47 protein-coding genes and 1 riboswitch are annotated in these 48,708 nt (G+C 71.5%); of the genes, 23 read left to right on the forward strand and 24 right to left on the reverse strand.

Features of this window, described 5'->3' with window-relative positions:
- Positions 1–860: DNA-3-methyladenine glycosylase family protein (locus OO014_RS10205; RefSeq protein WP_272462206.1), on the reverse strand; the 860-nt coding region annotated here is incomplete at its 3' end.
- Between the two features lie 93 nt (positions 861–953).
- Here OO014_RS10205 and OO014_RS10210 point away from each other — a divergent pair.
- Both OO014_RS10210 and OO014_RS10215 read left to right on the forward strand, forming a co-directional pair.
- A complete protein-coding gene (locus OO014_RS10210; RefSeq protein WP_272462207.1) occupies positions 954–1,697 on the forward strand; it encodes a DUF3105 domain-containing protein in 744 nt (247 codons plus the stop codon).
- Between the two features lie 6 nt (positions 1,698–1,703).
- Positions 1,704–2,129 carry a nitroreductase family deazaflavin-dependent oxidoreductase gene (locus OO014_RS10215; protein ID WP_272462208.1) on the forward strand — a complete coding sequence of 142 codons (426 nt, stop codon included), beginning with the start codon at positions 1,704–1,706 and terminating at the stop codon, positions 2,127–2,129.
- Between the two features lie 9 nt (positions 2,130–2,138).
- On the opposite strand, the gene OO014_RS10220 is transcribed toward OO014_RS10215, so the two are convergent.
- Both OO014_RS10220 and OO014_RS10225 read right to left on the reverse strand, forming a co-directional pair.
- On the reverse strand, positions 2,139–3,095 hold the full coding sequence (locus OO014_RS10220) for a lysylphosphatidylglycerol synthase domain-containing protein (RefSeq protein ID WP_272462209.1): 957 nt from the start codon (positions 3,093–3,095) through the stop codon (positions 2,139–2,141).
- Positions 3,096–5,051, reverse strand: a complete 1,956-nt coding sequence (locus tag OO014_RS10225; RefSeq protein ID WP_272462210.1) for a glycosyltransferase family 4 protein — start codon at positions 5,049–5,051, stop codon at positions 3,096–3,098. It abuts the gene before it with no gap.
- Positions 5,052–5,147: 96 nt separating this feature from the next.
- Between OO014_RS10225 and OO014_RS10230 the strand changes: the two genes are divergently transcribed.
- The 4 genes from OO014_RS10230 to OO014_RS10245 are packed head-to-tail and all read left to right on the forward strand — an operon-like array spanning position 5,148 to position 8,157.
- Positions 5,148–5,834 carry a glycosyltransferase family 2 protein gene (locus OO014_RS10230; RefSeq protein ID WP_272462211.1) on the forward strand — a complete coding sequence of 229 codons (687 nt, stop codon included), beginning with the start codon at positions 5,148–5,150 and terminating at the stop codon, positions 5,832–5,834.
- Positions 5,831–6,247, forward strand: coding sequence for a DUF2304 domain-containing protein (locus OO014_RS10235; RefSeq protein ID WP_272462212.1), 417 nt, complete (start codon positions 5,831–5,833; stop codon positions 6,245–6,247). Before OO014_RS10230 ends, OO014_RS10235 begins: the two co-directional genes overlap by 4 nt.
- A complete protein-coding gene (locus OO014_RS10240; protein ID WP_272462213.1) occupies positions 6,237–7,394 on the forward strand; it encodes an LCP family protein in 1,158 nt (385 codons plus the stop codon). Before OO014_RS10235 ends, OO014_RS10240 begins: the two co-directional genes overlap by 11 nt.
- Positions 7,395–7,401: 7 nt before the next feature.
- A complete protein-coding gene (locus tag OO014_RS10245) occupies positions 7,402–8,157 on the forward strand; it encodes a TIGR03089 family protein (protein WP_272462214.1) in 756 nt (251 codons plus the stop codon).
- Here the strand turns inward: OO014_RS10245 and OO014_RS10250 are convergent.
- Entirely contained in the window at positions 8,154–10,181 is a 2,028-nt protein-coding gene (locus OO014_RS10250; RefSeq protein ID WP_272462215.1) for a peptidoglycan-binding domain-containing protein, read from the reverse strand. The genes OO014_RS10245 and OO014_RS10250 overlap by 4 nt on opposite strands.
- Before the next feature lie 262 nt (positions 10,182–10,443).
- Between OO014_RS10250 and OO014_RS10255 the strand changes: the two genes are divergently transcribed.
- Together OO014_RS10255 and OO014_RS10260 are read left to right on the forward strand one after the other, a co-directional pair.
- Entirely contained in the window at positions 10,444–11,244 is an 801-nt protein-coding gene (locus OO014_RS10255; protein WP_272462216.1) for a CoA transferase subunit A, read from the forward strand.
- A gap of 3 nt (positions 11,245–11,247) precedes the next feature.
- Entirely contained in the window at positions 11,248–11,886 is a 639-nt protein-coding gene (locus OO014_RS10260) for a CoA transferase subunit B (protein ID WP_272462217.1), read from the forward strand.
- A gap of 88 nt (positions 11,887–11,974) precedes the next feature.
- On the opposite strand, the gene OO014_RS10265 is transcribed toward OO014_RS10260, so the two are convergent.
- Positions 11,975–12,961 carry a glycosyltransferase family 2 protein gene (locus tag OO014_RS10265; RefSeq protein ID WP_272462218.1) on the reverse strand — a complete coding sequence of 329 codons (987 nt, stop codon included), beginning with the start codon at positions 12,959–12,961 and terminating at the stop codon, positions 11,975–11,977.
- A 53-nt stretch (positions 12,962–13,014) separates the two neighbouring features.
- Positions 13,015–14,178, reverse strand: a complete 1,164-nt coding sequence (locus OO014_RS10270) for an acyl-CoA dehydrogenase family protein (protein WP_420485498.1) — start codon at positions 14,176–14,178, stop codon at positions 13,015–13,017.
- A 162-nt stretch (positions 14,179–14,340) separates the two neighbouring features.
- Positions 14,341–14,457, forward strand: a riboswitch (SAM riboswitch).
- 13 nt (positions 14,458–14,470) lie between these two features.
- Here OO014_RS10270 and OO014_RS10275 point away from each other — a divergent pair.
- From OO014_RS10275 to OO014_RS10290, 4 genes are all read left to right on the forward strand, one after another.
- The gene (locus OO014_RS10275) at positions 14,471–15,790 is read left to right on the forward strand and encodes a bifunctional o-acetylhomoserine/o-acetylserine sulfhydrylase (RefSeq protein ID WP_272462219.1); all 1,320 of its coding nucleotides are present in this window, start codon (positions 14,471–14,473) and stop codon (positions 15,788–15,790) included.
- Positions 15,791–15,862: 72 nt separating this feature from the next.
- Positions 15,863–16,918, forward strand: a complete 1,056-nt coding sequence (locus tag OO014_RS10280; protein WP_272462220.1) for a S66 family peptidase — start codon at positions 15,863–15,865, stop codon at positions 16,916–16,918.
- Between the two features lie 129 nt (positions 16,919–17,047).
- Positions 17,048–17,665, forward strand: a complete 618-nt coding sequence (locus OO014_RS10285; protein ID WP_272462221.1) for a DUF6318 family protein — start codon at positions 17,048–17,050, stop codon at positions 17,663–17,665.
- Between the two features lie 170 nt (positions 17,666–17,835).
- Entirely contained in the window at positions 17,836–18,597 is a 762-nt protein-coding gene (locus OO014_RS10290; protein WP_272462222.1) for a hypothetical protein, read from the forward strand.
- 38 nt (positions 18,598–18,635) lie between these two features.
- Here OO014_RS10290 and OO014_RS10295 read toward each other — a convergent pair whose 3' ends face one another.
- The 9 genes from OO014_RS10295 to OO014_RS10335 form a co-directional block, all read right to left on the reverse strand.
- Entirely contained in the window at positions 18,636–19,769 is a 1,134-nt protein-coding gene (locus tag OO014_RS10295) for an aminotransferase class V-fold PLP-dependent enzyme (protein WP_272462223.1), read from the reverse strand.
- A 53-nt stretch (positions 19,770–19,822) separates the two neighbouring features.
- Positions 19,823–21,025 carry a DegT/DnrJ/EryC1/StrS family aminotransferase gene (locus OO014_RS10300; RefSeq protein ID WP_272462224.1) on the reverse strand — a complete coding sequence of 401 codons (1,203 nt, stop codon included), beginning with the start codon at positions 21,023–21,025 and terminating at the stop codon, positions 19,823–19,825.
- The gene (locus OO014_RS10305) at positions 21,022–22,032 is read right to left on the reverse strand and encodes an SDR family NAD(P)-dependent oxidoreductase (protein WP_272462225.1); all 1,011 of its coding nucleotides are present in this window, start codon (positions 22,030–22,032) and stop codon (positions 21,022–21,024) included. The genes OO014_RS10300 and OO014_RS10305 overlap by 4 nt, the downstream gene beginning before the upstream one ends.
- Before the next feature lie 99 nt (positions 22,033–22,131).
- Positions 22,132–23,199, reverse strand: a complete 1,068-nt coding sequence (locus OO014_RS10310; protein WP_272462226.1) for a sugar phosphate nucleotidyltransferase — start codon at positions 23,197–23,199, stop codon at positions 22,132–22,134.
- The gene (neuC, locus tag OO014_RS10315; RefSeq protein WP_272462227.1) at positions 23,196–24,413 is read right to left on the reverse strand and encodes a UDP-N-acetylglucosamine 2-epimerase; all 1,218 of its coding nucleotides are present in this window, start codon (positions 24,411–24,413) and stop codon (positions 23,196–23,198) included. Before neuC ends, OO014_RS10310 begins: the two co-directional genes overlap by 4 nt.
- Complete coding sequence (locus tag OO014_RS10320) at positions 24,413–25,450, reverse strand: N-acetylneuraminate synthase family protein (protein ID WP_272462228.1); 1,038 nt, start codon at positions 25,448–25,450, stop codon at positions 24,413–24,415. Before OO014_RS10320 ends, neuC begins: the two co-directional genes overlap by 1 nt.
- Positions 25,447–26,193 (reverse strand): DapH/DapD/GlmU-related protein, encoded by a 747-nt coding sequence (locus OO014_RS10325; RefSeq protein ID WP_272462229.1) that lies wholly within the window; start codon positions 26,191–26,193, stop codon positions 25,447–25,449. The genes OO014_RS10320 and OO014_RS10325 overlap by 4 nt, the downstream gene beginning before the upstream one ends.
- Positions 26,186–27,601 carry a hypothetical protein gene (locus tag OO014_RS10330; protein WP_272462230.1) on the reverse strand — a complete coding sequence of 472 codons (1,416 nt, stop codon included), beginning with the start codon at positions 27,599–27,601 and terminating at the stop codon, positions 26,186–26,188. Before OO014_RS10330 ends, OO014_RS10325 begins: the two co-directional genes overlap by 8 nt.
- A gap of 105 nt (positions 27,602–27,706) precedes the next feature.
- Positions 27,707–29,128, reverse strand: coding sequence for a lipopolysaccharide biosynthesis protein (locus OO014_RS10335; protein ID WP_272462231.1), 1,422 nt, complete (start codon positions 29,126–29,128; stop codon positions 27,707–27,709).
- Positions 29,129–29,183: 55 nt separating this feature from the next.
- Here OO014_RS10335 and OO014_RS10340 point away from each other — a divergent pair, with 55 nt between their 5' ends.
- Genes OO014_RS10340 through OO014_RS10350 form a run of 3 tightly spaced genes read left to right on the forward strand, consistent with a single transcriptional unit; the run spans position 29,184 to position 31,768 of the window.
- Positions 29,184–30,236: a Gfo/Idh/MocA family oxidoreductase gene (locus OO014_RS10340; RefSeq protein WP_272462232.1), complete on the forward strand. Its 1,053-nt coding sequence runs from the start codon at positions 29,184–29,186 to the stop codon at positions 30,234–30,236.
- Positions 30,233–30,979, forward strand: a complete 747-nt coding sequence (locus tag OO014_RS10345) for a cytidylyltransferase domain-containing protein (protein ID WP_272462233.1) — start codon at positions 30,233–30,235, stop codon at positions 30,977–30,979. The genes OO014_RS10340 and OO014_RS10345 overlap by 4 nt, the downstream gene beginning before the upstream one ends.
- A gap of 3 nt (positions 30,980–30,982) precedes the next feature.
- Entirely contained in the window at positions 30,983–31,768 is a 786-nt protein-coding gene (locus OO014_RS10350) for an SDR family oxidoreductase (RefSeq protein ID WP_272462234.1), read from the forward strand.
- Between the two features lie 12 nt (positions 31,769–31,780).
- Here the strand turns inward: OO014_RS10350 and OO014_RS10355 are convergent, their stop codons facing one another.
- Complete coding sequence (locus tag OO014_RS10355; RefSeq protein WP_272462235.1) at positions 31,781–32,800, reverse strand: LLM class F420-dependent oxidoreductase; 1,020 nt, start codon at positions 32,798–32,800, stop codon at positions 31,781–31,783.
- Positions 32,801–32,871: 71 nt separating this feature from the next.
- Between OO014_RS10355 and OO014_RS10360 the strand changes: the two genes are divergently transcribed.
- Complete coding sequence (locus OO014_RS10360; protein ID WP_272462236.1) at positions 32,872–33,330, forward strand: CoA-binding protein; 459 nt, start codon at positions 32,872–32,874, stop codon at positions 33,328–33,330.
- 220 nt (positions 33,331–33,550) lie between these two features.
- Here the strand turns inward: OO014_RS10360 and purE are convergent, their stop codons facing one another.
- The 8 genes from purE to OO014_RS10400 all read right to left on the reverse strand — a co-directional run bounded on the left by purE (position 33,551) and on the right by OO014_RS10400 (position 40,627).
- Entirely contained in the window at positions 33,551–34,081 is a 531-nt protein-coding gene (gene purE, locus OO014_RS10365) for a 5-(carboxyamino)imidazole ribonucleotide mutase (protein WP_272462237.1), read from the reverse strand.
- A 7-nt stretch (positions 34,082–34,088) separates the two neighbouring features.
- Positions 34,089–35,282: a 5-(carboxyamino)imidazole ribonucleotide synthase gene (locus tag OO014_RS10370; RefSeq protein WP_272462238.1), complete on the reverse strand. Its 1,194-nt coding sequence runs from the start codon at positions 35,280–35,282 to the stop codon at positions 34,089–34,091.
- A gap of 11 nt (positions 35,283–35,293) precedes the next feature.
- Complete coding sequence (locus tag OO014_RS10375; RefSeq protein WP_272462239.1) at positions 35,294–35,932, reverse strand: GtrA family protein; 639 nt, start codon at positions 35,930–35,932, stop codon at positions 35,294–35,296.
- A 50-nt stretch (positions 35,933–35,982) separates the two neighbouring features.
- On the reverse strand, positions 35,983–36,990 hold the full coding sequence (locus tag OO014_RS10380; RefSeq protein ID WP_334685041.1) for a HAMP domain-containing sensor histidine kinase: 1,008 nt from the start codon (positions 36,988–36,990) through the stop codon (positions 35,983–35,985).
- A gap of 23 nt (positions 36,991–37,013) precedes the next feature.
- Positions 37,014–37,691, reverse strand: coding sequence for a response regulator transcription factor (locus OO014_RS10385; protein ID WP_272462241.1), 678 nt, complete (start codon positions 37,689–37,691; stop codon positions 37,014–37,016).
- Between the two features lie 153 nt (positions 37,692–37,844).
- Entirely contained in the window at positions 37,845–38,654 is an 810-nt protein-coding gene (locus OO014_RS10390; RefSeq protein WP_272462242.1) for an enoyl-CoA hydratase/isomerase family protein, read from the reverse strand.
- Positions 38,655–38,697: 43 nt separating this feature from the next.
- Entirely contained in the window at positions 38,698–39,777 is a 1,080-nt protein-coding gene (locus OO014_RS10395) for an adenylate/guanylate cyclase domain-containing protein (RefSeq protein ID WP_272462243.1), read from the reverse strand.
- 7 nt (positions 39,778–39,784) lie between these two features.
- On the reverse strand, positions 39,785–40,627 hold the full coding sequence (locus tag OO014_RS10400; RefSeq protein ID WP_272462244.1) for a biotin--[acetyl-CoA-carboxylase] ligase: 843 nt from the start codon (positions 40,625–40,627) through the stop codon (positions 39,785–39,787).
- Positions 40,628–40,650: 23 nt separating this feature from the next.
- On the opposite strand from OO014_RS10400, the gene OO014_RS10405 reads away from it, so the two are divergent.
- The 7 genes from OO014_RS10405 (at position 40,651) to OO014_RS10435 (ending at position 48,698) form a co-directional block, all read left to right on the forward strand.
- Positions 40,651–42,297 (forward strand): acyl-CoA carboxylase subunit beta, encoded by a 1,647-nt coding sequence (locus OO014_RS10405; RefSeq protein WP_272462245.1) that lies wholly within the window; start codon positions 40,651–40,653, stop codon positions 42,295–42,297.
- Positions 42,294–42,512: an acyl-CoA carboxylase epsilon subunit gene (locus OO014_RS10410; RefSeq protein WP_272462246.1), complete on the forward strand. Its 219-nt coding sequence runs from the start codon at positions 42,294–42,296 to the stop codon at positions 42,510–42,512. Before OO014_RS10405 ends, OO014_RS10410 begins: the two co-directional genes overlap by 4 nt.
- Positions 42,513–42,588: 76 nt before the next feature.
- The gene (locus OO014_RS10415) at positions 42,589–42,912 is read left to right on the forward strand and encodes a FeoA family protein (RefSeq protein WP_272462247.1); all 324 of its coding nucleotides are present in this window, start codon (positions 42,589–42,591) and stop codon (positions 42,910–42,912) included.
- Positions 42,909–44,876 carry a ferrous iron transport protein B gene (gene feoB, locus OO014_RS10420; protein WP_272462248.1) on the forward strand — a complete coding sequence of 656 codons (1,968 nt, stop codon included), beginning with the start codon at positions 42,909–42,911 and terminating at the stop codon, positions 44,874–44,876. The genes OO014_RS10415 and feoB overlap by 4 nt, the downstream gene beginning before the upstream one ends.
- Complete coding sequence (locus OO014_RS10425) at positions 44,873–45,169, forward strand: hypothetical protein (RefSeq protein ID WP_272462249.1); 297 nt, start codon at positions 44,873–44,875, stop codon at positions 45,167–45,169. Before feoB ends, OO014_RS10425 begins: the two co-directional genes overlap by 4 nt.
- Positions 45,170–45,217: 48 nt before the next feature.
- Positions 45,218–46,906: a protein kinase domain-containing protein gene (locus OO014_RS10430; protein WP_272462250.1), complete on the forward strand. Its 1,689-nt coding sequence runs from the start codon at positions 45,218–45,220 to the stop codon at positions 46,904–46,906.
- A 136-nt stretch (positions 46,907–47,042) separates the two neighbouring features.
- Positions 47,043–48,698 (forward strand): DUF885 domain-containing protein, encoded by a 1,656-nt coding sequence (locus OO014_RS10435; protein WP_420485499.1) that lies wholly within the window; start codon positions 47,043–47,045, stop codon positions 48,696–48,698.
- The last annotated feature ends 10 nt before the right edge of the window (positions 48,699–48,708 follow it).

Below are 48,708 nucleotides of genomic sequence, written 5' to 3' on the forward strand. Positions count from 1 at the left end.
CCGGCCAGCGCGAGCAGCTGCTGCACCCGGTAGCGGTGGCCGGCGTACGGCTCGAGCAGCTCGGCCAGACCCGCGTCGTCGACGGGCCGGCCGAGCAGCGCCCACCCGAGGTCCTTGGCCACGTGGTAGTCGCCGAAGCTGACCGCGTCGGCGTCGCCCAGCGCTCGTTGGGCCACCTCGGCGGCCGTCCACACGCCGATGCCCGGCAGGGCACGCAGGCGAGTCTGCGCCTGCGGCCAGGTCAGGCTGACGCACTGCTCGAGGCGACCCGCCACCCTGGCCGCGCCGACGAGGGCGCGGGACCGGGCGCCGTCGACCGAGGCCTGCAACCACGCCCAGGACGGGATCATCGCCCACTCGGCGGCGCTCGGGGGCACCCACAACCGCTCCCCCAACGGTCCCGGAGCCGGCTCACCGAACCGGCGGACCAGGCGCCGGTAGCCCGAGAAAGCCTCCTGGCCGGTCACCTTCTGCTCGATGACGGCAGGGGCGAGGGCGTCCATGACCAGGCCCGAACGCGGCACCCGCCAGTGCGCGAACCGCCGCCACGCGTCCGCGACCACGGGATGCCGCGGCTCGAAGCCGGCCGGGTCGTCGGCGGCGCCCAGCAGCTGGGGGACGGAGTCGAGGAGCCACCGGGCCCCCGCCCCCCACGCCGTGCACTCGACCGCGGAGCCGGCTGAGCGGCATACGAGATGGAGTGTGCCCGGCCCGTCGGGAGTCTGCGCGGCCCGCGTGAAGGACCCGTCGGCGCCCCAGCGGCTCGTCGGGTCCCCAGCGCCGCGTTGGAAGACCGACAGCTGCGCGCGGAGGTTGATCTCGCGGTCAACTCGCCACAGCCGCACCTTCCCTTCGGTCACGGGGACAGTCTCGCCTACACTCGACCCCGGTCGTTGAATGCGACCCCAACGCTCTGCCCCTGACCACCGTCAGCCCGACCGGAACGAGGAACGATGGCCCGCGAGACGAGCCGAGACCGACGCGAGCGCGTCGCCGCAATGCAAGCCCAGGCCAAGGCGGCCGAACGCCGGCGGTTCCTGCTCGTCATCGGCGCCGTCGTCCTCGTCATCGCCCTCATCGGCGGCGCGGTCACCTGGGCCATCCTCGGCGAGCAGAGCAAGAAGGACGAGGCCCTCCAGGGGATGATGGGGGACGTCGCTGCCGCAGCATGCGACCCAGTCATCGACGACCCGGCGACCGGCTCGTCCGACCACGTCGGCCCCGGCACGAACGTCGCGGACACGGAGCGGGTCGAGTACGACACCGCGCCCCCGGCGAGCGGGAAGCACTTCGCGCAGCCCGCCCTGTCTGAGCGGCGGGTCTACACCGTCGCCGATGCCCCGCAGGTCGAGGCGCTCGTCCACAACCTGGAGCACGGCTACACGGTCCTCTGGTACGACCCCTCGGTCGAGCAGAGCCAGGCCTCGCAGTTCGCGGCCCTCGCCGAGCGGATCAACGCCATGCCGGAGTCCGCCAACAAGTTCATCATCACGCCGTGGGACACGTCGCGGGGCGCCTTCCCCGAGGGCAAGAAGTACGCGCTCACCCACTGGGCAGCGAACGTCAACGCCCAGACGGGCCAGGTCGGTGAGCAGAGCGGCAAGCGCCAGTACTGCGGCGGTCTCAACGTCAGCGTCGTCGAGGACTTCGTCAAGAAGTTCCCCTGGTCGTCGGCGCCCGAGCCCGGCGCGGCCTGACGCAGCGTGTCCGACTACGTCCCCAGCCCGAGCAGCTGGGTCCGCCAGCAGGTCGAACGCATCGAGGAGACCGGCACGACGGCCTCGGTCGACATCATGGGGCTGCCGGTCGTCCTCCTGACGATGCGCGGTGCGCGGACCGGCGCGATCCGCAAGGTGCCGCTGATGCGCGTCGAGCGAGACGGTGTCTACGCCGCGGTCGCCAGCCAGGGGGGCCGGCCCGAGCACCCGCAGTGGTATCACAACCTGCGGGCCCACCCGGTCCTCGACCTGCAGGACGGCACGGAGACCCTCCGGGTCCGGGCTCGCGAGCTCGGTCCCGAGAAGCGGTCCGACTGGTGGCCCGTCTGCGTGGCGGCCTTCCCGCCTTATGCGGACTACCAGCAGAAGACGGACCGGGTCATCCCCGTCTTCGTGCTGGAGCGGGCCTAGCCGCTGCCCTCAGCCTTCTGGCTCGAGGGCGCGCTCGCGGCGGGCGCTGAGCAGGTCGTGCGATCGCGCATAGAGCCAGCCGACCAGGGCGGCGACGACGTCGAGCAGGGTGACGATGAAGCGGGACATGATCGCCACTGCTGCCGCCGCGGGGGTGGGGATGGCCGCGGACAGGATCAGGGTGAGCAGCCCCTCCCTCGCACCGAGCCCCGCGGGCAGCACGATGAGGAGCATGCCGAGCGAGACGGAGAGGGCGTAGCCGGTCAGGGCCGCCGTGCCGAGATCGGGGTGAGGGGCCTCGCCGGCGACCGCCGTCGCGAGCAGCCACGTGTGCACCCCGAAGGACAGCCACACGAGCACGAAGGTGATGACGGCCTTGAGGAGGGCTCCCGCGGACAGCTCGTGCTCGAGCGGGGGTCGGCGGATCAGCCGCAGCATCGTCGCGATGGACCAGTTCAGCAGGCGTGGCACGAGGAGCAGGACGACGAGCGGCACGGCGAGGACCAGCCACCACGAGAAGCCTTCGCCCGACTGGCGCAGCAGGAAGCCCACGGATGGCAGGCCGACGAGCACGCCGGTCAGCAGCGCGAGGCCGAGCGCGAGCAGGCCGGTCACGGCGGTCCGGCGTCGCGGCACCCGCAGGTGGGCGGCGATGTCGGCCTGGACGAGCACCGACCAGAGTGACCCGGGCAGGTACTTGCCGAGCTGCCCGACGAAGTACACGCCGGTGGCCGGCGCGAGATGCAGGTTGGAGCCGAGGTCGCGCAGGATGATCCGCCACCCGATCATGGTCAGCCAGGTCCCGACCGCGGCGGCGAGCGTGGCAGCCGCAAAGGCGCCGAGCGAGACCTTCCCGAGGTGGACCGACACGTCGGCCCAGTTGCGCGCGACGGCGTAGACCACGGCCCCGAGCGTCACGACGGCAATGCCGACCCGGACTGCCGTGAGGAGTCGACCGCGGTCCACTCAGCGCCTCCTCAGGGTCAGCAGCACGAGGCCGTATGCCGCTGAGTCGGCTCTCGCTCGCGCGCCGGCTTCGCGCATGCGGGCGTTGACGTCACCATCGAGGTCGCCGACCAGGACGAACCCGAGGTCATGGGCTCGGGCCAGGATGCCGCGAACGTCGGCGGGGCCGACCGCTCCCTGAGCGGACAATGGGCCGATCGGGACCGTGACGATGAGCAGACCTCCGGAGCGCAGCGCCCAGGACGCCTGCTCGAGGACGTGGTCGACGTCCTCCGCGTCGCAGCCCCGGGGGTGGATCCGCGCGATGACGTCGAGGGAGCCGGTGTCGACGTCGAGGGCGGTGACGCTCGGCTGCGACCCCGTGAAGTCGATCTCGACGGGGGCGAAGCCGACCGCGCGGGCCCACCGAGACAGGATCGACCGCGTGCCGGTCTCGTCGACGATGATGGCGCTCCGGCGGCCGTCGTCGCGGATGCGCAGGATCGCGGCGAGCGCCCCCAGGGCGGCCCACGTCGACACCTTGTCGAGCGACAGGGGAAGGCCCAGGTGACGGGCCAGCCGGCGCGCCTCCTCAGCCTCGAGCGGGTCGCTGAGGACGTCCGTCGGCAGCACCCAGTCGGGCAGGTCGGAGCGGTGCAGCTCGACCAGCGGACGTCGCGCACGCAGTCGTGCCTGCACCCGGGACCGGGCGGTGGAGAGGAGACGTGCACCGCGCAGCGGCAGGGAGGCCGGTGCGGCCTCGCTGCCCGAAGGGGTTGTCTCGTCGCCGCTCTCCTCCAGTCCCACGGGCTCCTCGGCCGCGAGCGCCTCGATCGTGCCGAGGTAGTGGGCCCAGGGGCCCGACAGGTCAGGGGTCTGCACGCCCTCGGCCAGTCGCGCCCGGACCTGCGGGTCGCGCAGGCGGCGCAACGCTCCCGCGAGCGCCCGCTCGTCCTCCGGCGGCACGAGCAGGCCGTTGACCCCGTCCTCGATCTGCGCGGAGAAGGGTGCGATGTCGGAGGCCAGCACCGGCAGCCCGTGGGCGTGTCCGAGGATGACGTTCTGGGATGCCGTGGCCGAGCGGTAGGGCAGCGCCAGGACGTCGTGGTCGGCGAGGAGCGCCGCGAGCTCGTCCGCCGGCACGTAACCGTCGCGGATCTCGATCCGGCCGGCGAGTCGCGGGTCGGTCACGAGCCGTCCGATGACCTCGCGCTGCGACGGCCAGATCTCCCCGGCGATGGTGAGGTTGATGTCGGGCACGTCGAGCATGGCCCGCAGCAGGACGTCGATCCCCTTGTACTCGCGCACGAGCCCGAGGGCGAGGAGTCGGGTGGGGCCGGTCCGTGGGTCACGCGAGACGGGGTCACCGCCGGGCAGGTGGGGCGGAAGGTCGGCCACGGAGACCCGGCGTGCCCCGAGGTCGTGGGCGAGGGTGGCCTGCTCCGCGCTGTGGACCAGCGTCGCGTCGACCTTGGCGAAGAGCATGCGCATCAGGGCGGTGTCGCCGGGCCGGGATTCGTGGGGCAGCACGTTGTGGCACACGACGACGGACTGGGGGCGCGGCCCGGGGAGCCCGGGGAGCGCGCCAGCGGCCCGCAGCAGCGCGAGGTGCGCCGGCACGACGGGCGGCATGACGTGGACCACGAGCACCGCGTCGACGTCGCGGAGCCGCCGGCCCGCCCGGACCCAGGTGTCCGGCCGGGCCCAGCTGAGCGTCCGGACCGTCCGGGGAAACGGCGGGACCTCCGGCGCGCCCTGAGGCACCGTGGCATCGGCATGGTGGAGCTTGGACGGATAGAGGTGCGCCCACGAGACCAGGGTCACGTCGTGGCCGGCGTCGCTCAGGTGGTGCGCCAGCATCGTCGTGTGTGCGGCGACGCCGCCCTTGTGCGGGTGGGTCGGGCCCACCACCGCGATGCGCAGGGCGGCTGCACCGGCGGTCGGCGGTGCCAGGTCGTCGAGCCTCAGGTCGGTCATCGGGACCGACTCTAGCCCCGGCGCCGGTGCGGCCAGGACCGCCGTCTGCGTGGCGCCGGGACAGGGCACTGCCGCCTCCGCTTTACTCTGGTGGTGATGCAAGCGAACGACGTGTGGCTCGTGGTGCCGCTCTACAACGAGGCGAAGGTCATCGGCGACGTCGTGCGCACCGCCCGCAGCACCTTCCCGAAGGTCGTCTGCGTGGACGACGGCTCGACCGATGACTCGGCGGCCAGGGCCGAGGAGGCGGGAGCCGTGGTCGTGCGGCACCCCGTCAACCTCGGGCAGGGCGCCGCGCTGCAGACCGGCTTCGACTACGCCCTGTCCGACCCGGCCATGCGCTACTGCGTGACGTTCGATGCGGACGGGCAGCACCAGATCTCCGACGTGGCGGCGATGCTGGACCTCATCAGGGCCGGCGAGGTGCAGGTCGTCTTCGGTTCGCGCTTCCTCGACGACCGGACCGAGGCGTCGGGCCTGAAGAAGCTCGTGCTGCGCCTCGCAGTGGCCTACACCAACCTCACGACGGGCACGCGGCTCACGGACGCCCACAACGGCCTGCGCGTGCTCGAGCGCCGAGTGGTCGAACGGCTCGACATCACCCAGAACCGGATGGCCCATGCGTCCGAGATCGTCGCCCAGATCGGGGCGATGCGCTTCGACGGCCGCCAGGTCACGTACGCCGAGGCGCCGGTGCACATCCTCTACACGGACTACAGCAGGGCCAAGGGGCAGTCCCTGTGGAATGCCGTCAACATCCTTGCGGAGCTGATCTGGCGATGAGTCGACAGAGTGTCATCCAGATCCTGCTCATCGCGGCGACGCTCGCGATCGCCTGGCGGCTGCTCGCCGGCACCGGACAACGGACCCAGGCCGTCCGTCGCCTCGGCCTGCTCGGCCTGGCCGGCCTCGCCATCTACTCGATCATCGACCCGAGCAAGACGTGGACGAGCCTGGCCCAGTTCCTCGGGGTCGGCCGAGGCGCCGACCTCATCCTCTACGGCCTCGTCGTGGCCTTCCTCGGCTTCGTCGTGACGACCTTCAAGCGGTTCCGTGAGATGGAGGTCCGCTACACCCGGCTCGCCCGTCGGATCGCGCTCGACGAAGCAGTGCCGGTCCGCGAGGCGTTCCCCGACGGGCTCGCGTCTCCGGCGCCGCCCTCCCCACCCACCCCGAAGGCCACCGATGCCGACTGAACCCCGCCACCCGCTCGGCGCAGGCGCTCCCGATGACGATGTCTACGTCGTCGACACCCGCAAGGGTCGGTCGGCCCGACCGACAGGGCGACCGGCGCCGCCCCCCGAGGCCCCCGCGGCCCGGCCCGCACGTCCGCAGATGCCGCCTCCGCGCACGAGACTCCGCAAGGGCCGGATCACCCTGCTCGTCGTGGGACTGCTCGTCGTCGGGTGGCTGGCCTTCATGGTCTGGGTGCCGGTCTCGGCCTGGAACGGCATCTCGCGGGTGGACAACATCCCAGCCGGGGACCGACCGGAGGACACCTCGGGCCACAACTACCTCCTCGTCGGCTCCGACAGCCGAGAAGGCCTGACGGCCAAGCAGCGCCGGCAGCTCAAGACCGGCACGGCCGAGGGCAACCGGACCGACACGATCATGCTCGTCCACGTGTCCGAGAGTGGCGGCAAGCCGGTCCTCATCTCCCTCCCTCGAGACTCTTACGTCCCGATCCCCGGCAACGGCAGCAACAAGATCAACGCCGCCTTCACGTTCGGGGGCCCGAAACTGCTGACCCAGACGGTCGAGCAGGTCACCGGCCTGCACATCGACGGTTACCTGGAGATCGGCCTCGGCGGCTTCGCCGGCATGGTCGACGCGATCGGCGGCGTCGAGATCTGCGTCCCGCGGGACATGAAGGACGACAAGGCCGGCATCGACCTCGAGAAGGGCTGTCAGGTCCTCGACGGCAGGAACGCCCTCGGCTACGTCCGGTCGCGCTACGAGGACCCGCTCGGCGACATCGGCAGGGCCACGCGCCAGCGCCAGTTCCTCGGTGCCCTGATGAAGCAGTCCGCGACGCCGTCCACGGTGCTCATCCCGTGGCGCTACACGACGTTCGTCGACGCGGCCGCCAGCGGCGTTGCCGTCGGCGAGGAGACCTCGCTGCTCGACGCCTACCGGATCCTGCAGGCCATGCGTGCGGTCAGCGGCGAGGAGGGCCTGTCCCTGACCGTCCCCATCGAGGACATGGCCTACCCCACCGACAACGCCGGTCTCGCCGTCAAGTGGGACAGCGAGCGGGCTCTCAGCCTGTTCCGTGCGCTGCGTGATGACAAGCCGCTGACCGAGCCACCGCCCGGGACGACCCCGGGCGAGGACGAGAAGTGAGACCGAGATGACCGGCCCGCTGTTCCCTGCCGACGTCCTCTCCCGCCTGGTCGCCAGCGACTCCGGGCGGCCCCGTCTCACGTGGTACGACGACGCACCCGGCCCCACTCAGGGGGAGCGCATCGAGCTGAGCGCACGGGTCCTGGCCAACTGGGTCGCCAAGGCCGCCAACCTCCTCCAGGACGACTGCGCGGCCGGCCCCGGCACGACGGTCGGCCTGGACCTGCCCGCTCACTGGCGAGCCGTCTACTGGGCGTGGGCCACGTGGTCCGTCGGCGCCACGGTGGTCATCGGGGACGCGGCAGCCGACGCGGATGTCCTCGTGACCAGCGACCCCGTCGCCGCCGCGGCCCACGGCGGCGATGCCGTGCTCGTCGCCCTCCCCGCGCTGGCGCGTTCGCACCCGTCCGCCGCTGACGCCGGCGGGGCGGTCGACGAGGCGAAGGAGCTGGCGACCCATGGCGACCAGTTCTCCCCGATGGCCGATCCAGAGCCCGATGACCTGGCTCTCAGCCTCGATGGCGTGGACACGCCGTACGCCACGCTCGTCCAGGCCCAGCCCGGCTGGGGCGAAGCGCCGAGGGTGGCGGTCGACGACACCCTGGGCCGGCTCCTCGCCGTCGCCCTGACCGTCTGGGCGGCTGACGGCTCCGTCGTCGTCATGCGCGGCTCAGCTGCCGCCGGGCCGGACGCGCTGGCGCGCAGGCTGGAGTCCGAAGGCGTGACCGGACCCGCGGTCCGAGGGGTGACGGATCCGGCCTAGACCGCGAGCCGGTCGAAGAGCGACCAGGTTCGCGACGCCACGACACCGGTGCTGGCCAGACCGGCCTTGGCCTGAGCCTCCTTGATTGCGACTCGCGTCGACTCGTCGAACACCCCGGTGACGCGAACACCGAGCACGCGCTGGATGGCTGACACCTCCGGTCCGGTGTCTCCGAGCCGGAGGACCGTCGTGCGGTGCGCGGCGAACGGGAACGCCTTGGCCTCCAGGGCATCCCAGACGTCGGATGTGACGACGCCGGTCTGTGCGAGCCCGACGGAGCGTTGGAGGGCCGTCACCTTGTCCCGGGTGACCGCTCCGAAGACGCCGTCAACGGCGACTCCCCCGAGGGCACGCTGCAGCGTCCGGACCGCGGCGCCTCTGGAGCCCTGCCCCAGCACCAGGTCCTTGAAGGGCGTGAAGGTCGTCGTCGTGGAGACGGTGGCGATCCCGGGACTGAGCGTCGCGGAGCCTTGAGGCGCGGTGGCGAAAGCGGTCACGACCGTTCCTTCCTGATCGGTGACGGTGCTCGCGAGGACGACCGTCGACCAGCCTCTGGTGTAGAGCAGCTGCTGGGTGCGGTTGTCGGCCACGCCGGTGGCCGACAGGCCCAGGAAGCGCTGGTACTCGACGACGCGGGCCTTGGTGAGCGGGCCGAAGTAGCCCGTGGTCGGGAGCTCGCCCAGCTTGGCCTGCAGGTTCTTCACCGCGGTGGACGTCATTCCGAAGGACAGCGTCGGATAGGTCCTGGGCCAACCCTTCGTGTAGAGCAGCTCCTGCGTCGCGTGGTCCGCGACGCCGGTCGCGCGCAGGCCGACCGCCTTCTGGTAGTCGGTGACCCGGGCCTGGGTCAGCGGGCCGAAGTACCCGGTCGTGGGCAGGCCTCCCAGCTCGGTCTGGAGCTTCTTCACGGCGGTCGAGGTCATCCCGAAGGACAGGGTGGGATACGTGGTCGGGGTGCCCGAGCCCTCTGCCGTGGCGGCCGTCCAGCCCCGGACCCACAGTCGGTACTGCGTCACGGGGTCGGCGGTGCCCGTCGCCGGGAGGCCGACGAACTTCTGGTACTCGAGCACGCGCGCCTTGGTCAGTGAGCCGTAGTAGCCCGTCGTCGGCAGCGCTCCCAGCTTCGTCTGCAGCGTCTTCACGGCGCTCGACGTCGTGCCCGCAGACAGGGTCGGGAAGGCCGCAGTGACGGTTCGCCAACCCCGTCGCGCAAGAATCTCCTGCGTCTTGAGGTCCGCGATGCCCGTCTGCGGGAGCCCGGCAAACTGCTGGTACTCAGTGACCCGAGCCCGGGTCATCGAGCCGAAGTACCCCGTGGTCGGGAGGTTGCCGAGCCGAACCTGCAGCTGTCGCACCGCTTCGGACTGCATGCCGAAGGAGAGGACGGCCGCGGGGGCGGGGATGGTGACGGTTGTCGTACCGGCCCCCGGAAGGGACGTGAGGACGGTCGTCGCGGCTGCACCGGTCCACCACGAGGTCCGGGCGGCCGCCCCGTTGTAGTTGAAGCTGAAGTGGATGTGGTCGGTGTGCGGGTTGCTGCCGTCGTACGGGGCCCAGCCACGCTCGGGGGCGTACGACCGCCACATCTTGCGGTCGTAGATGATGTACATGATGCCGAAGCGCCGGGCCATGGCTCCGGGGACGCCATTGGCGTCGGCCTTCGTCAACCAGGTGAGAACGCTGCGGGCAACGGCCGACTCCTCCGGATCGTCGACGTCCAGCATCCAGTCCCACGCACGCCCGTCGTAGTGCTCGGAGACGTCGCCGGCGCAGCTCCGGCCGATGAGACTCGTCGAACCCAGCTGGTAGTGGCTCGTCATCAGCTTGGCGAACGCCAGCACCCCGGGTCGGGCGACAGGGTCACAGACGGTCTGGCCCTGATAGGGCACGTAGACGTCCAGAGCCTTGGGCAGTGTCTTCGTCGGAGGCGCGGGCGGGGTGTAGGCGTGGGCTGGGACCGCGGCATGCGGGATCACAAGGGCAGGCGCGGCGAACGCGAGCGCGAGGTGGTGACGAAGAGCCATGGCGGACTCGATTCAGTGCGCTGGAACAAGAGGACGCCCACTTCCCCACGAGTGTGCAGTCGAACCATTTATGCACTCCAGTCACATCCTTAACAAGCGAGTCCGCTGAACTACAGATCTGTAATTCGCCGTGGCGCTCCGCGTCGGGAGGAGCTCCCTTCCTGGTGTCGGCTTCGTCACGTGCTGTGCCACCACGTGCGGGGTGCCGAAGTGGGGGCACCCCACGCCCGCGGCCGAAACGGAGGCCTATAGAGTCCGCGACATGGACAAAGTCGTCTCCACCCCTCAGGAGGCCATCGCCGGGATCAGTGACGGGATGTCGCTGGCGGTCGGTGGTTTTGGTCTCTGTGGTATTCCCTCCGTGCTCATTGCGGCGATCCATGACGCCGGCATCCAGGATCTGGAGGCCGTCTCCAACAACTGTGGCGTCGATGACTGGGGTCTGGGGATCCTGCTCAAGGACAAGCGGATCCGCCGGATGGTCGCCTCGTACGTCGGTGAGAACAAGGAGTTCGAGCGGCAGTACCTGCACGGCGAGCTCGAGGTCGAGCTGACCCCGCAGGGCACGCTCGCGGAGCGGCTGCGCGCCGGCGGGGTCGGGATCCCGGCGTTCTTCACGATCACCGGCGCGGGCACCCAGGTCGCCGAGGGCGGGCTGCCGTGGAAGTACGACGCCCACGGCAACGTCGCGATCGCCTCCCCGGCCAAGCAGACCCAGGACTTCGAGGTCGACGGCCAGATCAGGACGTTCGTGCTCGAGCAGGCCATCCGCGCCGACTACGCCCTCGTGCGTGCGGCGAAGGGCGACCGGCACGGCAACCTCGTGTTCAACCAGTCGGCGCGCAACTTCAACCCGCTGTGCGCGATGTCCGGCAAGATCACCATCGCCGAGGTCGAGCAGCTCGTCGAGCCGGGGCAGCTGCACCCGGATGAGGTGCACCTGCCCGGCATCTTCGTGCACCGGGTGCTGCCGCTGACGCCGGAGCAGGCGAGCGAGAAGCGGATCGAGCGGCGCACCGTGCGGCCCCGCCCCGACGCGACCACCGAGAGCCAGGAGGGCTGAGCCATGGCGATGACCCGTGAGCAGATGGCCGCCCGGGCGGCCGCGGAGCTGTCCGACGGTGCCTACGTCAACCTGGGGATCGGCCTGCCGACCCTGGTGCCGAACTACGTGCCCGACGACGTGGAGATCGTGCTGCAGTCCGAGAACGGCATCCTCGGGGTCGGGGCCTACCCGTTCGAGGGGGACGAGGACCCCGACCTGATCAACGCCGGCAAGGAGACCGTGACCCTGCGCAAGGGCGCCTCGTTCTTCGACTCCGCGACCTCCTTCGGGATGATCCGCGGCGGCAAGGTCGACGCGGCGATCCTGGGCGCGATGCAGGTCTCCGAGAAGGGCGACATCGCCAACTGGATGATCCCCGGCAAGATGGTCAAGGGCATGGGCGGCGCGATGGACCTGGTCCACGGCGCCAAGAAGGTCATCGTCCTGATGGAGCACAACGCCAAGGACGGCGCCTACAAGATCGTCAAGGACTGCTCCCTGCCCTACACCGGCAAGGGCGTCGTGCAGCGGATCATCACCGACCTGTGCGTCTTCGACGTCACCGACACCGGCCTCGTCCTGCGCGAGCTGGCCCCCGGCGTCACCGAGGACGAGGTCCGCGAGAAGACCGAGCCCGACTTCACCGTCGACCTGGGCTGACCGGACGACAACGATGAGGAGGGCCCCGAGCGCACAGCGCCCGGGGCCCTCCCCATCTTCGACGGGGCGCGGACCCCCCGCCCCTGCCTCAGGGCTCGTCAGTGTCCGGCAGGAGCTGACCGGGTCGGCTCGTCAGGAACCCCCAGCCCCAGCTGGCGTGCATCGTCGCGAGCACGGCCGGGACGCGCACCGCGACCGCCGGACCGTCATGCCGACCGATGGCCAGACCACCCACGGTGATCGCCGTGGCGTAGGTCGCCGGGATGACCCACAACGGTGCCCAGAAGAACCCCCCGACGAGACCCACCACGTTGGCGACGAGCGCCGTTGGGGCCGCGAGGTAGCGGGCATTGATGGACCCCTTGTGCTCCCGGGCCACGACGCGGCGCCACCGGCCGTAGTCCCGGTACTGGAGGGCCAGCCGTCGGACGGAGGGACGGGGGCGGTAGCGCACCTGAAGCTCAGGGTCGAACCAGACCGTGCCGCCGGCCTGACGGATCCGGTAGTTCAGCTCCCAGTCCTGGGCCCGCGAGAACCGCGCGTCGTAGCCACCGGCGCGCGTCAACCACTGCCGCCGGAAGACGCCGAGGTAGACCGTGTCGGCGGGTCCGGCCTGTCCCCCGGTGTGAAAGCGCGCCCCACCGACTCCCAAGCGGGACCGCATCGCGACGGCCACCGCCTTCTCGAACGGCGTCACACCCTCGGCATACATCACCCCGCCGACGTTCGCGGCGCCCGTCTCCTCGAGCACCGTCACCGCCCGCTCCAGGTAGCCGGGGCTGAGGAAGCCGTGCCCGTCGACGCGCGCGACGATGTCGTGCCCGGCGGCTGCGACGGCAAGGTTCAGGGCGTCGGGCGTGCGCCCGGACGGGTTCTCGACCACGGTGATCCGGGGGTCGCGGCCCGCCAGGCGTCGCGCGACGCCCAACGTGTTGTCGTGTCCCCGCCCGATGGCGAGGACCAGCTCCAGCTCACCCGGGTAGCCCTGGTCGAGGATCGCCTGAACGGCTTCACCCAGGTGCTCCTCCTCGTTGAGCAAGGGCATGATGACGCTGATGGGCGGGGGGTGGTCCACGGGGTGCGTCCGCTCCGGGGGCTCGGCAACTGAGGTCGGGAGGAGACTACCCCTCAGCCCTTGAGGAGCTGACGCGCCATCACGATGCGCTGGATCTGGTTGGTCCCTTCGTAGATCTGGGTGATCTTCGCGTCCCGCATCATCCGCTCCAGCGGGAAGTCCTTCGTGTAGCCCGCACCGCCGAGCAGCTGGACCGCGTCGGTGGTGACCTTCATCGCGACGTCCGAGGCGTAGCACTTGGCCGCCGCACCGAAGAAGGACAGGTCCTTGTCGCCCCGCTCCGACTTCGCGGCCGCGACGTACACCATCTGGCGGGCCGCCTCGACCTCCATCGCCATGTCGGCGAGCATGAACTGGATGCCCTGGAAGTCGGCGATGCGCTTGCCGAACTGCTTGCGCTCCTTGACATAGGCCACGGCCTGGTCGAGCGCCCCCTGGGCGATCCCGATGGCCTGGGCGCCGATGGTCACGCGGGTGTGGTCGAGGGTGCGCAGCGCGATCTTCAGGCCGTCACCGACGGCTCCGACGACCCGGTCCCCGGGGATCCGGACGTTGTCGAAGTGCAGCTCGCGGGTGGGGCTGCCCTTGATGCCGAGCTTGCGCTCCTTCTCGCCGAAGGTGAAGCCGGCGTCGGACTTCTCGACGACGAAGGCTGTCACGTTGTTGCCGCGCGGGCCGTCGGGGTCGGTGACGGCGAGCACGGTGTAGTACTCCGACACGCCTGCGTTGGTGATCCACGACTTCTGGCCGTTGAGCACCCAGTCGTCGCCATCCTGCTTGGCGCGGCACTTCATGGACGCGGTGTCCGAGCCGGCCTCGCGCTCGGAGAGTCCGTAGGAGAACGTGGTCTCGCCGTGGGCCAGCGGGGGCAGGTACTTGCGCTTGAGGTCCTCGTTCGCGGCGAGGATGAGCGGCAGGGAGCCGAGCTTGTTGACCGCGGGGATCAGGGCGGAGGACGCACAGACGCGGGACACCTCCTCGATGACGATGCACGTCGCGAGCGCGTCGGCGCCGACGCCGTCGTACTCCTCGGGCACGTGCGGGGCGAAGAAGTCGGAGGCCACGAGCGCGTCGTGCGCCTCCTGCGGGTAGCGGGCCTCCTCGTCAACGGCCGCCGCGAAGGGGGCGATCTTGTCCTCGGCCACCGCACGCACCGCCTCGCGGAGCGCCTCGTGGTCCTCGCTGATCCGGAACAGGTCGAAGTCAGAGCTCGTCACGAGGTGAATGCTACTCGCGAGACACAATTAGTAGGACGTCCAAGTGATTTAGGCCACCGGCCCGCCCCGCCCCACTACGCGGGGTGTCCAGCATGAGGACTCTGCGTCCACGATGAGGACACGTCGGGCTGGGACGAGCTGAGCGGCATACCATCCCGTCAAGGTCATGAGTGTCAGCGTCACGGCCCCGGCTCGCTGACCGGCAACCCTCCCCAACGCGGCGGGGTGCCCCGGGTGAAGACCTGGCCACCGGCGACCGCCGGTGCGCAAGCGCGAGTGTGAGGACACACCCATGAGTGGCACCCCCGACTGGTCCTTCGAGACGAAGCAGATCCACGCGGGCCAGAGCGCCGACAGCGCCACCGGCGCGCGCGCCCTGCCGATCTACCAGACGACGAGCTACGTCTTCAACGACACCGACCACGCCGCAAACCTCTTTGGGCTCAAGGAGTTCGGCAACATCTACACGCGGATCATGAACCCCACGACGGATGTCGTGGAGCAGCGGATCGCGGCCCTCGAGGGCGGCGTCGGCGCGCTCCTCGTGGCGTCCGGCCAGTCCGCGACGACGCTGGCCATCCTCAACATCGCCGAGGCCGGCGACCACGTCGTCGCCTCCCCCAGCCTCTACGGCGGCACGGTCAACCTGCTCAAGTTCACCCTGCCCAAGCTCGGCGTGGAGGTCAGCTTCGTCGACGACCCCACGTCCATCGAGTCGTGGCGCGCGGCGATCCGGCCCAACACCAAGCTGCTCTTCGGTGAGACCATCGCCAACCCCAAGGCCGAGGTGCTCGACATCGAGGCGGTCGCGGCGCTGGCCCACGAGCACGGCGTCCCGCTCGTCGTCGACAACACCATCGCGACGCCCTACGTCATCCGGCCGATCGAGTGGGGCGCCGACGTCGTCGTGCACTCCGCGACGAAGTACCTCGGCGGCCACGGGACGTCCATCGCCGGCGTCATCGTCGACGCAGGACGGTTCGACTACGGCAAGGACCCGGAGAAGTTCCCCAACTACAACACGCCGGAAGAGAGCTATCACGGGCTCGTGTTCGCCCGTGACCTCGGCGTCGGCAGCGCCCTGGGTGCCAACCTCGCCTACATCCTCAAGGCGCGGGTCCAGCTGCTGCGCGACCTGGGCCCCGCAGCCGCGCCCTTCAACGCGTTCCTCATCGCGCAGGGTCTCGAGACGCTCTCGCTGCGCATCGAGCGCCACCTCGACAACGCCGCCAAGGTTGCGGCCTTCCTCCAGGGGCATGAGCAGGTCGAGCGGGTCGTGTGGGCCTCGCTGCCCGACAGCCCCTCCTACGAGACGGCCCAGAAGTACGCGCCGCGGGGCGCCGGGGCCGTCCTGTCCTTCGAGATCGCCGGGGGCCTCGAGGCCGGCAAGAAGTTCGTCGAGGGCCTGACCCTGCACAGCCACGTCGCCAACATCGGCGACGTCCGCTCCCTCGTCATCCACCCGGCGTCGACGACGCACTCGCAGGGGCCCGAGGAAGACCGCCTCGCCGCCGGTGTGACGCCTGGCCTGGTGCGCCTGTCCGTCGGGATCGAGCACATCGACGACATCATCGCGGACCTCGAGCAGGGGTTCGCCGCGGCGAAGAGCTGACTCGCGCGAGGGGGTGGGCGGCACGACGATCCCGTATGCCGCTCACCTCCTCCCGCTCCTAGGCTGGCTCCCATGCCTGCTGAGCGAGCGACCGCCGTCCGCTACCCCGCTCCCCTGCGTCCGGGTGACCGGATCGGCGTCACGGCGCCGAGCTCCGGTGTCTCCGATGCTCTCTGGCCCCGCGTCGAGCTGACCCGGAAGTTCCTGGAGGAGCGCGGGTTCGAGGTCGAGGTCGGCGAGTGCATGCACACGCCCTCACAGGTCAGCGCGACCAGGGAGGAGCGAGCCGCCGAGCTGATGCGGATGCTGACCGACCCGGACATCCGGGCGGTCGTGCCGCCGTGGGGCGGTGAGACGGGCATCGACCTGCTGGACCTGCTCGATTTCGACGCGATCGCCGACGCCGAGCCGAGGTGGTGCGTCGGCTACTCCGACACGTCGACGTGGCTCACGCCGCTCACCCTGCGGACCGGCATCGCGACCATCCACGGCCAGAACTTCATGGACACGCTCTATCGGACCCCCGACAGGGTCGCCCACTGGCTCGATGTCGCGAGCTCGGCGGCTGGGGCGGGGATCGAGCAGCACTCCCCCGGTCGGTGGCGCGGCGCCGGGTTCGACGACTGGGCGGCGTCGCCGGGGGCGTCCGAGTACCACCTCGACCAGCAGGGCACGTGGACGCGCCTCGACTCCGGCTCTCCCGACGAGCCAGTGGTCCTGCACGGGCGCCTCGTCGCCGGCTGCGTGGAGACGCTGAGCTTCCTCGCCGGTGGGGCGTATGGCGACGTCAACCGTTTCGCGGACGCGTACGCGCCGGAGGGGATCGTCCACGTCCTCGATGTCGCGGAGTGGGCGGCCTACGACATCTGCCGGGCGCTGCACGCGATGCGGCTGCACGGCTGGTTCGACCGGAGCACCGGGATCCTCGTCTCTCGGACGCGCGCACCCGCTTCGCCGGAGCTCTCCCAGCAGGCTGCGGTCATCGATGCCCTGGGGATGTTGGGCGTGCCGATCATTGCCGACGTCGAGTGCGGGCACGTCCCGCCCTACCTGGCGCTGGTCAACGGGGCGCCGACCACCGTGCGCTTGGGTCCGGACGAACGATCGATCACGCAGACGCTGACCTGAGTCGGTGGGCGCTCGCTGTGGATGACGGGGACGGTTCGAAGTGCGGATCGGGCAGGATCGTGGGAGTGTTCTGTGGCGTTTCCGCCCGTTTGAGGCGGTTCAGCGATCCGTTCCAGGTCAGGGGGACCCATGTCGATACGAATGTTGCTGCCGTATGCCGCTGGGCTCGCCCTCACGGTCACGCTCGCCGGGTGCGCGGCTGAGTCCGCGGCACCGCAGCCTGCGGGCACCGCGCCGGGCGCGCCGGCAGTGAGCCGGTCGGTGACGATCTCCGAGGCCACTGGCCCCACGCCCGCGCCTCCGACGAGCACCGCGCCGAACTTCCCCGCTGGTGTCCCGGTGGCCGCTCGCAAGCACACCAAGGCAGGCGCCGTCGCCTTCGTCAGGCACTACGTCGATCAGCTCAACGTCGCGTGGACGACTCCCGATCCAGAAGCGATCAGGGACCTGTGCGATGTCAGGGTCTCCAAAGCCTGTGCCGCCAACCTCAAGGACGCCGAGGCCTATAAGCGCGACGGACTGCGCTACTCGGGGACCCCTGCCCATACCAAATCAATCGCGCCACTCGGGGTGGAGCCCGACCAGACGCATCGCATCTTGTGGACGGGCGTCCAGCTCAGGAACGACCTGGTGGATTCCAAGGAGAAGGTGATCCAGTCTTATCCGCGGGAGGAACTGAGACTCGCGTTCTTCCTTCGCTGGACCGATTCCGGTTGGCTCATCCTTGATGAGCGGCTTGCATCATGAGGCTGGCCCGTTGCTCAGCCATCGGGCTGCTCGGCGCGTTGACGCTTCTTCTTTCAAGCGCGCTCTACGCCTCGGCCGGAAGCATCGGCGGCAACGCACGAAAGAGCGGTGCCCTGGTGACATTGAACGGTTCAGATCTTTCGCGCCTGAGCGCGGAGTATGCGCGGTTGATGCTCGAGCCGCAGCCGCACTGGAAGTACCGGCTCGGGCTCTCCCGGTGTGACTCCGACGGCGGGCCGGCGTTGAGCGGGCACTGCCTCGCCGCTGCGACGGCGGCCTGTGCCGGAAACAGCCCGGAACAGGGCCTGGGCCCGTTGTCGGACGTGTACCGGTGGTGGGTCGACGAGGACGGCGACCCGCTCCCGGCGGACGAGTGGCCGGCCGGCAGCAAGCCCTCCGGGAGCCTCGACCAGCAGCTGGTCGGCACGACGTGTCTACCCAACCGGGTCCCGGGGGTGAGCCCGGTCCCGACCGTCGAGATGATCATCGCGGCGTTCCACGAGACCAGGTGGGCCACCGCCGCCGTCAAGACCCAACCCGAGGGCGACACGACGCTGGTCAACCTCGAGACGTTCTACCGACTCTCCTGGTCCCGTGAAGGGTTCGAGCCGGACGAGGTCGACACGGTCGACCCGGCCACGATGTACGGCTACCGGGTGCAGATCCGGCCCCGGCTGGTCGGCTACGTGTACGAGTTCGGCGACAGCGCGTCCTTCGGCCCGACCGACTCGCCCGGCGGGACCTACCCGCACGGCGAGGTGACCCACACCTACCGGGAACCGGGCCGCTACCGGGCGCGGGTGCTGGTCACGTTCGGCGCGCAGTTCCGGGTCAACGGCGGACCGTGGATCGAGGTCCCGGACGAGGTCACCGTCGCGCAGCCAGCGACCACGGTCACCGTCAAGGAAGCCCGAGCAGTGCTCGTCCGCTGAGCCACCAGCCCGTTCCGGTGGCACGGATCACCGGACGCTCAGCGGATCCCCAGCCGGTCGAGACCGTCTGCGAGCCGGGCCACCGTGCCGTCGATGTCCGCGAGCTTGTCGAGGCCGAAGAGTCCCAGCCGGAACGTCGAGTAGCCGGCCGGCTCGTCGCACTGGAGCGGCACCCCGGCTGCGGCCTGGATACCGACCTCCCGGAACCGGGCGGTGGACTGGAGCGCCGGGTCGTCGGTGTGGACCACGACCACCCCGGGGGACTCGAAGCCCGGTGCGGCCACGGAGGCGAAGCCCCGCTCCGCCAGGAGCGCCCGGACCCGCGTGCCGAGCTCGACCTGCGCCGCCCGCACGTCTTCGAGCCCCCGGTCGTGGGTCTCGCGCATGATCACCGTGTTGTGCGCGAGACCGTCCGTGGGCATGGTCGCGTGGTAGGTGGCGCGTCCCTCGACATACGCATCGGCCACCCCGAGCCACGTCCGCAGGTTTGCCGCAAAGCTCGTCGAGACGGATCCCTCGACCGCTGCCCTGCCCCGCTCGCCGAGCATGACGTAGCCCGCACACGGCGTGCCGCTCCAGCCCTTCTGCGGGGCGCTGATCAGGACGTCGACGTCGAGCGCCTCCATGTCGACCCACATCGCACCGGAAGCGATGCAGTCGAGGACGAGCAGGCCACCCACTTCGTGGGTCGCCGCCGCGAGCGCCGAGACGTAGGAGTCGGGCAGCAGGATGCCGGAGGCGGTCTCGACGTGGGCGGCGAAGACGACCTCGGGCCGTTCGCGCCGGATCGTGTCGACGACCTCCTCGATCGGGGCGGGTGACCACGCGGCGTCCACCGCGTCGCTGGAGGGCCGCGCCTTGCAGACCGTCACGTCACTCGGGATCGACCCGGCCTCGAAGATCTGCGACCAGCGATACGAGAAGAACCCGTTGCGCACGACCAGGGCACGCCGCCCGGTGGCGAGCTGGCGGGCCACGGCCTCCATCGCATACGTCCCCCCGCCGGGGACGACGGCGACGGCGTTCGCGCGGTACGTCGCCCGCAGGAGCCCCAGGAGTTCCTGCATGACGTCGATGAACCGTCGGGACATGTGGTTCAGGGACCGGTCGGTGAAGACCACCGAGTACTCAAGGAGGCCGTCGGGGTCCACGTCTGCACGGGGAAGATCCATGCGAACAACTTACGGTCCCGACAGGAACCGCGAGCCAGGTGGTCGCCTTTCGGTCACCCGAAGAAGCTGCGCACCGCCTCGACCACGCGAGCCTGGTCGCGGTCGGTCAGGTCCGTCGAGCAGGGCAGGGACAGGCCGCGCTCGAAGAACCCGTCCCCGACGGCACCGCCGAGAACCGGCGCGCCGGCGAACGGCGGTTGCGCATGCAGCGGCCGCCACAGCGCCCGGGCCCCCACGCCATGCCGGCCGAGGTGGGCGAGCAGCTCGTCCCGTCCGCGCCCGTCGGCCGCGGACACCATGACCGAGTAGAGCCAGTACGTCGCGTCGAAGCCGGCGACCCGTGGCGGGAGATCGAGCGGCAGGTCCGCGAAGGCCTCGTCGTAGCGCTCCGCGATCCGCTGCTTCGCCGCAACGAACTCGTCCAGCCGCTCGAGCTGAGCCAGCCCGAGCCCGGCGGCAATGTTGGTCAGGCGGTAGTTGTAGCCGACCTCGTCGTGGAGGTAGCCGATGTCCGGCACCTTGGCCTGGGTCGTCAGGTGGCGGGCCCGCTCGGCCAGTTCGTCGTCATCGGTGACGATCATGCCGCCGCCGCCGGTGGTCGCGATCTTGTTGCCGTTGAAGGAGAAGCAGCCGACGCGGCCGACGGTGCCCGTGTGCTTGCCAGCGAACCGCCCAGCGGACCACCCAGCACCCAGGGACTCAGCGGCGTCCTCGAGGATCGCGATGCCGTGACGTTCGCACGCGTCCACGATCGGCTCGATGTCGGCCGGCTGGCCGAGCACGTGGACGACCTCGACGACCTTCGGCAGCGCCTCACCGGCCGCCGCGCGCCGGTCGAGCTCCGCGGCCACGAGCGCGGGGTCGAGGTTCCAGGTCTGCGTCTCCGAGTCGACGAAGACCGGCCGCGCCCCGAGGTAGGCGATCGGGTTGACCGATCCGACGAAGGTGAAGTCGGAGCAGAGGACGTCGTCCTCACGCTCGACGCCGAGCAGGATGAGACCGATGTGGATCGCCGCCGTCCCGGTGGCGCAGGCGATGGCGTGGCGAGCGCCGACCCGGTGCGCGAAGCGGTCCTCGAACTCGGAGACGAACGGGCCGACGGACGAGACGTAGCCCGACTCGACGGCCTCGACGACATAGTGCCGCTCCAGGTCCCCGATGTTGGGCACCGCGAGCGGGATCGTCCCGACCTTGCCGTGGGATCCGGGGGCGTGCGCCTCGCGCTCCGAGCCTCCTGCGGCCAGGCGGTCGCTCATCGGTGGTACCGCGCAGCCGTCTCGGGGTCGACGCGGGGGCGCAGCCACTCTGCGGTCAGGCCCAGCCCCTCCTCGAGGGACACCGTCGGCGCCCAGCCGAGGACCTCGTTGGCACGGGTCGGGTCGGACAGCAGGATCTGCACCTCCGATCCCTCCGGGCGCAGTCGCGCCGACTCGGTGACGATCTCGGCAGTGCTGCCGGTGACGGTGCGGCACAGCTCGACGACCTCGCCGACCGACACGGTGCGTCCGGTGCCGAGCTGGATCGTCGTGCCGGGGGCCACGTCGGAGAGCGCGGCCCGGACGAAGCCGTCGGCCGTGTCGGTGACGAAGGTGAAGTCCCGCTTCGGCGTCAGGTCACCGAGCCGGACCTGCTCGGCCCCGGCGAGCAGCTGGGACAGCACGGTCGGGATGACGGCCCGGGCCGACTGCCGGGGCCCGAAGGTGTTGAAGGGCCGCAGCGTCATGACCGGGGTCTCGAAGGACAGCGCGTAGGACTCGCACATCTTGTCCGCGGAGATCTTGGTCGCGGAGTAGGGCGACTGCCCACGCAGCGGGTGGTGCTCGGTGATCGGCACCTCCTCGGGCGTGCCGTAGACCTCCGACGTGGAGGTGTTGACGAGCCGGGGCGTGCCGTGCCGGCGCACCGCCTCCAGCACGTTGAGCGTCCCGATGACGTTGGTCTCGACGTAGGACCGCGGCGCGACGTAGGAGAAGGGGATCGCGATGAGCGCCGCGAGGTGGAGCACGACGTCGACCCCCTCGACGGACGCGGCCACGTGCTCGGGGTCCCGGATGTCACCGAGCACGACCTCGGCCTGCCCGTCGCGCAGGGCCTGCTGGAAGCTCGCGGACTCGTCGAGCCAGCCGAGCGACCCGTTGGAGTTGTAGAGGCAGAACGCCTTGACGCGCGCGCCGTCGGCGATGAGGCGCTCGACGGTGTGGCTGCCGATGAAACCGTCGGAGCCGGTCACCAGGACCGTCCGGCCCGCGATGGAGCCTGCCATGGGACGAGGTCGAAGGTCGGGGGCGGAGGCGGGGTTCGTTGTCACTGCTGCCTTTTCGTTGGGGTCATCGATGCCGTATGCCGCTGGGCTCACCGCCGCTCAGGCGTGCCCTTTGGCGCGGGCCAGGTCGGTCGGGGTGCCGACGTCGATCCAGTCGCTGCCGATCGGCCACGCCGTCACGACCTCGCGCTTCTCGAGGCAGGCCTCGACGAGGTCGGGCATGCCGCTGGGCCGCCCGTCGGGCACCCAGGCCAGCGCGCGAGGTTCGACGGCGTAGACGGCCGCATTGATGTCGAGCGAGATGGTCGGCTTCTCGGAGACGCCCGTGACCCGCCCGGACTCGCTCTCGACGACGCCGAAGGGGACCTCGTGCTGGTAGCTGCGAGTCGCCATGGTGACGGTGGCACCCGTGCCGCGATGGGTGCGCAGGAGGTCACCGGCGTCGAACTGGACCATGAGGTCGCCGTTCATGACGAGCACCGGGTGGGCGAGGTCCGGACGTTCGGCGCGCAGCAGCGACAGGGAGCCGGCCGTCCCGAGCGGCCGGTCGGCCTCCTCGCGGAGATACCGCACCGAGCAGCCGAGCCGGGAGCCGTCGCCGAGGTGCTCCTCGATCTGGTCGGCGAGGTAGTTCACGCTGACGTGGATGTCGCGGATGCCGTCACCGACGAGGCCCAGGATGATCCACTCGATGATCGACCGGCCGGCGACGGTCATCAGTGGCTTCGGGGTGTGCCGGGTGAGGTCGCCGAGGCGCGACCCGCGTCCACCGGCCATGATCACGGCGACGTTCGGCAGCGGCTTGGCCCCGACGACGTCGGACAGCGTGTGCAGGCCCACCAGGGTGGCGTCCTCGGCGATCTCGGGGACTGCGGAGACGTGCAGGGCCGTGAGCAGGTCGACGACCAGGGCGCGCGGGGACCCGGCGGCCACGGTGTGGGGCGAGGTCGTCGCGTGGTCGAGGGCCCGGTCCTCGAGGCTGCGCCCGCGCAGGATGGCTCGGCGGAGGTCCCCGTCGGTGAGCAGCCCGGCGAGCCGCCCACCCTCGTCGACGAGCAGGCAGACGCGGGTGCCGCTCCGGTCGATGACGAGAAGGGCGTCGCGCAGCGTCGCCGAGGTCGGTGCGATCGACCGCTGCAGCTCGTCGGACAGCGACGTTCGGCTCACGGCTCCACCTCCTCGCGTCTGGTTCCTTCGGGGGCTCCCTCGTCACGCCGGCGCTCGTCAGGGGCGTCCACGAACGACTTGACCCGACCGGATTCCCCCGCCCTGCGCACGATATCGAGGATTCGCCTGCTCGCGTCCCCACTGCCATAGGGGTTGACCACCGCGCGGGCGCGGGCCTGGGACTCAGGTGACAGCGCCGACCGGACGGCTTGCTCGACGCAGGCCCGCCCCTCATCGGCATGGATCACGTTGTCGCCCCGCAGCCGGCCGCGCTGGCGCTCGCCCACGTCGACCGCGGGCAGGTGCACGGTGGCGGCCTCGATGACACCGGACGACGAGTTGCCGACGATGACGTCGACGGCAGCCAGGACGGAGGGGTACTGCGCCCCGATCGCGTCGACGAAGCGGAAGCGCGGCTCGCGCGCCGCGAGTCCGGACAGCGCGGCGATGATCTCGTCCCTGCCCTCGTCCATGCCGGGGTGCGTCCCGATGACGGTGCCGCACACCGCGAGGGTGGCCTCGGCCGCCGCGACCGCCCAGTCACCGACCGGCGCGTCGGCGTGGGCGGTCGGTGGGTGGTAGGTGAACAGCGCCACCGGGCGCTGGACGTGATCGAGGCCGAGCAGCTGGGCCAGCGCGGCGTCGTCGATGGGGGCCGCCTCGGCCAGCCGGTCGAGTCCCGGAGCGCCGGTCACGTGGATCCTCGACTCCGGCTCACCCATCTGCGTCAGGCGCTGGGCCGCATCGGGTGAGGCGACGCAGTGCTCGTCGCCGAGCTTGGTGACGGCGTGCCGGATCCGCTCGTCGACCGCTCCCTCAGTGACCTCGCCGCCGTGCAGATGCACGATCGGCACCCCGAGCAGGAAGGCGGGCGGCACGACGTAGAGCAGCTCCCAGCGGTCACCCAGCACGACGAGGGAGTCGGCGCCGATCTCGGCGAGGACGCGCCCGGCCGCCGCCGAGAGCACCGCTCCCTGCTCCAACTGCGCTGCCGTCGTCATCTCCCCCATCGGCTCGGCCAGCGCATGGACCGCCGCGGCCGCGCGGGCCATTGGTGGCACGGCCTGGCGCAGCTCGTCCGCGGCGTACATGACCCCGGTGAGCAGGTGAAGGTCCACGTCCGGCGCCTCTGCCAGGACGCTGATGACCGGTGAGAGCGGACCGAGATCGGCTCGTGTGCCGACGAACACGGCCACCGTGCGCGGATCCGCCATCACTCGCCCAGGTCCGCGTGGGTGATCGGCGCGCCGGCCGGTATGTCCGCCGCCACGACGAGCCCGCGCAGGTCGACGGCCGGGCTGACCCCGCCCTCGGGTCGCAGCAGCAGGAGGTGCTCGCCCCTGAGCACCGTGCCGGCGGGGAGGTCGACGGCGGCGTGCCAGGACCGGCGCACCAGCGTCGCGTTCTCCTCCTCGGAAGGCATCCGCCGCTTGACTCCGTCACCGAGAGCCCGGGCCAGCGCCTTGGTGGCCCGGACGTACTCGGTGAGCTCGGCGGGCTCGAGGCTCGCGAGGTGATCCGGTCCGGGAAGGGTGCGGTCGGCGGTGAAGTGCTTCTCGAGGATCGGCGCACCGAGGGCCACCGCACCGAGGGCCGTCGTCAGGCCCGGGGTGTGGTCCGACCAGCCGACCGGGAGGCCGTGCGCCGACGCCAGAGCTGGGATGGCCCGCAGGTTGCACTCCTCGACGGGGGCCGGATACGCCGAGACGCAGTGGAAGAGCACGAGGCCCGGGGCGTCCCGACAGGCGTCGACGGCCATGGCCACCTCGGCCGCGGACCCCATCCCGGTCGAGACGAGGAGCGTCACCCCGAGCTGCGAGAGGGCTCGCAGGTAAGGGAGATTGGTCAGCTCACCGGAGCTCACCTTGAGGGCCGGTAGCCCGAGCCCGACGAGCATCTCGGCGCTGTCGAGGTCGAACGGCGTCGAGAGGAAGGTGATGCCGGCGTCGTTCGCGTGGTCGCGCAGCTCGGCCCAGGCGGTCAGCGGGAGCGTGAGCGACTCGAGCAGCGACCGCTGGTCGGAGCTGCCGCCACGGTCGCGCTGGTAGGGCGTCGTCGCCGCCGACGAGGACACGAGCTTGTCGGGTGAGAACGTCTGGAACTTCACCGCGTCAGCACGGGAGGCAGCGGCGAGGTCGACGAGGCGATGGGCCAGGTCCACGTCGCCGTTGTGGTTGACGCCCGCCTCGGCGATGACATGGACCTCGCCCTCCGTCGGGATGACGGTTCCCGCGATGCTCACCGTGCTCATGACCTCGTGCCTCTCACCAGCGGATTGTGGGCCAACCGTGCCGGGACGCCGACCACCGTGCAGCCGGCGGCGACGAAACGAGTGACCACCGCGCCCGCACCCACCACCGCGCCCTGAGCCACCTCGACCCCGGGCAGCACACGGGCGCCGGACCCGACGAAGACCCCGTCGCCGACTCGGGCTGCCCCGAGGAGCACCGCGCCCGGTGCCACGTGCACGCCCTCCCCCACGACACAGTCGTGCTCGACGATGGCACCGGTGTTGATGATCGCCCCGGTCCCGACCCGCGAGCCCGGCCCCACATGGGCGTGCTCCAGCACCACGGCGCCGGCGCCGAGCTCCGCCCCGGCAGCCACGGTCGCGGTCGCCGCGACGACGGGCGGCGTCACGTCGAGCACCGTCCCCGGGGAGGACGCGGTTGCTCCGGTTCGAGCCAGCTGGGCGGCCGTTCGCACCCGCCCCAGCACGGCCAGCCGGGCATCGGACGCGCCGATCGCGACGACCGCACGCAGTTCGTCAGCCACGACCCGATCGATGGCGTCCACCTCGTCAGCGAGCACGTCCACGTGCCACGTCCGGCCCCCTGCATCGCCGACGACGGCCACGACCGGCTCCCCCAACCGTTCGAGCACGTCGACGACCGAGCGCGCATGCCCTCCGGCGCCGAAGACCACCCAACCCGCCCCGCGCCCCGGCGACGACGCACCGGGAGCGAGCCCAGCGGCATACGGCGGCTCAGACATGGGGACCGCCCAGCGTGCCCGCGGCCTCGGCGAAGGCGTCGCCGATGCGGCGGATGTTGGACGGCTCCAGGACCGCCGGCACCCGCGGCGGGTCGAGCACGAGCCCTTCCCACGAGTTGCGGACGTAGGAGTGGACGAACCACTCGTCGATCTCGGCCTGCGTGGCACGCAGCGCCTCCCAGCCGCGCTCCGCGACGAAGTCAACGAGGTCGTCGGGCGTCGGCAACCGCCGCACGTTGCCGAGGCGGCTCCACGGCATCTCGGCGCCGGTGACCACCGGGAGGCCCAGCAGACCCGCCTCCAGGCCGACGGTGCCGGTGGCCGTCACCGTGAAGACGGCCTGCTTCATCAGCTCGCGCGAGTCGGCGAACGGGTCGATCGTCGCGATGTTGGGATGGACGTCGAACTGGGGCCAGTAGTCCGGGTCACGACGCCACATGAAGTGCGCATGCTCCTTGACCGCGACGCCGATACCGAGCGGCGCGAGGGCATCGGCGAGCACGCGGGCCGTGTAGGCCTGGTCGCGCCACTCCTGTCCCATGACGTCGACACTCGACTCCGGCTGCACCTGCAGCGGCAGGAAGACGAAGCGCTCCGGCAGCGGGTCCCAGCGCCGCGTCCGGTACTCACGCAGGTTGAGGCGCGCCTTGACCGGGTTGAGCCACGGCAGGCGGGCGTAGTCGCTCGGCTTCGGCAGCTGCAGGTTGGCGCCGCGGTCCACGGCGAACTCGCGCACCCGGTCGGTGGCGAGCCGCCAGATCTCCTGGCCCGACTCGACCTTGAGGTTTCGCGCGTAGCCCATCGGCCGGCCGTGCTCGGTCCGCCACTCGTCGATGAAGCGCCTGCCCGCGTCGAGGGCGCTCACGTCCTCGACGGGACGCTCGAAGAGGGTGATCCCCTGCGGCGCGCCGATCAGCCCGAAGCGGTCGGACGGCAGCCGGATCCCGCGTGGCCAGGTCGCCAGGCCGCCGTGGTGGGTGACGAGCCCGGCCGTGAGCAGCTCGGACGTGACCGTGAACTCGGTCAGCGCCAGGATCGGCCCTCGACCGGCAACGGCCTGCTCGAGGTGCTCCGCGGCGAGGTTGAGGAAGTTCATCGCGGTGTCGACGCGGTTGCGCCGCAGGGCGCGCTCCGAGACGAGCAGGTCGAGCACGTCGAGCCCGACGCCCGCGCAGGCCCGCTTGAGCGCGGCGTGCGGCGCGAGCCCGGTCACGACGTTGGCCTTGCGGGCCTCCGCGTAGGGCAGCCGGACCGTCGTGGCGAGCGGCGCGTGCCGTTTCACCCAGGCGAGGTTGGCGTCGGTGCGCACGACGAGGATGAGGTCCTTCGTCTCGAACCCCGCGTGGACGAGGGCGGGCACGAGCAGGTCGTCGTAGCCGAGCCCCATGTGGACCAGCGGTGTCACCACGAAGGCGTGCTCCTCAGCTTTTCGTCATTCATGCCGTATGCCGCTGGGCTCGCTCGCGCGCGGGCGTGACGTCAGCGGGTGGCTGGGTTTCCGGCCGTCGACATCCTAGCCGCGCAGGCTCCGCAGGACGCGGGGCGCGAGGACCAAGGCGGTCACGGCGAGCGCACCAGTGAGGACGAGCCGGGTGACGGTGCCGGCGCCCTCGGCCGGGATGAACGCCGCCGCTGCAGAGAGCGCGGCCGTCGTCCCCGCGGCCGCCCAGAGCGAGCCGGGCAGCCGCAGGGCGGTCAGCTGCCGGGCTGCGAGCACGGTCAGGACCATCAGCGCGACGTAGCCGGCCACCTTGGCCACGGCCACGCCGGCGAGCCCGAGCGGCTGGGCCAGCAGGACTGCCAGGACCGCCAGCACGACCACGCCCACCAGGGCCGCGGTCGCCAGCCGGGCGGTGCGCTCGTGGTCGAGCACGGCGAGGGAGGCGGCCTGGTAGACCATGTAGGCGATCGACACGATGGTGATCGCCGCGAGCGACGTCCACATCTCGCGCTGGGGGAAGTCTGGTGCCATGAGCCGGACCAGCCAGGGACCGAGCAGCGCCACGCCTGCAGCGCCGACACCCACGACGAGGACGAGAGCCGAGGCCGAGCGCGCCGTCCACGCCCAGCGCCGCTCCTGAGGATGCGACAGCACCAAGGGGCTCCACGCGTTGAAGAGCGCGACAGCGAGGACGAAGGGCATGTTGGCCAGCTGGAGGGCGACCTGGTAGGCGCCGGCCTCCGCCTGGCCGAGGAGCCGGTTGACGAGCAGGACGTCGCCCATGAGCAGGGCCAGCATGGCCACGGCGTGCGGCAGGAGCGGCGCCGCCAGACGGACGCCGGCCCGGGTGCGCTCGCGGGCGGCGGTCGGCAGGAGGGGCCGGCCGATGGCGATGGCGGCGACGGCCGCAAGGACCAGAGCAGCGGTGTAGGCGGTCAAGTAGGTCCGGCCCGCGCGGTCTCCTTGGGCTGCCAGCAGACCGGCAAGGTGCGCGACGACCGTGGCGACGATCGCCAGGGTGAGGAACTCGAACGGCCGCAGCCGGGCCCGGGACAGGGACTGTCCCGCCACGACCGCGGTGAGCGCGCCGGACGCCACGACCACCAGGGCCCACTCCGCGAAGTCGACGCGCCCGGCGGCGGCCAGCAGCGCACCGAGCGCCAGCCCCACGACGGCGACGCCGGCGGCGAGCAGGGTCATGGTGCCCGCGAGTGCCCGTCCTGCGACGGGGCCGTCCGGCCCGCGGTGGTACTCGCGGAGGATCACCTGCGGCAGGCCCGCGGCAGCGATCGTGCCGACCATCTGGATGATGACCAGGGCCGTGGCGACCTTGCCGTACTCCGCGTCCCCGAGCAGCCGGGTCGCGAAAGGCAGGATGAGCAGGATGCCGAGCCCCTGCAGGGCCGTGCCGACCAGGTAGACGACCGAGTGCCCGACCAGTGGAGAGCCGCTGCGCCCACTCGGCGCGGTGGTGGCCTCTGGCTCGGTCGTCACAGTGCGACCGTACCGGCCCCGGCGCCCAACGACCGATGCGTGAGAGGGTGCTGTCGTGTCCGACCTCCGCGCCGAGTCCCGCGTCATCGACGGTGGTCCTGTCGTCGCCCGGGTCGTCGTCCGAGGTGGCGGGTCGATCGGGGCGCGGCACGCTCGGGTGTTCGGGCAGCTCGGGGCGGACGTCGCCCTCTGGCCGGTCCGCCCGCGCCCCGCCTCCTCCACCTCGAGTGGCCCCGGTGTCCACACCCCCGCCCACTCGAGTGGCCCCGGTGTCCACACCCTCGACGACTCCGCCGGGCCGGCCGCGCTGGCCGCGGCCGACCTCGTCGTCGTCGCCACCGACACCGGTCGCCACGTCGCGGACGCCGTCGCCGCGCTCGATGCCGGGGCAGCCCGCGTCCTGCTCGAGAAGCCGGCCGCGCCGAGCCGCGCCGCCGCCGAGCCGCTCGCCGACCACCCCCGCGCCGGCGACGTGTGGATCGCGGCGCCACTGCGGGCCCACGAGGCGTTCCGGCACCTGCTCACCCACCTGCCCGAGATCGGCCGGCCCCTCTTCGCCCACGTCCGGTGCCAGTCCTGGCTGCCGGACTGGCGACCGGACCGCGACTACCGGCAGTCCTACTCGGCCCGCCCCGACGAGGGCGGGGTCCTGCGCGACCTCGTGCACGAGCTCGACTACGCGGAGGTCCTGCTCGGCCGTCCCACCCTGCTCGGGGCCCGCCTCGAGCACACGGGACCGCTCGACATGGAGGCCGAGCAGGCAGCGACGCTGCTCTGGCACACCGACGTCGCGACCGTCACGTGCCGCCTCGACTACGTCACCCGGCCGACGACCCGCGGCGTCACGCTCCACGGCCCGCACGGCTCGCTCGAGTGGGACCTGACCACGGCAACCGTGACCCGGCGAGATGCCGATGGCGCCGCCACGACGGAGGCCTTCCCCGTCGACCTCGACCGCGACACCGTGATGGCGACGCAGGCCCACGCGGCACTCGAGCTCACGCCGGGCGCGGACCGAGCCCAGCGGCATACGGCCGGGGCTCCCGCCACCCTGACGGAAGGGCTGGCGACGCTGGAACTGTGCGACCAGGCAAGGACGATCTCATGAGCCCACCCCGGATCCTCGCAGTCATACCGGCTCGCGGCGGCTCAAAAGGCCTGCCGGGCAAGAACATTCGCCCACTCGCCGGACTGCCACTCATTGCCCACAGCATCCGCGCCGCGGCCCTGACGCCCGAGGTGACGCGCTGCATCGTGTCCACCGACTCCGCCGAGATCGCCGCCGTCGCCCGTGACGCCGGCGGCGAAGCGCCGTTCCTGCGCCCCGCTGAGCTGGCTCGCGACGACACGCCCATGGCCCCCGTCGTGCGCCACGCGCTGGAGTGGTGCGAGCGCGACGAGGGGCAGTCGTATGCCGCTGTGCTCCTTCTCGACCCCACCTCCCCCGCGCGCGTCCCCCAGCAGCTCGCCTCCGCGGCCGCCCGGCTCTTCGCCGACGATGACCTCGACGGCGTCATCTCCGTGTCCGAGCCGACGTTCAACCCGGTGTGGGTGGGAGTGCGGACCGGCTCAGCGCCGAGTGGCGCCCTCGAGCGCTACTTCGAGGCGGGCACCGGGGTCACTCGTCGGCAGGACACCGAGCGCTTCCTGCGCATCAACGGCAACTTCTACCTGTGGCGCGCGGACTTCGTGCGGCGGCTCGAGGCGTCGTGGTTCGACGAGGGACGCCACGCCGGGGCCGAGATCCCCGAGTCACAGGCCTTCTCCATCGATGACGAATACGAGTTCCGCCTCATCGAGGCCCTCGTCGCCGCGCGGATCATCACCCTCCCCTGGCTCGAAAGGAGCTAGCCAATGCCCACGCACGAGGGAGACCTCAGCGGCCGCACCGCGGTCGTCACGGGCGGCGCCGGACCGCTGGGCTCGGTCCTGTCCGCCGCGCTCGCCGACGCCGGCGCGCGCGTCGTGGTCGTCGACCTCGACGAGCAGGCCTGCGCCACCACCGCACGCTCGCTGACCGGATCCGGACACGAGTCCATCGCAGCGAACCTTCTGGAGGCCCGGGGGATCCGGGACGTCGTCACGGCCATCGAACGGCTCGGAGCCTGCGACATCCTGGTCAACAACGCCGCCTTCACCGGCACGTCGGGAGTGCCCGGCTTCGCGGTTCCGTTCGACGAGCAGACCGACGAGGCCTTCACCATGGCGCTCGCCCTCAACCTCACCGCGCCGTTCTCGCTGACCCGGCAGCTCGCCCACCTGCTTCGAGCCAGCGGCCGCGGCAGCGTCATCAACGTCTCGAGCATCTACGGCCTCGTCGGGCCCAACATGGGCCTCTACGAGGGGACGCGGATGGGCAACCCCGCCGCCTATGCCGCGTCCAAGGGTGGGCTCGCCCAGCTGACCCGCTATCTCGCGACCGTCCTGGCCCCGGACATCCGGGTCAACGCGTTCGCTCCCGGTGGCATCGCCCGCGGCCAGGATGACGCGTTCGTCGAGCGGTACGAGCGGCTGACCCCGCTCGGCCGGATGGCGACCGAGGGGGACTTCCGCGGCGTCGTGGCGTGGCTCGCGTCCGACGCCGCCGCCTACGTCACCGGTCAGGTCATCGCCGTCGACGGCGGCTGGACCGCCTGGTAGCCGCGCTGCGGCCTAGCTGCCCAGCTCCGGGGCGACAGCGCGCTCGAAGAGCTCGATGCCGGACCGGTCGTAGGCCGCCTCCTGGAAGTAGAGGATCCCGTAGCCCATCCCGCGGGTCTGCATGTCCCGCAGCACCTCGATGACCCGATCCGGAGTGCCCACGGCCGGCTGCGTGCGCAGGTTGGCGATGTGCCGCTCGACGCGGTCCTCCGGGACCCCGCCCTTGCGCAGCAGCTCGCCGTGGAACCGCAGCCGGTCCTCGACCTCCGCGTCGGTCTCGCCGATGACGACGTTGAAGTTGCCGGTCCGCACGATCTCGTCGAAGTCCCGGCCCACGTCCTGGCAGTGGGCGGCGAGGATCTCGCTCTTGCGGGAGAACGTCTCGGCGTCGTCGTAGAAGTTGGTGTAGTCGGCGTAGCGGGCCGCGATCCGCAGGGTCACCTTCTCGCCACCGCCGGCGACCCAGATCGGGATGCCGTTGGCCTTCGAGCCCGGCAACGAGGTGCCCTGCAACGGTCGCGGGGCGCAGCGAGCGCCGTCGACCTGGTAGTACTTCCCGTCCAGCGTCGCCGTCCCGGTGGTCCACATGTCCCGGAAGATCCGTACTCCCTCGCGGAGCCGGCCGAGCCGGTCGCCGGCCGAGGGGAAGCCGTAGCCGTAGGCCCGCCACTCGTGCTCGTACCAACCGCCGCCGATGCCCATCTCCAGACGACCTCCGGAGATGACATCGACCGTCGCCGCGACCTTGGCGAGGTAGGCGGGATTGCGGTAGCTCATGCAGGTGCACATCTGTCCGAGGCGGACCCGGCTGGTCGACACCGCGAAGGCGCTCATCAGGGTCCAGGCCTCGTGGGTCGCCTCGTCCGACGGGATCGGCACCGTGTGGAAGTGGTCATAGACCCAGATCGACTCGAAGACGTCGCCGTCGTCGGCGTGCTTCGCCACCTCGGCCATCGCCTCCCAGTGACGTTCTGCCTCGATCCCGACGAGGTCCATCCGCCAGCCCTGCGGCACGAAGAGTCCGAGTCTCATGACGGTCATCCTGTCACGCCGTAGCCCGCCCCGAGCCGCTGTGGGGGTGGTCGGCGTGTGAGGATGAAGGCATGCACCACAACGACCCGGCCGTCATCAGGGACCTGCTGCACACTCCGGCGACCTGGGCCGTCGTCGGGCTCGGCGACAACCCGGGCCGCACTGCCTACAGCGTCTCCCTCTGGCTCGCCCGGGAGCTGGGGATGAACCTCATCCCGGTCCACCCCAGTGCGGCCAAGGTCCATGGCTTCCAGGGCTACGCCCGCTTGGCCGATATCCCCGACGGCACGACCGTGCACGTCGCGAACTTCTACGTCAACAGCTCGCGGGTCGGGGCCTGCGTCGACGAGGCGATCGCCCAGAAGGAACGTCTCGGCATCGGAGCGCTCTGGCTCCAGCTCGGGGTCGTCGACGAGGAGGCAGCAGGCCGGGCCGTGGAGGCCGGCCTCCACGTCGTGATGGACACCTGTCCCAAGATCGAGTGGCCCCGCATCGTGCCCGGCGACGCTGCGGGTGCACTGTCTGGCTGAGCCCCGCCGATCGCGGGCTCGACAGGCACGACATGAGGCGGGGCTCCGCCGCTATCGAGAACTGCGCACTTTTCCGATCTGATCCGGTTTGCCGGATCGGTGCACTCTCCAGCAGGCATCCCTGCCACGAAGCAGGCCACACACCACAAGTGCGCACTTGTGGCCCCGGGTCAACCCACCCTTCCGGAGCCCTTCGGCAGCTCTTCCGGAGCCCTTCGGGTCAGAGGCCCCGGGCGACCTCGTCGCGCAGGGCTGCACCCTTGGCGTGGGCCTGGTCCCGCAGCTGGACCTGGAAGTCGCTCATGCGAGCCCGAACCGCGCGACCGAGGTCGTCGTCGGAGGTACCGACGATCCGCGCCGCGAGGAGCCCGGCGTTGCGTGCCCCGCCGATGGACACCGTGGCCACGGGCACCCCGGCCGGCATCTGGACGATCGAGAGCAGCGAGTCCATCCCGTCGAGGTACTTGAGCGGAACCGGCACGCCGATGACCGGCAGGGGCGTCACCGAGGCGAGCATCCCCGGCAGGTGCGCGGCGCCACCGGCACCGGCGATGACGACCCGAAGACCGCGGTCCGCCGCCCCCTTGCCGTAGGCGATCATCTCCTCGGCCATCCGGTGCGCAGAGACGACGTCGGCCTCGTAGGGGATGCCGAAGTCGGCCATCACCGCAGCCGCCTCCCGCATGACGGGCCAGTCGCTGTCGCTGCCCATGACGATGCCGACGACGGGCTGCATGCTCTGCTCGGTCATTCGCGCCTCATTCCGTGATCACGCCCTGGAGGTAGTCGGCCGCGTGCCGGGCCCGCTCCCGCACCTCGGCCAGGTCCGGACCGCTGACGTTGACGTGGCCGATCTTGCGGCCGGGCCGGACGTCCTTGCCATACATGTGCACCTTGGCTCCGGGGTCCCGGGCCATGATGTGGCGGTAGGCGGGATAGAGCTCGGGGTAGTCGCCGCCGAGGACGTTGGCCATGGCCGTCCACGAGGCACGGGGTCGAGGGTCGCCGAGGGGCAGGTCGAGCACGGCTCGCAGGTGCTGCTCGAACTGACCCGTGACCGCACCGTCCATCGACCAGTGACCGCTGTTGTGCGGGCGCATGGCCAGCTCATTGACGACGTACGAGGGATGACCGTCCGGCCCGGGCACCTCGAACATCTCGACGGCGAGGACACCGGTGACGCCGAGCTCACCGGCCACCCGCAACGCCGCCTCGGTGGCGACGGACGCGAGCTGCGGGTCGAGCTCAGGGGCCGGCGCGAGGACCTCGGTGCAGATGCCGCTGGTCTGGACCGTCTCGACCACGGGCCAGGCCGCCGCCTGACCGGACGGGCTGCGGGCCACGAGGGCAGCGAGCTCGCGCGTGAAGTTGACGCGCTCCTCGAGCAACAGGCCCTCGGCCATCGGACCCGGCTCGCCGACGTGGGCGAGCCACTCGGCGACGTCGTCGCTGGAGGAGGCCACGAGCACGCCCTTGCCGTCGTAGCCGCCACGCGGCGTCTTGACGATGATCGGCCACCCGACCTCGGCACCGAAGCGGTCGACGTCGGCGGCGTCCGCGGCCACCGCCCACCGCGGGCAGGCGATCCCCAGCTCGGTGAGCCGCCGGCGCATCGCCAGCTTGTCCTGGGCGAACCGCAGCGCCGAGCGGCTCGGGTGCATCACGATCCCCTCGTCCTCGAGCGACTCGAGGACGGACTGCGGCACGTGCTCGTGGTCGAACGTGACGACGTCGCAGGACCGGGCGAACTCGAGGACGTGGTCGAGCTCCGTGTGCAGGCCCACCGGCGACGACGGGATGACGAGCGCAGCCGCGGCGACCTCGTCCTCGGCGAGCACGGACAGCTGGATGCCGAGCTCGATGGCCGGTCCCTGCATCATCCGCGCCAGCTGGCCGCCACCGACGACACCGACGACGGGAAATCCTCCGGGGGCGCGTTTAGGCTCGGTCACGACGCCCAAGCCTAGTGGGCGGCGCGCTCCGTCGTTGCCCCGTCCACGTCGTCCCGGGCCTCCGGCTCGCCCAGCGCCTCGTGCAGGACCACCTCGGTGTGCACCGGGTCGGCGAGGTCTGCGTGCCTCGTGCGCACGGCCGCGAAGGTCCACAGCTTGTTGAGCACGAAGGAGAGTGGCGTGACGAGCCCGATGACGATCAGCTGGGCCCAGTAGAGCCGGGTGCGCAGGCCGGTCGTGTCGTCGAGGACGTCCGCAGGCAGCGAGAGCGGCGAGTGGGGGTGCATCAGGAGCGTGAGGAGGAGCAGGCCCACGAGCTGGCCCAGCAGGCCGACCGACAGGAAGGGCCAGTACTCGCGCCACCACCCGGCGTGGCGGGCGCTGTGGAAGGTCCAGCTCCGGTTGAGCTGGAAGTTCCAGAGGTTGGCGACGAGGAACGCTGCGGTCGAGTACAGGTGATACCACCGCAGGTTGTAGTCCGACAGAGGCAGCCCGAGGACGGCCAGGTCAGGATCGGGTCCGAGCCGCTTGACGGCGATGAGGGTCGCGAGGTTCACCACCACGCCGGACACGCCGACGAGCCCGAAACGGACGAGCAGCAGCCAGTTGTGCCGATGACGCACGAACAGGTACTCCCGGAGGCGACTCACGGACGCAGCGTAACGCCGTCGCACGCGCCGCTGCCCGAGCCCGCGGGCCGTCAGTCGGACTCGGCCTCGGAGAGGAAGAGCGCGAACCGCGCCGGTTGGGCCTGGACGAGGTCGAGCCTCCCGCCGTTGGCCTCGGCGAGGTCCCGGGCGAGTGCCAGCCCGAGTCCGGTGCTCCCACCGGCCCCGGTGCTGACGGAGCGCTCGAAGATGTGCGGCGCGATGGCCGGGGCGACCCCGTCGCCCTGGTCGCTCACCTCGACGATGACGGACGGGCCGGAGCGGCGGGCATGGACGTCGACGGTGCCCCGTCCGTGGACCAGGGAGTTCTCGAGCAGGGTGGACAGCACCTGGGAGAGGGCGACCGGAGTGGACCGGACGAAGAGGCCCCGCTCCCCCCGGACGCGCACCGACCGTCTCGCCTGCTCGAAGGCCGGCTGCCACTCGCGTTGCAGGGCGGCGATGACCGAGTCGAGGGAGACCGCGGGCGCCGGCCCGCCGGTCCCCCGCGAGCGCCCGAGCAGGTCGTCGACGACGCGGGTCAGCCGCTCGACCTGGGCGATGGCGATGTTGGCCTCCTCCTTGACCGCCTCGACGTCGTCCGTCTCGGCGATCTCCTCGAGGCGCATGAGCAGGGCGGTGAGGGGGGTGCGCAGCTGGTGGGAGGCGTCGGCGGCGAAGTCGCGCTCTGCGGCGAGGGACCGTGTCATGTCGTGGGCCCGGCGGGTGATGACGTCGGCGACGTGGTCGAGCTCGGTCGTGCCGGACCGGAGGGGCTTGAGCCGGGCCTCGCCGCTGGCGAACCGGTCGGCGAGCTCGACGAGGCCGGCGGCGTCGCGTTCGAGGCTCCGGCGCAGTGGTCGGGTCGCGAGGTGGCCGACGAGCAGCGCCAGCCCGCAGACGGCGCCGGCGGCCACTGCGAAGCGAGCGATCCCGACGGAGGGGTCGGCGTCGAGCCAGCCCGCGACGATGTCGGGCCGGCGCGTGACGACCCAGGCGACGACGCCCGTCGTGCCGATGGTCGCGACCCCGGCAGTTGTCGTCGCGGCGACCAGTGTCACCCGCTCGAGCGTGCGCCGCATCGTCAGTCGGGCTTGGGACGCTCGAAGCGGAATCCGACACCGCGCACCGTGGCGATGTACTGCGGTGACGTCGCGTCGTCGCCGAGCTTGCGGCGCAGCACGGAGATGTGCATGTCGAGGGTCTTCGTGGACCCGAACCAGGACGTGTCCCACACCTCGCGCATCAGCTGTTCCCGGGGCACGACCTTGCCCTGCTCCCGGATGAGCACCCGGAGCACGTCGAACTCCTTGGCGGTCAGCTGCAGCTCCTCGCCCTTGAACCAGGCCCGTCGGCCCTCCGCGTCGATGCGGACGAGCTCGCCGGAGGGGGCTGCGTCGGTCGGCGTGCGACGGAGCAGGGCCCGCACCCGCGCGAGCAGCTCGGCCAGCCGGAAGGGCTTGGTCACGTAGTCGTCGGCGCCGGCGTCGAGCCCGACGACGGTGTCGACCTCGTCGGCCCGGGCCGTGAGGATGAGCACGGGGATGCTGCGTCCCTCGGCGCGGAGCCGGCGACACACCTCCAGCCCGTCCACCTTCGGCAGGCCGAGGTCGAGCAGGACGAGGTCGGGGTTGTCCTTGGCCCCCTCGAGGGCCTCGGCGCCGTCCTCCCGGACGTCGACGTCGTAGCCCTCGCGACGCAGGGCCCGGGCGAGCGGCTCGGAGATCGCCGGATCGTCCTCGGCCAGCAGCACTCGGGTCATGTCACCGTCCTCGCGTCAGCGTGTTGAACTGCGTCCCGCCACCATCCGTGGTCGGTGGCCACCAACCGCACCGCAGCCTACCCACATCGGGCGCAGGCGCCACCAGAGCACGATGCCGTATGCCGCTGGGCTGGCTCCCAGCGGCAGCCGAGCTCAGCGCCCGGGCCAGTTGGGGGTGCGCTTCTCCGCGAAGGCGGCGACGCCTTCGCGCCGGTCTCCCGAGAAGGCGGTGGCCCGCCAGCAGGCGTCCTCGATCTCGAGTCCGGAGGCGAGGTCGACGTCGGCGCCGAGTCGCATCGCGCGCTTGGCGTTGCGCAGGCCCACCGGGGAGTTCGCGGCGATGGCCCGGGCCAGCTCGAGGGCACGGTCGCGCGCGCTGCCGGCCTCGACGACCTCGTCCACGGCACCGAGTGCGAGGGCCTCGTCGGCCGGCATCTTCGCCGCGGAGAAGATGGCCTTGGCCGCCTTGGACCAGCCGACCCGACGCACGAGCAGCTGCGTGCCCCCGCCGCCGGGGATGACGCCGACGCCGACCTCGGGAAGGCCGACGAGGGCACCGCGCCCGGCGATGATGACGTCGCACGAGAGGGCCAGCTCGAAGCCTCCGCCGAGGGCGAAGCCGTCCACTGCGGCGATGGCCGGCATGGGCAGGGCGAGGACGCCGCCGTAGGCGGAGCGGGCCAGGGGTCGCTGCTGGACGAGCTCGGCGTCGGAGAGCGAGTTGCGCTCCTTGAGGTCGGCGCCCACGCAGAACGCCTTCGGATGGCTCGACGTCAGGACCACGCACCGCACCGTCTCGTCCGCTGCGAGCGCCGTGGTGGCGTCGCGAACTGCCTCGGCCATCGCGGTCGACACCGCGTTGAGGGCCTCCGGGCGGTCCAGGACGAGCTCTGCGACGTGAGCGAGCGCCGGGTCGTCGAAGCGGTCGATGCGGACGAGGCTCGGGTTCGCGGGCTGGGTCACGGTGGGGGCTCCTGTGGGGTGGGTGGTGGGTGGTGGATGGCACTCAGGTCGGCCGGCGGCCCTCCGCGGGCGCTCGGCGCAGCATCGAGGGCGACACCGGTCCGACGCCGCGCAGGATGCGGCGCCGCTGGCCAGCCAGCTGGAATCCGGAGAGTGTCGCGAGCTCGCGGGCCATGGGCGCGTCGACGAGGACGGTGCCGGCCTGGGCCACCGCGGTGAGACGGGAGGCGCGGTTCACCGTGGTGCCGAAGACGTCTCCGAGGCTCGAGACGATGGGGCCACGGGCCATTCCGCACCGCACCTCGGGGAGCACGTCGTCCTGGGAAATGGCCTCGACGAGGTCGAGGGCGATGGCCGCGGCCGGGGCGGCCTGGACGGTGGTGAAGAGCACCTCGTCTCCGACGGTCTTGATCAGGCGCCCGCCGTGGGCCGTGATGACGTCCGCCGACAGGCGCTCGAACCGGTGGACGAGCCGGGCGAGGTCGCGCTCGGACATCTTGCGCACGAGCGAGGTGAAGTTGACCAGGTCGGCGAAGCCGACCGACCGCATCTTCACCAGGCCGTAGCTCTCCGGGTCGGCATCGGCGAGCATCCTCGAGACGGCGGCGCTGAGGTGCCGCCTCCAGGCGTAGACGAGCAGGGGCTCGAACCGGTCGGCCAGATCGGCCATGCGCTGCGCGGTCTCGGCCGCGGTCCCCAGCGAGGGGACGACCCGTGTCTCGGCACCCGCGCCGGCCACGGCCTCCCCGGCCCGCTGTTCCGATGCCTCGGTCTCGACCGCCTCGGCGACCAGCTGGGCCTGCCACACGGCGAGACGATCGGCCGAGCGCGCCACGGCGCGCGTCATGGCCAGCGCGAGCGTCTCGTCGATGTCACCGTCGCGTACGATGCCCGCGACCGTGCGCAACGCGTCCACGTCGGCCTCGGTGAACAGCTCGTCGTCGGTGTAGACGACCGGGAAGCCGAGGGCGCGCCAGAACTTCTGGGCGGACAGCAGCGAGACGCCCGCCTCGCTCGTCACGTCCCGGCGGCGCAGCTCGAGCGGACGGCCGAGCAGCCGCTCGGTGATCTCCTTGGCGTCGACGTCGGCGTCGCCTCCATGGGAGCCGCCTGCCTCGGTCATGTCCCGATCATGCCAGCCCGCTCGGGCCGCCCCGCCCATCGGCAGGGCGCACGTGGACCACGTCGCCGGCGGAGAAGGCCTGCTCACCGCCCGCTACCGACACGACCAGCGCCCCAGTGTCGTCGACGCGCACCGCGCGCCCCTCCGCCACCCCACCGGCCGGCAGGTGGACGCGCACGTGGGAGCCCACGGTCGCGCACGCCGACCGGTACTCCGACCGGGCGGCCGGGCCCCGCTGCAGGACCGCGGCGAGCTCGTCGAGGTAGGCGGTCACGAGGTCCTCCCGGCGCACCACCGCGCCGGCGACCCGCAACGAGGTCGCCGTGTCCACGGGGAGCTCGTCGCGGGTCTGGTCGACGTTGACCCCGGTCCCGATGACGACGGCGCTGCCCCCGGCCCACTCGGCGAACTCGGAGAGGATGCCGGCCACCTTCCGGTCGTCGTCCTCGGGCAGCAGGACGTCGTTCGGCCACTTGAGCCTCGGCTGGAGGGGCGTCCCGCCCGACGCCGTGACAGCCGTGATCGCCCGGACGAGCGCCACACCGGCCAGGAGCGGCACCCAACCCAGCTCCGCGGGCGCGGGGACGACGGCCGAGACCGCGAGGGACGCCCGCGGGGGCACCTGCCAGGTCCGTCCGAGCCGACCCCGCCCACCCGTCTGGTCGTCGGTGAGGACGATGCGCCAGAGGGGGCTGTCGTCGCCACCGGGCCCAGCGGCATACGACCGGACGATCTCCGCAGCGCGACTGTTGGTCGATCCGATCGACGGATGGAACTCCACCGCGCGCCACGGCCGGCCGGACGTGACCAATGCCGCACGGATGAGGTCGGGACGGATCGGTTCGCGCACCCTTCCAAGGCTAGAGTGCCGCCATGGCAACGGAGCAGGCGCCCGCCGACGCGGATCAGAGCGAGGCAGATCAGACCATTGACCTGACGACCACGGCGGGCAAGCTCGCCGATCTCAAGCGTCGGGTGGCCGAGGTGGCGCACGCCGGCTCCGAGCGCGCGGTCGACAAGCAGCACGCCCGCGGCAAGAAGACGGCCCGCGAGCGGCTCGAGATGCTCCTCGACGAGGGCACCTTCATCGAGATGGACAAGTACGCCCGGCACCGCTCCAACCAGTTCGGGCAGGAGAAGAACCGCCCCTACGGCGACGGGGTCGTCACCGGCTACGGCACGATCGACGGTCGGCAGGTCGCGGTGTTCGCGCAGGACTTCACGGTCTTCGGCGGCTCGCTCGGCGAGGTCTTCGGCGAGAAGATCGTCAAGGTGATGGACTTCGCGATGAAGATCGGCTGTCCGGTCATCGGGCTCAACGACTCGGGTGGGGCGCGGATCCAGGAGGGCGTCGTCTCGCTCGGACTCTACGGCGAGATCTTCTTCCGCAACGTGCGGGCTTCCGGGGTGATCCCGCAGATCAGCCTGGTCATGGGCCCGTGCGCCGGCGGCGCCGTCTACTCCCCCGCGATCACCGACTTCACCGTCATGGTCGACCAGACCAGCCACATGTTCATCACCGGACCCGACGTGATCAAGACCGTCACCGGCGAGGACGTCGGGTTCGAGGAGCTCGGCGGCGCCAAGACGCACAACACCAAGTCCGGTGTCGCGCACTACATGGGCAGCGACGAGCAGGACGCCATCGACTACGTCAAGGCCCTGCTGTCCTACCTGCCGAGCAACAACATGGAGACGCCCCCCTCCTACGACGAGGGCCAGGCCGACCTGACCGTGACCGACGAGGACCGGTGGCTCGACACGTGCATCCCGGACTCGCCGAACGTGCCCTACGACATGCACCAGGTCATCGAGCACATTGTTGACGGAGGCGAGGACGGCCCTGACTGGTTGGAGGTCCAGCCCCTCTTCGCCCCCAACATCATCACCGGCTTCGCCCGGATCGACGGGATGTCCGTCGGGGTCGTCGCCAACCAGCCGATGCAGTTCGCCGGCACACTCGACATCGACGCGTCCGAGAAGGCAGCCCGCTTCGTGCGGACCTGCGACTGCTTCAACGTGCCGGTCCTGACCTTCGTCGACGTGCCCGGCTTCCTGCCCGGCACGTCGCAGGAGTGGGACGGCATCATCCGGCGCGGCGCCAAGCTCATCTACGCCTACGGCGAGGCCACCGTCCCCAAGATCACGGTGATCACCCGCAAGGCCTACGGCGGCGCCTACGACGTCATGGGCTCCAAGCACCTCGGTGCCGACATCAACCTCGCCTGGCCGACCGGGCAGATCGCCGTCATGGGTGCGCAGGGCGCGGTCAACATCCTCTACCGCAAGGAGCTGGCCGCGGTCGCGGCCGAGGGCGGCGACGTCGACGCCAAGCGCGCCGAGCTCATCGCGCACTACGAGGAGACGCTGGCCAACCCCTACATCGCGGCGGAGCGCGGCTACATCGACACGGTCATCACGCCGTCCAACACGCGGATGAACGTCGTCCGGGCGCTGCGGGCGCTGAAGAACAAGCGCGAGACCCTCCCGCCCAAGAAGCACGGGAACATCCCGCTGTGAGCACCGCAGGCGATGCAGTGACGGCGGTCCGGGTGGTCAGCGGCAACCCGTCCCCGGAAGAGATCGCCGCCCTGGTGGCGGTGCTCGCCGCCGCCGGTGGGGCCGCCGACGAGGACACCGCGCGGACGCGTTCGGCGTGGTCCGACCCGGCCTGGCGCCTCGTCGGACCGCAGGCGCGACAGGGCGGCTGGCGGGTCTCCAGCCTCCCTCGTTGAGGTACGCCGAGTGATACCGGCCACTTCTGGATTTAGAGGTTAGGCACACCTAACCAGCAGGAGTAACGTCCGCGGTGTGAACCTCTTCGGGCTGACCCGGCGGAGCGATCCGGGCCCCCAGCCGCACACCGGCACCGACAGCGTCTCTCTTCCGAGCACCGTGGCCCCTGGCGGGCCCACGCTGGCCCGGCACCCGGTCGGAAGCACGGTGGTCCTCGCCGCACCGCACCTGGGTCCGGCCGCCACCCGCCGCCTCGCCGAGCTCGGGCTCCGAGCCGGCACCGAGGTCGTCATCCTGCACCGGACGGCCGGCCGCGGCCGGGTCGTCGCGACGGGGACGACCCGGATCGCACTCGACCGGGCGACGGTGGCCGCTTGGCCCGCGGAGGCCCAGCGATGACGACCCAGGACACCGCACCGGCCTGCCCCTCCTGCGCGAGCCAGGCCGCGAAGGCCCAGGCCGCGACCGGATCACCCCAGGTCGCCCTCGTCGGCGCGCCCAACTCCGGCAAGTCGACGCTGTTCAACGCCCTCACCGGCGCCCGCCGCTCGGTCGGCAACTGGCCCGGGACAACCGTCGAGGTCGGCGAGGGCGGCTGGTTCCTGCAGGCCTGCGACGGCCGCCGCGAGGTCGCCCTGCTCGACCTTCCCGGCGCCTACAGCCTCGACCCCGCCTCGCCCGACGAGGAGCTGACCCGACGGCTCCTGGTGGACGTCCCGGCCGCCGACCGACCGGACGCCGTCGTCGCCGTCGTCGACGCCGCGCACCTCGCCCGCAGCCTCCACCTGGTGGCCCAGCTCCGCGAGCACTCGCTGCGACTCGTCGTGGCCCTGACGATGACTGACCTCGCGGCGCGGCGAGCCGTCGAGATCGACGACCGGGCCCTCGAAGAAGCCCTGGGCCTCCCCGTGGTCGTCGTCGACCCGCGCCGTCGCACCGGCACCTCGGCGCTGGACGCAGCCGTCGACCGGGTGCTCGACCGGCCGGTGCCGGCGCCCCGGCCCATGGCCGCAGGCCCTGAAGCCGACGACCTCGAGCTCGCCGACGAGCGGTTCGCCTGGGCGCTCGACGTCGTCGAGCGGGCCACCCGCTCGAGTGGTGGCGGCCGACGCACCTGGACCGATCGGATCGACCGCTGGGCCACCGCGCCCGTCGCCGGACCCCTGCTCTTCCTCGCCGCCATGTTCGTCGTGTTCCAGACGACGACCACCGTCGCGGCGCCGTTCCAGGATGCCCTCGACACCTTCTTCTCCGGCCCGGTCACCAACGTGGCGAGCGCCCTGCTCCAGGCCGTGGGCCTCGGAGAGACTCCCCTGCACGGGCTCGTCGTCAACGGGCTCGTGGCCGGCGTCGGCATGCTGTTGACCTTCCTGCCCGTGATGAGCCTGATGTTCATCCTGCTCTCCGTCCTCGAGGACTCGGGCTACATGGCGCGCGCGGCCGTCGTGACGGACCGGATGATGCGCCTCATCGGACTGCCGGGACGGGCGTTCCTCCCGCTGGTGGTCGGCTTCGGCTGCAACGTGCCGGCGATCAGCGCGACCCGCGCCCTGCCCAATGCCCGCCACCGCATTCTCACCACGCTGCTCATCCCGTTCACCTCGTGCAGCGCCCGGCTCACCGTCTACGTCCTGCTCGCGACGACGTTCATGCCGGCGCAGGCGGGGCTGGTCGTCTTCGGCATGTACCTCGTGTCCATCCTGCTCGTCGTCCTCGTGGGTCTCCTCCTCCGACGAACGCTGTGGCGGACCATGGGCGGGGAGCCGCTCATGATCGACCTGCCTCCCTACCAGCGGCCCACCCTCGGCGTGGTCGGACTGGTCAGCTGGATCCGCGTCAAGGGCTTCCTCCGCACCGCGGGCGGCATCATCGTGGCCGCGGTGACCGTCGTCTGGCTGCTCCAGTCGGTGCCCGTCCGGGGCGACGCGGGCTTCGCCGAGGTGCCACCCGGTGACAGCCTCTACGCAGCCACCGCGCAGGCCGTCAGCCCGGCCTTCGAGCCGGCGGGCTTCGGACAGTGGCAGACGACCGGGGCGCTCATGGTCGGTTTCGTCGCCAAGGAGGCGGTCGTGTCGTCCTGGGCCCAGACCTACGCGACCCAGGAGCCGCAGAGCAGCTCCCAGCCAGGCGCGCTCGCCGGCGAGCTGCGGCAGGCCTTCGAGAGCTCATCGGGAGGACACCCGATCCCGGCGGTCCTCGCCTTCCTCGTCTTCATCCTCGCCTACACGCCGTGCGTGGCGACGCTCGCGGCCCAGAAGCGCGAGGTGGGCCTGAGATGGACCGCCGTCGGCATCGGGGTCCAGCTGGCCGTGGCCTGGCTCCTGGCGGTGGCCGTCTTCCAGCTGGGGAGGCTGATCTCATGACCGCTGTCGCCGCACCTCGCCCGGTGTCCGCGGTGCTCGGCGCGATCCGCTCCGGCTCGGTGACGACCACGGACGTGCAGCGCGCGACCGGGCTGCCCCGGGACGTCGTCGAGGCCGCCCTCGACCACCTCGCCTGGCTCGGGCGTCTCAGGAGCGAGCCGCTCCAGTCCGGCTGCCCCGCGACTGGCTGCGGGCAGTGCCCGGTGGCGTCCAGCGACGGCCCGGGCTGCGGCCGAGCCGCGGGAAGTCCGCCCCGAAGCAGCGGTCTGCTGATGTCCCTTCCGACGCCGTAGTGGTCTAGCCTCTCTGCTTGTGCCAGTCCTACCGGTGAAGATGTCGTGATGCTCGCAGGTCGCTACCAGCTCGAGTCCCGGATCGCCGCCGGAGGCATGGGCGAGGTCCACGTCGCCACCGACCAGCGGCTCCACCGCAAGGTCGCCGTCAAGCTCCTGCGCGAGGAGCTGGCCGGCTCCGGCGACTTCATCGAGCGCTTCCGTCGCGAGGCCCTCATGTCGGCTCGCCTCACCCACCCCTCCGTCGCCCGGATCCTCGACTACGGCCAGGACGGCAGCACCCACTTCATCGTCATGGAGCTCGTGGAGGGCCAGGACCTGGCCAAGCTGCTCGCCGGCCGCGGCCCCCTCCCGGCCGCGGAGGCCGTCCGGATCGCCGCCCAGGTGTGCGACGCGCTCGCCGCCGCCCACGACGCCGGTTTCGTCCACCGCGACATCAAGCCGAGCAACGTCATCATCACCAGCCGTGACGGTCACATCGACGGCCAGCGCGACGGGACCGTGAAGGTCACCGACTTCGGCATCGCCCGAGCGCTCGGCGGGTCGTCCCTCACGCAGACCGGCACCATCATGGGGACGGCTCAGTACGTCTCCCCCGAGGTCGTCCGCGGGGAGCCCGCCAGCCAGGCCTCCGACCTCTACTCGGTCGGGGTGCTCCTCTTCCAGATGCTGACCGGTCGGGTGCCCTTCGACGGTGACTCGCCGGTCACCATCGCCCTGCGACACCTCGACAGCGAGGTGCCGCCGCCGAGCTCAGTCGCTCCTGACGTGCCGGAGGCCGTCGACACGATCGTGGCGCGAGCCACGGCGCCTCGCCCCGAGGACCGCTTCCCGGACGCCCGCTCCATGGCCACGGCCCTGCGTGCCGCGGCCACCGCACCCTCCCGGCAGCCGGCCCACGCCGCGGCGACCAACGTCCTGCCCATCCCCGAGACCCACTCGGCCACCCGGGCGTTCCCCAGCACCAGGCCCGTCCTCAGCCCGGCTGCCGACCGCGGAGCGTCGGCGCGAGCCGCGTCCACGGCCATGCCGCTCACCCGCCGCGACCGGTCGACGTCGGCGACCACCCACGGAGCGGGCCCCTCCCGCCTCCGGTGGGTCCTCGCGGGAGTGGCCGCCCTGGCCATCGTGGGCGTCATCGCTCTCGCCCTGTCGGGCAACGACGATGCACCGCCCCCAGTCGCGACGCCCACTGCAGTGCTGACTCCCTCGGAGGAGCCGACGAGCGAGGAGCCAGACACCCCTGACGGCCCGGCGGTGCCTCGCGACGCCGTCGGCCGCGAGCGGGCGGACGTGGTCGAGGAGCTCAATGCGCGAGGCCTCAGCGTCCGGTGGGCGCTCGTCCGTTCGGGCGCCCCGGAGGGCTCCGTCGTGGGCACCTTCCCCCGCCCCGGCGAGACCATGCAGCGCGGGGAGACAGCAGTCATCGTCGTGAGCCGCGGACAGCTCCCCGACGGGGTCAAGTCCATCGACGTGCCGGACGGTCTGGTCGGGAGCACGGCCGACGCCGCCTCCGCGATCCTCCAGAGTGCGCAGCTGCGCTTCAGCACCGCACCCATTCCGTCGGACGCTCCGGCCGGCACCGTCATCGGCAGCTGGCCGGCGACGGGCGAGCCCGCGACGGATGGCGTCGTCGTGCTCGTCGTCTCCGACGGGCCCGCCGACAGTGGCTCGGCCGGCTCCGACGAGAAGTCGGGCGACACGGGCGGCGACGGCAAGAAGAAGAAGGACGACTGACCCGAATTGCGGTGGCGGCACCCACCAGGCCGTGGGATACGTTCGGTCGGTGACTGACACCACCCCATCGAGCACGTCATCCAGCACCCCGTCGAGCACCCACGCGCCGGACGCACCGCCCCGCCCCCAGACCCCGATCGACCGCATCGCGGAGGGCTACCTCGCCGGCGTCGTCGAGCTCAGCCCGATCCAGGCCACCTACCTCGGCCTGCCGGGGCGCGAGGACGAGCTGGACGACCTGTCCCCCGCCGGGCACGCCGCGCACAGCGCCCTCCGCCGCGACACGCTGGCCGAGCTGGCGACGGCCACGCCGGTCGACGACGTCGACCGCGTCACGGTGGCGGCCCTCACCGACCGGCTCGGGCTGGCCGAGGAGCGTTACGCGGCAGGCCTCGACGAGATGTCACTCAACGTCCTGGCCTCGCCCCTCCAGGCGGTGCGCGACGTCTTCGACCTCATGCCACAGGACACGGAGGCGCACTGGCGCACCTTCGCCACCCGGATGACCCGCATCCCGACTGCGCTCATCGGCTACCGCGAGTCGCTGCTGGCCGCTCGCGAGCGGGGGCTGGTCTCCCCGCGACGCCAGGTCGTCGCGTGCGCCGACCAGTCCCGGGACCTCACCGGCGACGACGCCTACTTCGCGACCCTCGTCGCCCGGGCCCGCACCACCGACGGACCCCTCGAAGGCGACGTCAAGGCCGACCTCGCCGACGCCGCGAAGGCGGCGTCAGCGGCATACGGCGAGATGGCCGACTGGCTCGAGCGGGAGCTGCTGCCGCACGCGCCCGAGGCGGACGCCTGCGGGCGTGAGCGCTACCAGCTCGAGTCCCGTTACTTCCTGGGCGCCACGGTGGACCTCGAGGAGACCTACGCGTGGGGTCAGCGGGAGGTCGCCGACCTCCGGGCGCAGATGCAGGAGATCGCCGAGGGCCTCGAGCCCGGCGCGACGGTGGAGCGGGGCGTCGAGATCCTCGACGCCGATCCCCGCTACCGGCTCGAGGGCACGGACGCGCTCCAGGCCTGGATGCAGGAGCGCGCGGACGAGGTGATCCGCAACCTCAAGGACGTCCACTTCGACATTCCCGGGCCGGTGCAGCGCATCGAGTGCATGATCGCGCCGACCCAGACCGGTGGCATCTACTACACCGGTCCCAGCGACGACTTCAGCCGTCCGGGGCGCATGTGGTGGTCGGTCCCGAAGGGCAAGACCGAGTTCCAGACGTGGAACGAGCTGACCACCGTCTACCACGAGGGCGTCCCGGGTCATCACCTGCAGATCGCCCAGACGGTCTACCGCTCAGGCCTGCTCAACACGTGGCGCCGCCTCGAGTCCTTCACCTCAGGGCACGCCGAGGGGTGGGCGCTCTACGCCGAGCGGCTGATGGCCGAGCTCGGCTACATGGATGACCCCGGCAACCGGATGGGTTGGCTTGGCGGACAGTCCCTTCGAGCCGCTCGGGTGGTGCTCGACATCGGAGTGCACTGCGGCTTCGACGCGCCCGCGGAGGTCGGCGGCGGCGCGTGGGACTACGACAAGGCGTGGACCTACCTGACGCGCTACGGCTTCATGGACGAGAAGACCCTGCGTTTCGAGCTCGACCGCTACCTCGGCTGGCCCGGACAGGCCCCCTCCTACAAGATCGGCGAGCGCCTCTGGCTGCAGCTCCGTGACGAGGCGCAGCGGCGCGAGGGCGAGGCGTTCGACCTCAAGGCGTTCCATCGCCGCGCCCTCGACATCGGTGGCGTGGGCCTCGACACCCTGCGCGCCGCGGTCCTCGGCGAGATCTGACCTTGCGGCG

It is taken from the genome of Intrasporangium calvum, assembly GCF_028446585.1.
Lineage (GTDB): Bacteria > Actinomycetota > Actinomycetes > Actinomycetales > Dermatophilaceae > Intrasporangium > Intrasporangium calvum_A.

Bases quoted from the DNA above. Each gene is read 5' to 3' on its own strand.
- OO014_RS10210 (WP_272462207.1), top strand. From the start codon at position 954: ATGGCCCGCGAGACGAGCCGAGACCGACGCGAGCGCGTCGCCGCAATG.
- OO014_RS10225 (WP_272462210.1), bottom strand. From the start codon at position 5,051: ATGACCGACCTGAGGCTCGACGACCTGGCACCGCCGACCGCCGGTGCA.
- OO014_RS10230 (WP_272462211.1), top strand. From the start codon at position 5,148: ATGCAAGCGAACGACGTGTGGCTCGTGGTGCCGCTCTACAACGAGGCG.
- OO014_RS10235 (WP_272462212.1), top strand. From the start codon at position 5,831: ATGAGTCGACAGAGTGTCATCCAGATCCTGCTCATCGCGGCGACGCTC.
- OO014_RS10240 (WP_272462213.1), top strand. From the start codon at position 6,237: ATGCCGACTGAACCCCGCCACCCGCTCGGCGCAGGCGCTCCCGATGAC.
- OO014_RS10245 (WP_272462214.1), top strand. From the start codon at position 7,402: ATGACCGGCCCGCTGTTCCCTGCCGACGTCCTCTCCCGCCTGGTCGCC.
- OO014_RS10250 (WP_272462215.1), bottom strand. From the start codon at position 10,181: ATGGCTCTTCGTCACCACCTCGCGCTCGCGTTCGCCGCGCCTGCCCTT.
- OO014_RS10255 (WP_272462216.1), top strand. From the start codon at position 10,444: ATGGACAAAGTCGTCTCCACCCCTCAGGAGGCCATCGCCGGGATCAGT.
- OO014_RS10260 (WP_272462217.1), top strand. From the start codon at position 11,248: ATGGCGATGACCCGTGAGCAGATGGCCGCCCGGGCGGCCGCGGAGCTG.
- OO014_RS10275 (WP_272462219.1), top strand. From the start codon at position 14,471: ATGAGTGGCACCCCCGACTGGTCCTTCGAGACGAAGCAGATCCACGCG.
- OO014_RS10280 (WP_272462220.1), top strand. From the start codon at position 15,863: ATGCCTGCTGAGCGAGCGACCGCCGTCCGCTACCCCGCTCCCCTGCGT.
- OO014_RS10285 (WP_272462221.1), top strand. From the start codon at position 17,048: ATGTCGATACGAATGTTGCTGCCGTATGCCGCTGGGCTCGCCCTCACG.
- OO014_RS10290 (WP_272462222.1), top strand. From the start codon at position 17,836: ATGCTCGAGCCGCAGCCGCACTGGAAGTACCGGCTCGGGCTCTCCCGG.
- OO014_RS10295 (WP_272462223.1), bottom strand. From the start codon at position 19,769: ATGGATCTTCCCCGTGCAGACGTGGACCCCGACGGCCTCCTTGAGTAC.
- OO014_RS10300 (WP_272462224.1), bottom strand. From the start codon at position 21,025: ATGAGCGACCGCCTGGCCGCAGGAGGCTCGGAGCGCGAGGCGCACGCC.
- OO014_RS10305 (WP_272462225.1), bottom strand. From the start codon at position 22,032: ATGGCAGGCTCCATCGCGGGCCGGACGGTCCTGGTGACCGGCTCCGAC.
- neuC (WP_272462227.1), bottom strand. From the start codon at position 24,413: ATGGCGGATCCGCGCACGGTGGCCGTGTTCGTCGGCACACGAGCCGAT.
- OO014_RS10320 (WP_272462228.1), bottom strand. From the start codon at position 25,450: ATGAGCACGGTGAGCATCGCGGGAACCGTCATCCCGACGGAGGGCGAG.
- OO014_RS10325 (WP_272462229.1), bottom strand. From the start codon at position 26,193: ATGTCTGAGCCGCCGTATGCCGCTGGGCTCGCTCCCGGTGCGTCGTCG.
- OO014_RS10345 (WP_272462233.1), top strand. From the start codon at position 30,233: ATGAGCCCACCCCGGATCCTCGCAGTCATACCGGCTCGCGGCGGCTCA.
- OO014_RS10350 (WP_272462234.1), top strand. From the start codon at position 30,983: ATGCCCACGCACGAGGGAGACCTCAGCGGCCGCACCGCGGTCGTCACG.
- OO014_RS10355 (WP_272462235.1), bottom strand. From the start codon at position 32,800: ATGAGACTCGGACTCTTCGTGCCGCAGGGCTGGCGGATGGACCTCGTC.
- OO014_RS10360 (WP_272462236.1), top strand. From the start codon at position 32,872: ATGCACCACAACGACCCGGCCGTCATCAGGGACCTGCTGCACACTCCG.
- purE (WP_272462237.1), bottom strand. From the start codon at position 34,081: ATGACCGAGCAGAGCATGCAGCCCGTCGTCGGCATCGTCATGGGCAGC.
- OO014_RS10385 (WP_272462241.1), bottom strand. From the start codon at position 37,691: ATGACCCGAGTGCTGCTGGCCGAGGACGATCCGGCGATCTCCGAGCCG.
- OO014_RS10395 (WP_272462243.1), bottom strand. From the start codon at position 39,777: ATGACCGAGGCAGGCGGCTCCCATGGAGGCGACGCCGACGTCGACGCC.
- OO014_RS10405 (WP_272462245.1), top strand. From the start codon at position 40,651: ATGGCAACGGAGCAGGCGCCCGCCGACGCGGATCAGAGCGAGGCAGAT.
- feoB (WP_272462248.1), top strand. From the start codon at position 42,909: ATGACGACCCAGGACACCGCACCGGCCTGCCCCTCCTGCGCGAGCCAG.
- OO014_RS10425 (WP_272462249.1), top strand. From the start codon at position 44,873: ATGACCGCTGTCGCCGCACCTCGCCCGGTGTCCGCGGTGCTCGGCGCG.
- OO014_RS10430 (WP_272462250.1), top strand. From the start codon at position 45,218: ATGCTCGCAGGTCGCTACCAGCTCGAGTCCCGGATCGCCGCCGGAGGC.